Source organism: Streptacidiphilus anmyonensis, from assembly GCF_000787855.1.
Classification (GTDB): Bacteria; Actinomycetota; Actinomycetes; order Streptomycetales; family Streptomycetaceae; genus Streptacidiphilus; species Streptacidiphilus anmyonensis.
In genome coordinates this window covers 1-57671 of sequence record NZ_BBPQ01000048.1, presented here as the reverse complement: position 1 = coordinate 57671, position 57671 = coordinate 1, and the positions used below count along the sequence as shown (strand labels likewise).

Below are 57671 nucleotides of genomic sequence, written 5' to 3'. Positions count from 1 at the left end.
GCGCGCCCACGACCGGGAAGAGGTTCGCGTTGCCGACCCGCTCGCCGTAGCCGTTCGCGGTGCACTGGACGTGCGTCGCGCCCGCGTCCACCGCGGCGAGGGTGTTGGCGACGGCGCAGCCGGTGTCGTCCTGCGCGTGCATGCCGAGGCGCGCACCGGTCTCCGCGAGCACGTCCGCGACGATCTCGCGGACGCCGGCGGGCAGCATGCCGCCGTTGGTGTCGCACAGCACGACCACGTCCGCGCCCGCCTCGTGGGCGGCGCGGACGACCGACAGGGCGTACTCCCGGTTGGCCTTGTAGCCGTCGAAGAAGTGCTCGCAGTCGATGAACACCCGCTTCCCCTGGGCGACCAGGTACGCGACGCTGTCGCGCACCATGGCGAGGTTCTCCTCCAGCGTGGTGCGCAGCGCCAGGTCGACGTGCCGGTCGTGGGCCTTGGCGACGAGGGTGACCACGGGTGCGCCGGAGGCGACCAGCGCGCGCAGCTGCTGGTCCTCCTCGGCGGTGCCGCCGGCCCGCCGCGTCGCGCCGAAGGCGACCAGTTGGGCGTTCTCCAGCTTGAGTTCGGCGGCGGCGCGGGCGAAGAACTCGGTGTCGCGCGGGTTGGCGCCCGGCCAGCCGCCCTCGATGAAGCCCACGCCGAACTCGTCCAGGTAGCGGGCGATGGCGAGCTTGTCCGCGACGGTGAGGTTGATGCCCTCGCGCTGCGCGCCGTCGCGCAGCGTGGTGTCGAAGACGTGGAATTCGTCGGAGAGGGAACTCATGGCCGGTGGTCTCCTGTCGGTGGCTGCCCGTTTCAACGAAAAAGACCCCTCGCGGATGCGAGAGGTCTGCACGCTGGTCGGTTCCTGCTCGGGAACTCAGACCTGCGCGCTGCAGCTAATAATCAGTGCGAGCTTGGGCACATTCGCAGTCTGGCACAGACGGAGCGGCACGGGCCGCGCATCTTGCGATGCGAGATACGCGGCCGTCCTACGAGATGCTCAGACGATCGGGTGCATCCAGCCGTGGGTGTCCTCGCGCTGACCGGTCTGCAGTGCCAGCAGCGTCTCGCGCAGCTTCATGGTGACCGGGCCGGGCTTGCCGTCGCCGACCTGCCAGTCGCCGCGGGCGGACTTGACCGAGCCGACCGGGGTGATCACGGCGGCGGTGCCGCACGCGAAGACCTCGGTGAGGGCGCCGGCGGCGTTCGCCTCGCGCCACTCGTCGGTGGAGATCTTCCGCTCCTCGGTGGCGTAGCCGAGGTCGCCGGCGATGGAGAGCAGGGAGTCGCGGGTGATGCCGGGCAGCAGCGAGCCGGAGAGCTCCGGGGTGACCACGCGGGCGTCCTCGCCCTCGCCGAAGACGAAGTAGAGGTTCATGCCGCCCATCTCCTCGATCCAGCGGCGCTCCACGGCGTCCAGCCAGACGACCTGGTCGCAGCCGTGGCCCGCGGCCTGGGCCTGGGCGACCAGCGACGCGGCGTAGTTGCCGGCGCACTTGGCCGCGCCGGTGCCGCCGGGGGCCGCGCGGACGTACTCCTCGGAGATCCACACCGAGACCGGCTTGACGCCGCCGGGGAAGTACGCGCCGGCCGGGGAGGCGATCAGCATGAAGAGGTACTCGTTGGCCGGGCGCACGCCCAGGCCGACCTCGGTGGCGAACATGAACGGACGCAGGTAGAGGCTGGCCTCCTCCTGGGTCGGCACCCACGCCTGGTCCTGGGTGACCAGAGCCTCGACGGCGGCGACGAACAGCTCCTCGGGCAGCTCCGGCATGGCCAGGCGGGCGGCGGAGGCCTGGAAGCGACGGGCGTTGGCCTCGGGCCGGAAGGTCTGGATGCGGCCGTCCGCGGTGCGGTAGGCCTTCAGGCCCTCGAAGATCGACTGACCGTAGTGGAGGGTCATGTTGGCGGGGTCGATCTCCAGCGGGCCGTAGGGCACCAGCTGGGCGTCGTGCCAGCCGCGGCCCTCCGTCCAGCGGATGGTCACCATGTTGTCGGTGAAGAAGCGCCCGAAACCGGGCGAGGCCAGGCGGGCCTCGCGCTCGACGGCGGGCAGCGGGTGGGCCGAGGGCTTGAGCTCGATAGAGAGGGAGGTCATCGACGTTTGTCCTTCACCGTGTCGTCTTGGCGGGGTGCTCGGCGGGCGAGTCCCCAGGGTCGATAGTCGCACTGATCGGGCCGTGAGCGACAGCCAGGTGCGACGGCCCCGGCGGGTGAGGAGCGCAAACGCGCAGCACCGGGCCGTCGCCGGCCCGGTGCTGGGTGGAACTGCTACGGGAGCCGGCGGGTCAGCCGGCTACTCGGGCGGCGAGCGCGTCGCCGATCTCGGAGGTGCTGCGCGGCGCGGTGAGCGAGGCGCGCTCGGCCAGGTCGGCGGCGACGGCGGCCTCGATCCTCGCGGCCTCGTCGGTGTAGCCGAGGTGGCCGAGCAGCATGGCGACCGACAGGATCGTGGCGGTCGGGTCGGCCTTGCCCTGGCCGGCGATGTCCGGGGCGGAGCCGTGGACCGGCTCGAACATGGACGGGAACTGGCCGGAGGGGTTGATGTTGCCCGAGGCGGCCAGGCCGATGCCGCCGGTGACGGCCGCGGCGAGGTCGGTCAGGATGTCGCCGAAGAGGTTGTCGGTGACGATCACGTCGAAGCGCTCGGGCTGGGTGACGAAGAAGATCGTCGCCGCGTCGACGTGCAGGTAGTCGGTGGTGACCTCGGGGTACTCCGCGGCGACCGCGTCGAAGATCCGCTTCCACAGGTGGCCGGCGTGGACCAGCACGTTGTTCTTGTGGACCAGGGTCAGCTTCTTGCGCGGGCGCGCCTGGGCACGAGCGAAGGCGTCGCGGACGACGCGCTCGATGCCGAACGCGGTGTTGAGGCTGACCTCGGTGGCGATCTCCTGGTCGGTGCCGGTGCGCAGCGACCCGCCGTTGCCCACATAGGGGCCCTCGGTGCCCTCGCGCACCACGACGAAGTCGATCTCCGGGTTGCCCGCGAGCGGCGAGGCGACGCCGGGGAAGAGCTTGCCGGGGCGCAGGTTGACGTGGTGGTCGAAAGCGAAGCGCAGCTTCAGCAACAGCCCGCGCTCCAGCACGCCGGAGGGCACGGAGGGGTCGCCGATCGCGCCCAGCAGGATCGCGTCCGCGCCCTTCAGTTCCGCGAGGACGCTGTCCGGCAGGGTCTCGCCCGTGGCGTGGTAGCGGCGCGCGCCGAGGTCGTACTCGGCGGTCTCCACCTTCACGTCGGCGGGGAGGGCCGAGATCAGGACCTTCAGCCCTTCGGCCACGACCTCCTGGCCGATACCGTCACCAGGGATCACTGCGAGGCGGAGAGTGCGAGACATGTGATCGACCATACTCCGCCGTCCAGCAGCTGACACTCCTTGTCCGCGATCCGGACGCAGGTGGCGCCCCGTCAGGCGGCGTCCGGGGCGAACGGGCACGCGGAACCAGAACATGTTCATTGGCGTCGTACCGGTGAACACCATGTAAGGGGGGAAGAAACCCCCTCTTACCGCATGCTCTTGCACGCCTGGTCTATCGTGCAGCGGCAACCTGTCAGCGAGACCAGAGACGTGCACCGGAGTTGGTAGGGCTCCCCCCGCAAATGAGGAACATTCAGGAGATGGCACCCATCACCCGCCGTCAGGCCGTGTGGCTGACGGGCGGAGCCGCCGCCACGGTGCTGGGAGCCGCGGGAGTCTGGCAGTTGCTGCCGTCGGGCTCGGGAGCCCAGGACGACGCCTCCGGGGGCGCCTCGCACGCCCAGAACGCGTCCGAGGTGCGCGCCGCCTCCTACGTCCACGTCATCGCCCACGCCGACGACGGGCTGTTCTTCCAGAACCCCGAGCTCAAGCTCGCGATAGCCTCCGGCGCGCCCGCCGTCACGGTCTGCCTGACCGGCGGCGAGTCCGACGGCATCAACGAGCCGCTGGTGGTGCGCCGCAAGGACAAGAAGAAGAAGTTCCTGCCCAACCGGCCCAACTTCGTCCGCGCCCGGATGAACGGCCTGCGCGCCGCGCACGCCTACATGGCGACCGGCCGCTGGGACGCCCCGTGGACGATCGAGGCCGTCGAGCTGATCCCCGGCTTCCAGGTCGAGAAGAACACGCTGCGCGACTTCCCCAACGTCAAGATCTACTGGATGGAGCTGCAGGAGGCGCGGGCCCTGGTCGCGCCGCGACCGGTCAGCCTGCGCGGCCTGTGGGTCGGCGCGACCCAGACCCTGCCCACGCTGCTCCCCACGGAGAGCCCGGTCGAGGCCGCCTACGCCTACACCCGCCAGGACGTGGTCGACTCCCTGGTCAAGCTCTTCTCCCAGTACAACCCCACCGTGGTGCGGACCCTGGACCCGAGCCCGGTCCACCGGCCGGACCAGGACCGGGACTTCGGCAACGGCAAGACGCCGCCGGTCCCCTCGCTGCGGCTGCCGGAGTACCTGGACCACCAGGACCACACCTACTCCACGTACTTCGCCCAGCAGGCCCTCACCGAGTACTGGGCCCAGTCGCAGATCCAGACCCAGGCCCAGACCCAACAGAGCCTGCGGCGCACCTCGGTCGAGCACTACCGCGGCTACATGAACGCGAACCTGCCCTACAACCTGGGCCCGGTGCTGCTCGCGCCCAAGCAGGCCGCCTCGAACATCTACGCCTGGAACGACGGCCGCGACTGCGGCGACCCGGCCGGCTGCGGGGACCTGAAGGTCAGCACCTACGCCAGCGGCCCGTGGTCCCGCTCGACCCGCACCACCGCGCCGGGCGCGACGGACTGGGTCGCGCAGCTGAGCGACGGCCGACTCGCCGCCTTCGCCGTCATGAACGGCACCGTCCTGGTGTGGACCGAGCAGAAGGCGGGCCAGGACTTCTGGGTCGGCCCGACGCCACTCGCGGGCAGCGGCCTGTTCGGTCAGGTCTCCGCCGTGCGGCGCCCGGACGGCAAGCTGGTGCTCTTCGCGGTGCGCACCACGCTGGCGCCGGACCACAACGGGCAGTTCCGCGAGGTCGTCACCTGCCAGCAGACCGGCTGGACCGCCTCGCAGGCGCCCGCCTTCGGGCCCTGGCAGAGCCTCGGCTCGCCGGACGGCGACCCGCTCAAGTCGATGGAGATGGGCTTCCCGTCCGTCCTGGTCGAAGCCGGCGGCACCACCACGATGGCGGTCCGCAACTGGTCGGGCTCCATCAGCTACCGCCGGCAGCCCGCGAACGGGGCCTGGTCCGCCTGGACCTCCGTCGCCGCCCCGGCCGGCTCCGGCGCCGCACCGCACCAGCCCTACGTCGGCATCCAGGACGGCATCGCCCTGGCCGCCACCCCCGACGGCAACCTGCACGTCTTCGCGGCCGCCGCCGCGGCCGTCGTGCAGTGGTCGACCAACGGCCCCGGCACCCCGCTGCGTCCCGCCCAGCCGACCGGACTGCCGGCCTCGTGCACGCCCGTCACCGCCCTGGCCCTCCAGGACGGCACGATCCGGCTGCTGTACCGGGAGCCCAGCAGCGCCCAGGTGATCGTCGCGGACCTGCCGGTCGGCACCCAGAGCTGGCGGGTGACCGACACCCTCGACACCGTCGGCGGCTACGGCCGCGTCGTCGGCGTCGAGGTGAACGCGAGCACGACCCCCGGCCTGGTGCTGGCCACCCGGAACAACGACGGCGGCGTCTCCGTCGCCGCCGCCTCCGGGGTCCCCGACAGCTGGGTGGACGCCCCGCGCTTCCACCTCCACGTCCCCGGCGTGGCCCTGGACGCCCAGGGCCGGGCCGTGGTCGTCGCCCTCGGCGCCGACGGGCAGCTCACCTCGGTGCGCAAGACCCGCGCCGGCGCCGACTCGCCGTTGACCGACTGGCCGACGGCAGCACCGATAAGTCATTCGAATTGAGCACTCGGGTAGGCTTCGGAGTTTGGGCCGTGAGCGACCGCTGTTAGCGTGTCGCTCACACCCCTCCCACAGCACCCCCGAGCGCCGCGGCTCGTACGACTCGCACGACGGGCCTTACGCAGACGTAGACGCAGGAAGCAGGTAGGCAAGAGGTGTCCGCCACCGCCGACTCCACCACCGAGGCGAGCGGCATAACGGGAACGCCGGTCACGGCGTCGTCCCCCGTGCCCTCCCTGCGGCCCCGGACGGAGCTGCTGGCCGGTCTGCTGGCCGCGGCGCTCGCCATGGCCGCCTACTGCGTCGCCATGGCCGCCCGCGGCACCTACCCGTTCGGCGCCCGCGGCCGCGCGATCAACGACCTGGGCAACCAGTTCGTGCCGTTCCACGCCCACCTGTGGGACCTCGCCCACGGCACCGCCCAGGGCGACCTCTTCTACAACTGGAACAGCGCCTTCGGCGTCCCATTCCTCGGCGACGCGTTCACCTACCTCGCCAACCCGTTCTCCTGGCTCACCCTCGCCTTCCCGCGCGACATGGTGAACCTGCCCGTGTTCCTCACCACCCTGCTCAGCATCGGGCTGGGGACCGGGCTGATGACGCACTACCTGGGCCGGCTGCGTCAGGGCTCGCCCTGGCTGCGGGCGCTGCTCGCGGTCGGCTTCGGTCTGTGCGCCTGGGCCATCAACGACGCCTCCCCCGACCCGATGTGGTGCTGGGGCCTGGTCTCGGTGCCGCTGATCGGCATCGCGGCGGACTGGGCGCTCCAGGGCCGCCGCTGGGTGCTGGGCTCGCTGGCGGTCGCCCTGTGCTGGTTCGGCAACTTCTACACCGCGGCGATGGCCACCCTGGCGATCGGCCTGGTCACCCTCGTCCGCGTCTACCTGCGCGAGGACACCCGGCGCGAGAAGCTGCTCGCGCTGGCGCGCGCGGCCGGGATGGTCGTCGTCGGCGTGGCCCTGGCGGCGCCGGTGATGATGGTGTCGCTCAAGTCCAGCAAGGCGTCCGCGCCGATGCCGGACACCGTGCTGCACATGCCGTCGGTCTTCGACCAGGCGGCGATGCTGCTGCCGGCCTCGCGCTACACCTACTCGGTGCCGAACATCGCCGTCGGCATGCTCGGGCTGATCCTGCTGCTGACCTTCCCGTTCATCAAGCGCGTCCCGGTGCGCGAGCGGGTGGCCTGGCTGGTCATGATGGCCGTGACCTGGGCCTCGATGATGATCCCGGCCACCTTGATCCTGTGGCAGGGCGGCGCCAAGCCGAACGGCAGCCCCTTCCGCGACGTCTTCGTCTTCAGCGCGATGACGATCATGGTGGCCTGGCTCGCGCTGAGCCGCCGTCCGCGGCCCAAGGAGCTGCTCGGCGGCACCGGGCTGCTGCTCCTGGTCGTGCTCTGCGCCGCCTTCGGCAAGGTCTCGCACCACAACGGCTCGCAGAAGTACATGTGGATCACGCTGGCCCTGTGCGGCGTGCTCACCCTCGGTGGACTGCTGGCGCTCAGCCGCACCCGCGGCAGGGTCGGCGCGACCCGCGCCGTCGGCGCGGTGCTGGCGCTCTCGGTCTTCGCCTGCGGCACGCTGTCGGTCTACGCCATCGACACCCTGCGCGACCGGATCCGTCCCTTCTTCGCCCCGCACGCCACCGTCAACGCCCAGACCAAGGCGGCCATGGCGGCGCTCAAGGCGACGGACGACTTCCCCGTCTCGCGCACGGACCCCGGCCCGCACCTGTTCGCCGACAACGACTCCGAGCTGCTGAACGGGCAGGGCGGCGACTACTACAGCAGCTACACCCCGGCGGCCACCGCCAAGGCCTTGGACAACCTCGGCTTCGCCTTCACCCTGGCCGGACGCCACACCTTCAGCCCTGACAACCCGGCCGCCCGCGCGATCTTCGGCGTCACCTCCTCCCTGGAGCCGGCCAAGGACGACAGGAACGGCTTCGTGCAGCAGCACCAGGCCGCCTCGCCGCTGATGACCGTGCACACCGCGGCGCCCCAGGGCGCCAAGGCCGCGGGCAACGCCTTCGCGCTGATGAACGACCTGCTCGGCGCCGACGTGTGGACCGTCCCGGCGCTGACCCAGACCGGCGGCCCCGTCGCCACCACCCGCGCCGACGGCCAGCTGCACGTCCCCGGCCACCCCAAGGGCACCGCCTGGTCGCAGTTCACCGCGAGCTGCGCACCGGGCGCCACCCCGTACCTGAACACCGCGTACGCCAGGGGCGCCGTGCAGGTCGGCGGCAAGGGCGGCCAGGTCCTCGACCTGGCCGGCTCCTACCCGCTGACCAAGGCGGGCCTGCGCGAGATCACCCCCGGAGCCGACGGCAAGCTCGAGCTGGCCTTCGGCTTCAGCACCCCGCAGAACCTTCCGACGGGCGTCGTCGGCTGCCTCGACTCCGGCAAGCTCGCCTCCGCCGTCACGGCGCAGAAGTCCGCCGCTCCGACCGGCATCAAGGTCGGCGGCCACAGCTTCAGCGCCACCCTCCCCGGCGGCAGCACCGGCTACGCCGTCATGGCCACCACCGTCCGCTCCGGCTGGAGCTGCACGGTGGACGGCCGCAGTGTGAAGCCCGTCGACTACGACGGCCTCTTCGGCATCCCGCTCGGGTCGGGCGGGGCCAGGACGCTGTCCTGCTCGTACACTCCTCCCGGGCTCAAGACCGGTCTCGCCGGCTCCGGCGTCGGTCTGCTCGGACTGCTCTCCCTGCCGGGCTACGCCTGGCTCCGTCGCCGCTCCCCTCTCCCCCGCGCCCGCGCCTGACCAGACCCGGAAACGCCCATGAGACTGTCGATCGTCGTCCCCTGCTACAACGAGGAAGCCGTCCTCGCGCTGTTCGACGCCAAGATCCGGGAGACGCTCGACGAGCTGCCCATCGAGTACGAGCTCTGCTACGTCGACGACGGCAGCCGTGACGGGACGCTCAACCAGCTGCGGACGCTGGCGAAGGACAACCCGGAGACCACCAAGTACGTCTCCTTCAGCCGCAACTTCGGCAAGGAGGCGGGCATGCTGGCCGGCCTCAAGGAGGCCACCGGCGACGCGGTCGTGCTGATGGACGCCGACCTGCAGCACCCGCCGGCGCTGATCCCGAAGATGCTGGAGCTCTACCAGCTCGGCCACGACCAGGTCATCGCGCGGCGCACCCGCGAGGGCGACAAGTTCGTGCGGACGCTGTTCAGCAAGATGTACTACCGCCTGATCAACCGCGCGGTGGACGTCGAGCTGACCGACGGCGTGGGCGACTTCCGCCTGCTGTCGCGGCAGGCCGTGGACGCGCTGCTGGCGCTGCCGGAGTACAACCGCTTCTCCAAGGGCCTGTTCTCCTGGATCGGCTTCGACACCGTCACCTTCGACTACCGCAACGCGGGCCGGGAGGCGGGCGAGACCAAGTGGCGCTTCAGCTCACTGCTGAACTACGCCATCGACGGTCTGATCTCGTTCAACAACCGCCCGCTGCGCCTGGGCATCTACTTCGGCCTGATGCTGAGCGCCCTGGCGGTCGTCTACGCCGCGTTCATCACCGTGCTGGCGATCGTCAACGGCATCACCGCGCCCGGCTACGTCACCCTGATCGTGGCGATCGTCGGCCTCGGCGGCCTGCAGATGGCCATGATCGGCCTGGTCGGCGAGTACATCGGGCGCATCTACTACGAGACCAAGCGCCGGCCGCACTTCCTCGTCAAGGAACGCGCCGGGGATCGGCTGGACCGGCGGTGACGACGGTGACCACCGAGGAGACGAGCGAGGGGGCCGCGGAGCGCGGCCCCGCCCGGGTCGGCCGGGTCGGCCGCAAGGACCTGTGGCAGATCATCAAGTTCGGCATGGTCGGCGGCGTCAACACGGCGACCTTCTACGCGTCGTACCTGCTGCTGCACCCGCACATGCCGTACTTCCTGGCCTACACGATCGCCTTCGTGCTGAGCATGATCGGGTCGTTCTTCATGAACACCTACTTCACCTACCGGACGAAGCCCACCTGGGCGAAGTTCGTCCGGTTCCCGCTGACCAACGTGACCAACTACGTGATCACGAGCGTCGGGACGGTGGCACTGGTGAGCGGGATCCACATGAGCGACAAGATCGCCCCGCTGGTGGCGGCGCTCGCTGCGATCCCGTTCACCTTCGTGCTGTCGCGGAAGATCCTCACCAGGACGGCGTAGCGGGCACGGCCTGCGCCTGCAGTTCGTGGCCGGTGGAGCCGCCATTGTCGCGGCGGTCCAAGGCGCGCTGCAGGGCGGCGGCCGCCTGGGCGCGGTCCTTGGCGGTGGCGGAGGTACGACGGGTACGCGTCTTCACGGCATGCATGGGGAGACTCCTGGGGAGAGTACGGTCCGGTTTCTTGTGGGGAATGCGGGCCGGACAGGGGTCTCCTGCGCGAAGGCCGAGCCGGACATGGCCGTGGATACGGCAGACGATCCGACTGCTCTTGCCATTTCACGTTACGACAAGGTTCTCCAACTGTCTCCACAGATACTTGGATTTCCTACTATCCGAGACGGACCTCACCCGGACAGCTTGCCGACGCCGCAGTGCGCGCAGCGGAAAGCGCCGTGCGCGGCGCGACATGGTGCGCCCCGGCCACCGAGGCCGCGCGGAGCGCGGGATCGGCGAGGTGCTCGGCCGCGCTGCGGATCGAGGTCGGCATCGACGAACGGGCCGCCATCTCGCGCCACCACTCGTACCGCTCGGCCGGCGGCAGGCACCCGGTGGACAGCAGTGCCTCCGTCTCCCCCACGCCGCGCATGCCAGCACCGGCGTCCGGCGCAGTCAAGCGGTCGAGACGTGCCCGGACCACGCGGGGTGACTAGGCTCGGACCATGAGCTTCCAGGGTTGGCCGGCCGAGGCCCTCGACTTCTACGAGGGCCTGGAGGCGGAGAACAGCAAGGACTACTGGACGTCCCACAAGGACGTCTACGAGCGCTGCGTGCGCGAGCCGATGGAGGCCCTGCTTGAGGAGCTCGCGCCGCGCTTCGGCGAGGCGAAGGTCTTCCGCCCCAACCGCGACATCCGCTTCTCCGCGGACAAGTCGCCGTACAAGACGCACATCGGCGCGGCCCTGGAGGGCGGCGGCTACGTCCAGTTCTCCGCCGACGGCCTGGGCGCGGGCAGCGGCTGCTACGTGATGACGCCCGACCAGCTGGCCCGCTTCCGCGAGGCGGCGGCTGACGAGAAGTCAGGCAAGGCCCTGGAGTCCGTCATCGCGAAGCTGACGAAGGCGGACATCGAGATCATGGCCCACAACCGCCTCAAGAGCGCGCCGCGCGGCTACCCCAAGGACCACCCGCGCATCGAACTCCTGCGCCACAAGAGCCTCGCGGCCTGGCGCCAGTGGCCGGTCGAGCCGTGGCTCGGCACGGCGGAGGCCAAGCAGCACGTCGTCGGGTTCCTCAAGGCCACCAGGCCGCTCAACGACTGGCTCGCCGACCACGTCGGCGCAGCATAGGTGCGCGCCGTGACCCACGAAGTCGAACTGCCGCACATGCGCCCAAATCGGCGTGGGGCTGACGCTCACGAGCACGACGACGCCTGGGGCGGCGTGACGGAAGCCGCCGCACAGGCCTTGGAGCTGCTGGAGATGTGAGCGGTCGGCCCAGGGGGAGGCCGGACGGGCGTTCCGTTCCTCCCCGGGCCGCTCAGCTCGCCGGAGCCTCGGTCGGCTCCTTCGGGCGGCCGCAGAGGGGGCGGTCCGGGTGGGGCTTCGGGAGGGGGACGCGCTTGACGCCGCCGATGCGGTTGGCCCACAGGAGCGTGACCTCGCGGAGCACGAAGAGCGGGAAGGGGTGGTACCGGTCGCCCTTGCGGAAGACCCCCACGCTGTCGCCCCAGTAGGCGTTCTTGGTGTCGATCTCACCGTACTGGTGCCAGATGCCGTTCTTCGGCGGGAAGTCGGTGTACGCCTCGCGCAGGTCCAGCCCGGAGTAGGCGGCCATGGCCCGGTAGCCGTCCGGGTAGTAGCGCCAGCAGTCCTGGGCGTCGTGGACGTGGCCGCGCGACGGGGCGGTGATGAAGGCGTGGCCGCCCGGCTTCAGGATGCGCGCGATCTCCAGCATCGACGCCCAGGGGAAGGGGATGTGCTCGAACGCCTGGCCGGAGAAGACGAAGTCGGCGCTCCCGGACTTCACCGGGATCCGGTACGGCTTCTTCATGACCTTGTCGACGTTGGGGCCGTCCTGGATGTCCACCCCGACGTACTCGATGTCGTACTCGGTGAGCAGGCTCCGGTGGGTGAGCGTCTGCTTCGGGGAGATCCTCGACCCCAGGTCGACCACCCGGTGCCGACCGTCCTTCGGCATGTACTCCCGCACACACAGTTCCATGTGCTCGTACGCAGACCTGTGCATGGCGGCGCCCTATCCTCTGTCCAACGGACGAACAACTCGTGTTCAACGAGTGCACAGCATCCAACAGCGAACCCCGCGAGGACAAGATCCTTGCAGCGCTAGGCTTTTCGGATCGATCATGTCGAGGAGTACGGCCTCCAGGCGGTGGTGTCGACGACCACGGCCCCCGCAGGCAAGGGGAGCTCACACGGCTCGCCGAAGCCGCCCTTGCCGACCAGCTGATAGGCGTCGGCGGGACCGAGCGTGAAGATCTCCCACAGGCCCTGCGTCGGATCCACGATCAGGTAGACCGGGATACGGGCGCGAGCATAGATCTCCGCCTTGATCCGCCGGTCGTGGTTCTTGCTGCTCGGCGAGATGACCTCGCAGACCCCCTGGACAGCGCCGGCCGGCCAGTCCTCCCAGGCGAGGTCGATGTCGTCGGGACGCGCGAAGACGACATCCGCGCGGGGCTTGCCGTCGGCCCCGCAGTCCAAGCCGCACTCCCCCCACGCCTCCAGCCGCGGCCAGGCCTGGCGCACCATGGTGCGGATCGGCAGATCGTGCAGGGTCCGGGGGTGGACCTCCATCACGATCGCGCCGCCGAAGCACTGTGCCACAAGGCCGTCCGGACACTCGAACGACTCCCAGGCGGCTTCGAGTCTCCCGCGCTCGCAGTCCTCGTCCGTGGGGCTCATGGCGCCATGCTTCCGCATCACCACAGTCCGCTCCAGCACGAAACCCCGCCGGGCGAAGCCCGGCGGGGTTTCGGCACTACCGGGCGGATCAGGCCGAGAGGTTCACGCTGCGGGCGAACTTCGCGCCGATCTCCGCGGAGATCTCGTTCAGCAGCTCCTGCGGGATCTCGCTGTCGACCGTGAGGGAGACCAGGGCGTCGCCGCCCTGCTCGTCGCGGGAGACCTGCATGCCGGCGATGTTGATCCCGGCGTCGCCGAGGAGCTTGCCGAGGGTGCCGACGACGCCCGGGCGGTCGACGTAGCGGAAGAAGCCCATGAAGTCGGTGAGGGCGACGTCGACGTCGAACTCGTTGACGCCGACGATCTTCTGCTGGCGCTTCGGGCCGGTCAGCGTGCCCGCCACCGAGATCTCGCGGCCGTCGGTGAGGGTGCCGCGGACGGTGATGACGTTGCGGTACTCGGGGCTCTCGCTCAGCGTGGTGAGGCGGACCTCGAGGCCGCGCTCCTGCGCGAACAGCGGGGCGTTGACGTAGGAGACCGTCTCCGCGACGACGTCCTCGAAGACACCCTTGAGGGCGGAGAGCTCCAGTACCTTCACGTCGTGCTGGGTGATCTCACCGCGCACCTCGACGTCGAGGCGGACCGCGACCTCGCCGGCCAGCCCGGTGAAGATGCGGCCGAGCTTCTCGGCCAGCGGCAGGCCCGGACGGACGTCCTCGGCGATGACGCCGCCCTGGACGTTGACCGCGTCCGGCACCAGCTCGCCGGCGAGGGCGAGGCGGACGCTGCGGGCGACGGAGATGCCCGCCTTCTCCTGCGCCTCGTCCGTGGAGGCGCCCAGGTGCGGGGTGGCCACGACGTTGTCGAAGCCGAAGAGGGGCGAGTCGGTGCAGGGCTCCTTGACGAAGACGTCCAGGCCCGCGCCGGCGACCCGGCCCTCCTTGAGGGCGGCGGCCAGCGCCTCCTCGTCGACGATGCCGCCGCGCGCGGCGTTGACGATGCGGACGGTCGGCTTGACCTTGTGCAGCGCCTCGTCGCCGATCAGACCGATGGTCTCCGGGGTCTTCGGCAGGTGGACGGTGATGAAGTCGGCGACCTCCAGCAGCTCGTCCAGCGAGAGGAGCTTGACGCCCATCTGCGCGGCGCGCGCGGCCTGGATGTAGGGGTCGTAGGCGACGATCTTCATGCCGAAGGCGGACATGCGCTGCGCGACCAGCACGCCGATGCGGCCGAGGCCGACCACGCCGAGGGTCTTCTCGGCCAGCTCGACGCCGGTGTACTTGCTGCGCTTCCACTCGCCGCCCTTCAGCGAGGCGTTGGCGGCCGGGATGTGACGGGCCGTCGAGAGCAGCAGGCCGCAGGCGAGCTCGGCCGCGGTGACGATGTTGGAGGTCGGCGCGTTGACGACCATCACGCCCGCCTTGGTGGCGGCCGGGACGTCCACGTTGTCGAGACCGACGCCGGCGCGGGCGACGACCTTCAGCTTGTTCGCGGCGGCGATCGCCTCCGCGTCCACCTTGGTGGCGGAGCGGATCAGGATCGCGTCGACGTCGGCGATCGCGGGAAGGAGCTCGGCACGGTTGGCGCCGTCGCAGTGCCGGATCTCGAAGTCCGGCCCGAGCGCGTCGACGGTGGCAGGAGACAGCTCTTCAGCGATGAGGACTACAGGCTTGCTGCTCACGACAGTTTCCTTACTGTCCGGTTCTCCCCGAAGCCGTGCGAATGGGGGCGCACCCGCGTTGCTTGGACGGCATGGAGGGGACGGTGGCATGCCGCGTTGGAGACGCACGACGCTGTGAGCCTGACGCGCAGATTGAGTCTATCGGCGGAGGTGCTTCCGCCGAGCGCCCCTGCGGAAGAATCACCCGCCGGGGATGGTACGGACCGTACAAACGATCCCTACAGGAATGCTGTAATGCGACAGGGGTGGCCGCTCGACCGCTCGGCCACCCCGGCTCGACTGCTGACGAGACGGCTTACGCCTCCTCGTCCACCCAGCTCATCAGCTTGCGCAGCTTCTTGCCGGTGGTCTCCAGCAGGTGCTCGCTGTCCGCGTTCTTGTACTCGTTGTACTTCGGCAGACCCGCCTTGTACTCGGCGATCCAGGTGTTGGCGAAGGTGCCGTCCTGGATCTCGCCGAGGACCTTCTTCATCTCGGCCTTGGTCTGGTCGGTGATGATGCGCGGGCCGGTGACGTAGTCGCCCCACTCGGCCGTCTCGGAGACGGACCAGCGCATCTTCTCCAGGCCGCCCTCGTACATGAGGTCGACGATCAGCTTCAGCTCGTGGAGGCACTCGAAGTAGGCGATCTCAGGCTGGTAGCCCGCCTCGACCAGGGTCTCGAAGCCGGCCTTGACCAGGGCGGCGGTGCCACCGCAGAGGACGGCCTGCTCGCCGAAGAGGTCGGTCTCGGTCTCCTCGGTGAAGGTGGTCTTGATGACGCCGGCGCGGGTGCCGCCGATGCCCTTGGCGTAGGAGAGGGCGAGCTCCAGCGCCTTGCCGGTGGCGTCCTGCTCGACGGCCACGATGCACGGGACGCCGCGGCCCTCCTCGTACTGGCGGCGGACCAGGTGGCCCGGGCCCTTCGGGGCGACCATGCAGACGTCGACGTCGGCCGGGGGCTTGATGAAGCCGAAGCGGATGTTCAGGCCGTGGCCGAAGAAGAGGGCGTCGCCGGCCTTCAGGTTCGGCTTCACGACCTCCTCGTAGACGTCGGCCTGGATGGGGTCCGGCACCAGGATCATGATCACGTCGGCTTCGGCGGCGGCCTCGGCGGGGGTGACCACGCGCAGACCCTGCTCCTCGGCCTTGGCGCGGGACTTGGACTCCGGCAGCAGACCGACGCGGACGTCGACACCGGAGTCGCGCAGGGAGAGCGCGTGCGCGTGACCCTGGCTGCCGTAGCCGAGGATGGCGACCTTGCGGCCCTGGATGATGGACAGATCGGCGTCGTCGTCGTAGAACAGCTCGGCCATCGCTGGCTTCTCCTTGCGGGATGGATTCCTTGGGGACACCGTACGCCGATGTCGATCAGCGGACGGTTGAGTCTCAAAGCGTGAGATTAGCGTCTCACAGTTGTTGCACTGCCTGGGGGCGCGGGGAACTGCGCGAGGAACCGTGCACCTCCGTAGAGGGCTGGTCGCGCAGTTCCCCGCGCCCCTGGGTGGTTGCAGGGCTAAGCGCTGCGCTCGACCGCTCGCAGGGAGCGGTCCGTAATGGAGCGCGCGCCGCGGCCGATGGCGACCATGCCGGACTGGACGAGCTCCTTGATGCCGTACGGCTCCAGCATCTTCAGCATGGCCTCGAGCTTGTCGCTGCTGCCCGTGGCCTCGATCGTCACCGCGTCCGGGGAGACGTCGACCGTCTTCGCGCGGAAGAGCTGGACGATCTCGGTGACCTGGCCGCGGGTCTCCGCGTCCGCGCGGACCTTGACCAGCATCAGCTCGCGGCGGACCGCCGCGACCGGGTCGAGCTCGACGATCTTTATGACGTTGACCAGCTTGTTCAGCTGCTTGGTGACCTGCTCCAGCGGGAGGTCCTCCACGTTGACGACGATCGTCATACGGGAGATGTCCGGGTGCTCGGTCGGGCCGACGGCCAGGGAGTCGATGTTGAAGCCGCGGCGCGAGAACAGCGCCGCGATCCGGGCGAGGACGCCCGGCTTGTTCTCGACCAGGACGGAGAGGGTGTGCTTGGACATGATGTGAGTGAACCCCTCAGTCGTTCTCGTCGCCGAAGTCCGGACGGACGTCGCGTGCGGCCAGGATCTCGTCGTTGCTGACACCGGCCGGGACCATCGGCCAGACCATCGCGTCCTGGTGGACGATGAAGTCGATGACGACCGGCGCGTCGTTGAGCGACATCGCCTTGTCGATCACCGCGTCCAGGTCCTCCGGGCGCTCGCAGCGCAGCGCGTGGCAGCCCATGGCCTCGGACAGCTTGACGAAGTCCGGGATCCGGGTGCCGGCGGCGGGGCCGCGGCCGTCGTTCTCCGGGCCGTCGTGCAGGACGGTGTTGGAGTAGCGCTGGTTGTAGAAGAGGGTCTGCCACTGGCGGACCATGCCCAGCGAGCCGTTGTTGATGATCGCGACCTTGATCGGGATGTTGTTCAGCGCGCAGGTGACCAGCTCCTGGTTGGTCATCTGGAAGCAGCCGTCGCCGTCGATCGCCCACACCTGGGTGTCGGGGCAGCCGGCCTTCGCGCCCATCGCGGCCGGGACCGCGTAGCCCATCGTCCCGGCGCCGCCGGAGTTCAGCCAGGTGGCGGGCTTCTCGAAGGAGATGAACTGCGAGGCCCACATCTGGTGCTGGCCGACGCCCGCGGCGTAGATCGCGTCGGAGCCGACCTTCTGGCCGATGCGCTCGATGACCTGCTGCGGGCTGAGCATGCCCTCCGGGGCCGGCTCGTAGCCGACCGGGTAGGTCTTGCGCCAGGCGTTGAGCTGCTCCCACCACTGGCCGTAGTCGAAGCGGTGCTCGCCCGCCGCCTGGCCGGCGGCCTGCTCCTGCTGGACCGCGACGATCAGGTCCGCGATGATCTCGCGGGCGTCGCCGACGATCGGGACGTCCGCGGCGCGGTTCTTGCCGATCTCGGCCGGGTCGATGTCGGCGTGGACGACCTTGGCGTTCGGCGCGAAGGTGTCCAGCTTGCCGGTGACGCGGTCGTCGAAGCGGGTGCCGAGCGCGAACAGCAGGTCGGCCTTCTGCAGCGCGGTGACCGCGGCGACCGAGCCGTGCATGCCGGGCATGCCCAGGTGCTGGTCGTGGCTGTCCGGGAAGGCGCCCAGCGCCATCAGCGTGGTGACCACCGGGGCGCCGGTCAGCTCGGCCAGGATGCGCAGCTCGGCCGTGGCGCCGGCCTTCAGCACGCCGCCGCCGACGTACAGGACCGGGCGCTTGGCACCGGCCAGCAGCCGTGCGGCCTCGCGGATCTGCTTGGCGTGCGGCTTGGTGACCGGGCGGTAGCCGGGCAGCTGCGGCTCGACCGGCCAGCGGAAGACGGTCCGGGCCTGGAGCGCGTCCTTGGCGATGTCGACCAGGACCGGGCCGGGACGGCCGGTGCTCGCGATGTGGAACGCCTCCGCGATCACGCGCGGGATCTCGTCCGCGTCGGTGACCAGGAAGTTGTGCTTGGTGATCGGCATCGTGATGCCGCAGATGTCCGCCTCCTGGAAGGCGTCCGTGCCGATCGCCTTGGAGGAGACCTGGCCGGTGATCGCGACCACCGGCACGGAGTCCATGTACGCGTCCGCCAGCGGCGTCACCAGGTTCGTCGCACCCGGACCGGAGGTCGCCATGCAGACGCCGACCCTGCCGGTGGCCTGCGCGTAGCCGGTGGCCGCGTGACCCGCGCCCTGCTCGTGGCGGACCAGGATGTGGCGCACCCGGGTCGAGTCCATCAGCGGGTCGTAGGCCGGGAGGATCGCGCCGCCCGGGATGCCGAAGACGGTGTCCGCGCCGACCGCCTCGAGGGAGCGGATGAGCGACTGGGCACCGGTCATCGGTTCGGGGCCCGCATGGTGCGGGACGGGCGCTGCTGCCTGCTCGGTCATCTGCTGTTCCTTCTCGGCTGCTCGGACTTCTCGGAGGGGGGTCTCTAGGGCGGTTCGCGCTGAGCGCGCTGCGCTGGCTGCCTCGCGGCAACAAAAAACCCCTCGTGCCCGTGTGGGCATGCGAGGGGTAGCGCGTCAGCCAGGTCAGCTCGGGAGTTGACTCCCGGCTCAGCCGACGCGCCCGCCAAGTACGAGAATTCGGGTGCGCATGCTGACGACCATCCTCCGACGCCCCGGGGGGTGTCAAGCCCACTCGATTCGTGTCTCATCATGCGGGATCTTCCTCGGACGTCCTGGTATCCGCCAGGAGCAGTTCCTTCAGTTCATCCTCCCGCATCGGCGGCGCGAAGTGCAGGCCCTGCCCTCGTGAGCAGCCGAGATCCCGCAGGATGCGGACCTGCTCGACGCGGTCCACCCCGTCGGCGACGGTCTCCAGGCCGAGCTCGTGACCGATCCGCAGGACGGACGAGGCGAGGGTCCGCAGGAAGGCCGAGTCGAGCAGACCGTCCACGACGCCGCGTTCCAGCTTGAGCGCGTCCACCGGCAGCCGGCGCAGCTCGCTGAGCGGGGTCGCGCCGCCGCCGAGCCCGTCCAGGACCAGGCCGATGCCGAGCTGTTTGAGTCGGCCGAGACGCTGCACCAGCTCGTCGACGCCGTGGCTGCGTCCGTCGACGGGGCCGGGGCCGGGCCCGCTGTCGCCGAGCTCGACGACCAGCCGGCCGCCGGGAAGGCGGCAGCGGCGCAGCACCGTCTCCGCGGCCTCCACCACCCCCGGCGCGGTCAGCGCGCGCGGCGAGAGCCGGACCGTCACCGGCAGCGTGCCGCCGCGCCCTGCGGCCTCCTCGACGGCGTGCTCGACCATCCAGCGGGACAGCCGCAGCGCCCGCTCGCCGCCGCCCGCGGCATGCAGGAACTCCGCCGGGGTGAGCAGCAGCCCCTGCGCGGAGCGCCACCGCGCCTGCGCTGCCAGGCCGCTGATCCGGCCGCTGCGCAGGTCCACGATCGGCTGGTGGACGAGGGTGAACTCGCCCTCGCGCACGGCGGTGCGCAGCCGCTGGTCCAGCTCGGTGCGACGGCGCAGCTCCGTGCGCAGCTCGGGCGAGTACTCGTGGACGCGGTCCTTGCCGCGCCTCTTCGCCTGGTACATCGCCAGGTCCGCGCTGCGCAGCAGGTCGGCGGCGCTCTCCGGCCCTACGGCCGGCTCGGCGAAGGCGATGCCGATGCTGGCGGCGACGGCGTGCTCCTCGTTGCCCAGCGCGTAGGGCGCGGAGACGGCGAGGCGTAGCCGCTCGGCGATGGCGAAGGCGCGCTCCCGGTCGACCTCGCCCACGAGCAGCACCGCGAACTCGTCGCCGCCGAGCCGGGCGACCGTGTCGCCCTCGCGCACGGACTCGCGCAGCCGCTTCGCCGCCAGCACCAGCAGCTCGTCGCCGACCTGGTGGCCGGCGGTGTCGTTGACGGCCTTGAAGCCGTCGAGGTCGACGAAGAGCACCGCGACGTCGGGACGTTTCTCGGCCCTGGGGGTGAGCGCGTCGCGGCCGCGCTTGAGGAACAGCGCCCGGTTGGGCAGGCCGGTCAGCGCGTCGTGGAACGCGTTGTGCTCCAACTGCGCCTGAAGGCGCACGCGTTCGGAGATGTCGCGGCAGTTGAAGATCAGCCCGTCGCGGTAGCGGTTGACGGTGGACTCCACGTCCAGCCACTCCCCCGCGCCCGAGCGGACCCGGCACTCGATCCGCGCGGTCGGCTCCGCCGTGGGGCCGTGAGCCCCGGCTGATCCGTGGGCTCCGCGGGCCCCCTGGGCCCCCTGGGCTGCGTGGGCGGGAGCCTTGGCGAGGTAGCGCTGCACCTCCCACAGCACATGGCCGAGGTCGTCCGGGTGGACCATCTCCGGCAGCCTGGTGCCGACCAGCTCCTCGGCCGGGCGCCCGTAGACGCCGGCCGCGGCGGGGCTGACGTAGCGCAGCACACCGTCCGGGTCGGCGATCATGATGACGTCGCTGGAGCCCTGCACGAGCGAGCGGAAGTGCCGCTCCTGGTGGCTGAGCCGCTGGGCCAGCGCCAGGTTGTCCAGCAGCATCACGCCCTGACGCAGGATCAGCGCCATCACCACGGTGCAGCTGATGATCAGGACCAGCCGGTCCAGATGGTGCTGCCCGAGCGCGTTGTAGAGCAGGCCGATGGTGCAGACGCCGGTGGCGGCGTACGGGGTCAGCGCGCTGAAGGTGGACGCGACGCGCGGCCGCCGGACGGACTCGCGGGTGAGCGCGCGGCCGCCCCCGGCCCACGGGGCCCAGGCCAGCAGCATCGAGCCGCAGAACCAGCCCGCGTCGAGCAGTTCGCCCGAGTGGTAGGCGTCCTTGAAGGACTGGCTGGTGAAGACGGCATCGCAGAGCACCGTCAGGGCGAGGCCCACTATGGCCGTGTGCACCGCCGCCCGGTTGCTGTCCTGACGGCGGAAGCGCAGGCCGAGGACCATGCTGATGAGCAGGATGTCCAGCAGCGGGTAGGCCAGGCCGACCGCCAGCCGCAGCGGGCTGTGCTGGTCGCCCTGCGCCGTCCGGCCGAGAGCGAGGGACCAGCTGAGCGTCAGCAGCGAGCCGGCGATGAGCCAGGCGTCGAGCGCGAGGCAGAGCCAACCGGCGGCGTTGCGGGGCCGGTTGGAGAGCATCAGCAGCCCGAGGATGGCGGGCGGGGCGAAGAAGAGGAAGACGTAGTCGGCGATCGACGGCGACGGCAGCGACTGCCGGAGCACGCACTCGTACCAGCCCCAGATGCCGTTGCCGACGGCGACCATGAGGGAGCTCAGGCCGAAGCAGACCCAGGCGCTGCGGTGCCGCCCGCCGGAGAGCACGCCGTAGCCGAAGCAGGAGAGCGAGGCCGTCAGTGCGGCTCCGGCAAGGCCGAAGTCGCCCATGAAGTCCGCCACCGCGGGCGAACCCCAGCCGTAGGCCGCGCCCGCGACGTACAGCAGGCAGACCAGCATCGCGAGTATCCGCGGCAGCCGCGCCGCGGCGTGCGAGAGCCGGAGCGGCCCCGGCGGGTGGGCGTCCCGGGCAGCGCCGCCCTCGGGCGGCTCCGTGACGAGGTCGTCGGGGTGCCCCATCTCCTCCTGGTCGCCCTCGCCGTAGGCGAAGGGCGACGCGGCGGATCTGTCGTGCTCCTCGGCCGCCCAGGGCCTGCCGCGGCGGGACTGCCCGGGCAGCAGCGTTTCGGTGCTCAGCTCGTTGCTCAGCTCAGTGCTCAGCATGGGCAATCCCCCTCCGGCCCCGGGTGCGATCGGACCAGCGGGGCGGACAACTCCGTACCGGGTCTCCCGGTCGGGAACCTACACCACAGTCGTCACTCAGAGACATGCACACTCAACTCAGAGTAATGGCCACTGTCGAGGTAGCTGTACCCGATTCGAAGGAAACCTTCCGGTGCTGCTGCGCAGGAAGGGGGTGCCCTGGGCGCACGCCGGGGGCGCACGAGCGCCCCTCACGCGTCAGCTCCGGTCGGCTCCCCGTCAACTCCGGTTGGCGAGCGGCTCCCCGCTCTCGTACCGCCGGATCTGCTCGCGCAGCGTGCGCTTGGCCCGGGGCAGGAACGCGCTGCTGGGCCCGCCCACATGAGGCGTGATCAGCACCCCGGGCGCATGCCAGAGCGGGTGGTCGGCGGGCAGCGGCTCCGGGTCCGTGACGTCGAGCGCGGCACGCAGCCGCCGCGTGGCGAGCTCCCCCAGCAGCGCCTCGGTGTCGACGACGGGCCCGCGGGCGACGTTCACCAGCAGCGCGCCGTCCTTCATCCGGGAGAGGAAACCCGCGTCGACGAGATGACGGCTCTCAGGGGTGAGCGGCGTCAACAGGACGACGACGTCGGCGGACGGAAGCAGAGCCGCCAGCTCCTGCGCGCCGTGCACCTCCTCCTCGGGGCGCGCGCGACGCGCGACCCGGACGACGTCGCACTCGAAGGGCTCCAGACGCGCGGCGAGCGCGCGGCCGATCGAGCCGTACCCGAGGATGAGCACGGTCTTGTCGGCGAGCGACTCGTGGAACTCCTGGCTCCAGCGCCCCTGGTCCTGAAGCCGGGTGAAGTGCGGGACGCCGCGGAGCGAGGCGAGGACCAGGGTCACCGCCAGCTCGGCGGTGCTCGCGTCGTGCAGCCCGCGCGCGTTGCACGCGACGACGCCGGCCGGGACGTGCGGCAGCACGTCGTCCATCCCGGCGGTGAGGGTCTGGACCACCCTCAGCGACGGAAGGTGCGGGATCACCGTGACCGCGACCGCGTGCCGCATGTAGGGCAGGCAGAAGAACTCCACGTGCCGCAGGGCGTCGTCGGACGGCAGCGGTCCGTCGCCGTCCCAGACGAGGGCGTCCAGGCCGGCGGGCAGACCGCCGACGGCGTCGGGGGCGTAGGGGAGCAGATAGCGAGCACTCATGCTCCGACCTTAGCCAGCGGGTCGCAGCACCCGGGCTCGGGCCGGGGGCACTGCCCCGGCGCTCTGCCCGTGGCGAATCTGCGGCGGGCAGAGAGACCGCGACCGGGGACCGTCCGGGGCCGACAGTGGATTCGACGGCATCACCGCCTCGACCGGGAGACCAGATGACTCCACTCGCCCCGCTCCCTCCCCGCGCGGAGGAGGGCGACACCCCGCCCAGCCGCTTCGACGACCACCTCGCGGCCCAGCTGCTCGACCAGCGGATCGTCCTGCTCGGCACCCAGGTCGACGACGTGTCGGCCAACCGGGTGTGCGCGCAGTTGCTGCTGCTGTCGGCGGACGACCCGCGCACCGACATCAGCCTGTACATCAACAGCCCCGGCGGTTCGGTCACCGCGGGCCTGGCCATCTACGACACGATGCGGCTCATCCCCAACGACGTCTCGACGCTGGCGATGGGGTTCGCCGCCAGCATGGGCCAGTTCCTGCTGACCGTCGGCGCGCCCGGCAAGCGGTTCGCTCTGCCGAACGCGCGGATCATGATGCACCAGCCCTCGGCGGGCATCGGCGGCACCGCCGCGGACATCGAGATCCAGGCCGAGAACCTGGAGTTCACCAAGAAGGCCATCGAGCGGATCACCGCCGAGCACACCGGGCAGACCGAGGAGGCGATCGCGCGCGACGGCGACCGCGACCGCTGGTTCACGGCCGAACAGGCCAGGGAGTACGGGATCGTGGACCGGGTGGTGGAGTCGCTCGCCGACATCCGCCCGGCCGCGTCGCGCCGACGGATGGGGTTGTGACATGGGGTCGTACACGGTTCCCTACGTCATCGAGCGGACCTCGCAGGGCGAGCGGTCCTTCGACGTCTTCAGCCGGCTGCTCAACGAGCGGATCATCTTCCTCGGCACCGACATCGACGACGGGGTGGCCAACGTGGTCATCGCGCAGCTGCTGCACCTGGAGTCGGCCAACCCGGAGCAGGAGATCTCGATCTACCTCAACTCGCCGGGTGGATCGTTCACTTCGCTGATGGCGATCTACGACACGATGACCTTCGTGCAGGCGCCGATCTCCACGTTCTGCGTCGGGCAGGCGGCGTCGACAGCGGCGGTGCTGCTGGCCGGCGGCGATCCCGGGCGGCGGTTCGTGCTCCAGCACGCGCGCGTGCTGCTCGGCCAGCCCGCCAGCGACGGCCGCCGGGGGACGGTCTCCGACCTCAGCCTCGCGGCCAAGGAGATGGCCCGCGTCCGCTCGCAGGTGGAGGAGGTGCTGTCCCGGCACACGCACCACGACGTGGCCACGCTGCGCGCGGACATGGACCGGGACAAGGTGCTCACCGCCGCGGAGGCCGTCGCCTACGGGCTCGCCGACGAGGTGCTCAGCCGGCGGCTCGCGTTCGTCTGACCCGCGCGGCCACGGCCGACGGTCCGGTCAGGCGGCGGGTCCCAGGCGGCGAGCTCAGGCGGCGGGTCTCAGGCGGCGAGCTCAGGCGGCGGGTCTCAGGCGGCGGGTCTCAGGCGGCGAGGCAGAGACCGTCGTGCCGCGCCGCCAGCGACGTGCGGGACGACGTGCGACCCCGGACCACCCGGCTGCGGGTGGTCCGGGCCAACTCCGCCTGGGCGAGCGAGAGCAGGTCGGCGAGCCCGAGCCCGAGGGCCCTGGCGGCGGCTCCGAGCACCTCGGACGACGCCTCCTTGCGTCCGCGCTCCAGCTCCGACAGGTACGGCATCGAGATCCGCGCCGCCTCCGCGACGTCCTTGAGCGTGCGCTCCTGCGCGAGCCGCTCACGCCGCAGGACGTCGCCGACGAGGTCGCGCCACAGTGGCTCCCTCGGCGCGGGGGTCGCGCCACCCGAGCCGGGCGACGAGGGCTGCGGGCGCAGCGGGATGACGCGGCGTTCGTTCGGCGCTGGAGTGCTCACCTCTTCAGCGTAGGCATCGGGGGCGCGGAGGGAAGGGAGCGGCGTTCTGCCGTGGGTGAAGCCCGGCGGCCTGGCCGACCGGCCGGCCGGGGGCTACCCCGCCGGGATCAGCCGGAGCCGGTGGGCCACCGCCGCGGCCTCGCCTCGGCCCGTCACGTCCAGCTTCGCCAGGATGTTGGAGACGTGCACGCTCGCCGTCTTCGGCGAGATGAACAGCTCCTCCGCGATCTGGCGGTTCGTGCGCCCGAGCGCGAGCAGCCCCAGGACGTCGCGTTCACGCGGGGTGAGGTGGATGGCCCCGTCCTCCGGCTCCGGGTCCGGGGTCGTCACCGGCGCCAGCCGGGCGCGTCCGGTCAGCGCGCGGAGGTCGTCGAGGAGGAGCTGGTTGCCCTGTCGGCGGGCGAGCTCCTCCGCCTGGGACGCGGCCTGCGCCGCGGCCGCCCGGTCGCCCTCCGCGGCGAGGGACTCCGCGAGGCGGAAGTGCGCGAGGCCGCGCGGGAAGGGGCATTCCAGCACGGAGAGCGCGTCGACCGCCCGGCGCCAGTCGGCGGTCGTCGCCGTTCCCTCGGCGCGGGCGAGTTCGGCGTCGAGCACGGCCCGCCAGCCGACGTAGAGGGGGAGTTCGGCGGTGAGGCCGGCGGCCGTGCTCCGGATGCGGGCGAGGACCTCCGCGCGCCCGGCGGACATCGCCGGCAGGTAGCGGGCGTCCGCCTCCACGGCCGCGCCCGCGGCGAGCAGCGCCCACCAGACGCGGTCGTGGCCCTCGGGGCGGTCGCCGTCCAGGACGGCGACGAGCTCCGCCCGCGCCTCCGCGTACCGGCCCTGCGCGGCGGCGATCCGCATCGCCAGCAGCGCCGCCGGGACGTACTTCTGCGGCTGCCAGACCAGGCCGACCCGTCTGCTCTCGGCGAGGTGCTCGGCCGCTCCCGCGACGTCGCCGCGCAGCAGCGCGATCTCGCCGCGGAGCCGGTGCATGAAGTCGCGGTGGGCGCGCTGACCGGCCCAGTCCGGCTCCTCCGCGAGGAGCCGCTCCGCCTCGTCGAGCTCGCCGAGCGAGATCAGCGGCTCGGCGAGGTTGCCGAGGATGATCGTGCCCGAGTACCCGGTCATGCCGTTGGCGCGGATCATGGCCAGCCCCGTGCGGGCCACCTCCGCGGCCTCCCGGGAGCGGCCCTGCAGTTCGTGGTGGCTGGAGAGGTTGGTGTAGACGCGGCTGATCAGGTCCACGTCGCCGCTGGCCTCGGCCCGTTCACGGATCTGCGCGAGCAGCGCCGCGCCCTCGTCCAGCTCCCCGAACGCGCAGTGCAGCATGCCCAGCGTCAGCTGCGCGTGCAGTTGCAGCGAGGTGGCGCCGACCTGCTCGGCGATCGTGACGGCCCGCCGGGCGATGTCGAGGTGCTCGCGGCGCGGGATGCCCAGCATCCCGTCGCACGCCTGCCGGTGCAGCAGTTCGGCCAGGACCGCCGACGGCTTGCGGCCCTCCAGGAGCGCGAGCGCGTGCTCCATGTCCGGGAGGTTGGTCGCGCCGACGTCGTAGCGCAGGGCCCGGGCGCGGGCGAGGATGAACCAGGCGGCGCGCTCCGGGGTCTTCTTCTCGTCGATCAGGCGCAGCGCGCGCTTGGTGTAACGCAGGCCGAGGTCGGTCTCGCCGCTCAGGCGGGCGGCGACGGTGGCCTCCGCGAGCAGGTCGACGAGCTGGATCGCCATGCAGTCCCCGTCGCAGGTGCACTCGCCCTCGCAGGAGCACGCCGGATAGCTCTCGTCGGCGTGGTCGTAGTCGCGCAGCGAGTCGCGGATCTCCGCCGGGACGTCCTCCCACAGCTCCAGGGCGCGGTCCAGCATGCGCAGCTGCTCGGAGAAGGCGTTGCGGCGGCGGGCCTCGCGACCGGCGTTCAGCACGGCGGGCATGGCGCGCGCCGCGTCGTTGGCGCAGTACCAGTACCCGGCCAGGCGGGAGGCCCGCTGGTCGCTGGAGACCAGCGACGCGTCGGCCTCGAGGGCCATGGCGTAGCGGCGGTTGGCGCGGGTGACCTCGCCCGGCATCAGGTCGTCGGAGACGGCCTCGCGGACCAGCGCGTGCCGGAACCGGTAGCCGTCGCCGTCGGAGGTCTGCTGGATGATGTTGGCGCCGACCGCGGTGCGCAGCGCGTCGATCAGCTCGTCCTCGTCGAGGGTGCCGGTCGCCTCGACGACGGCGGCCAGCAGGCCGTGCTCGACGCGGGAGCCGCCCTGGGCGAGGATGCGCAGCATCGTCTGGGTGGGCTCGGGCAGCGCCTCGATGCGCACCAGCAGCAGGTCGCGCAGCGTCTCGGTCAGGCCGGTGCGACAGCCCTGCTGGGAGGCGACCGCGAGCTCCTCCACGAAGAACGGGTTGCCCTCGGAGCGCTTGAAGATCTGCCCGACCAGCTCGGGGCTGGGCCGGGAGGGGCTGAGGATGCCGGCCAGCTGGCGGCCCACCTCGCGGCGGCCGAGCCGTGGCAGCTCCAGCCGCTGGACGGTGCGCAGCCGCTCCAGTTCGGCGAGGTAGGGCCGGACCGGATGGCGGCGGTGCAGATCGTCGCTGCGGTAGGTGGCGACCAGCACCAGCCGTGCCCGGTGCAGGGTGCGGATCAGGTAGGCGAACAGCTCGCGCGTGGAGCGGTCCGACCAGTGCAGGTCCTCGACCGCGAGCACGAGCGTGCGGTCCGCCGTCAACTGCTCGAAGAGCTGGGCGGTGTGCTCGAAGAGGCGGGCGCGCGCGTACTCGTCGTGCGCCTCCGGCGGTGCCTCGCCCATGTCCGGCAGCAGCCGGGCCAGGCTGCTCTCACGTCCGACGGCGGCCGCGTCGAGCTCGGTCCCCAGAGCCCGGTGCAGCCGCCGCAGGATCGTGGCGAAGGGCGCGTAGGGCAGGCCCTCCGCGCCCACTTCGAGGCAGTTCCCGACCACGGCCGTGGACCCCCGTGCCTCGGCCGCGGTCTGGAACTCCTCCAGCAGGCGGGACTTACCGACGCCTGCCTCTCCCCCGATGAGCAGGACCTGTGGCTGACCCCCGTCGGCACGCTCCAGCGCGTCGGTGAGGGCGGCCATCTGGGATCCGCGTCCGATGAACACGGGACTGACTGATATCCGCTCCACGATCGGCAGCATCGCACAGAACCCCGCTGGTCAGCACGGATTAAGCCGTCATCGGGCGGTCGCGTGGAGGAAGCGGCGCGCCGGGCTGCCGCTCCGGTCCTTGCCCCCGCGTTCACCCGCCCTCCGTGCCTTGTTGGCGCGCCGGACCTCGCGGACCAGGCGCTCGTGCTCGGCCTGCGCCATCAGCTCGTCGGTGCGGGCGACGATCAGCTGGTACTCGAACATGGTGTTCCCCCTGTGGTGATCGGGTCGTCGGTTCTTCTCTCCCTGACGACCTCAAATCTCCTCTCCCAGGGGGGTGCCCGGCATCGGGCGCTTGCCCGATCTTGAAGGCCCCGGGGTCCTTAGAAACGACGGACCGCCGGCCTGAGCACACCTAAGTACTCAGACCGGCGGTCCGTACGGGATAAGACCCCCTCACGGGGTGCTTACTCCGGCGTGCCTACTCCGGCGTCACGCCCAGCTTCTCGAAGATCAGCTCCTTGACGCGGGCGGCGTCGGCCTGGCCGCGCGTGGCCTTCATGACCGCGCCGACCAGGGCGCCCGCCGCGGCGAACTTGCCCGAGCGGATCTTGTCGGCCACGTCCGGCTGCGCCGCGAGCGCCGCGTCGATCGCGTCGCCGAGCGCGGAGTCGTCGGAGACGACGGCCAGGCCGCGCTTGGCGACGACCTCGTCCGGCTCGCCCTCGCCGGCCAGCACGCCCTCGATGACCTGGCGGGCCAGCTTGTCGGTCAGCTTGCCCTCGGCGACCAGCGCCGAGACCCGGGCCACCTGGGCCGGGGTGATCGGCAGCTCGGCGAGCTCGACACCGTCCTCGTTGGCACGGCGGGCCAGCTCGCCCAGCCACCACTTGCGGGCCTGGTCGGCCGGCGCACCGGCGTCGATCGTGGCCAGGATCAGGTCGATGGCACCGGCGTTGAGCGCGGACTGCATCTCGACGGCCGAGATGCCCCACTCGCTCTGCAGGCGCTGACGGCGCAGCCGCGGCAGCTCCGGGAGCTCGCCCCGCAGCTGCTCGACCCACTCGCGCGCGGGCGCGACCGGGACCAGGTCGGGCTCGGGGAAGTAGCGGTAGTCCTCCGCCTCCTCCTTGATCCGGCCCGAGGTGGTGGTGCCGTTGTCCTCGTGGAAGTGGCGCGTCTCCTGAACGATCTTGCCGCCCTCGTTCAGGACCGCGGCGTGCCGCTGGATCTCGAACCGGGCCGCACGCTCGACGCTGCGCAGCGAGTTGACGTTCTTGGTCTCGCTGCGGGTGCCGAACTTGTCCGCGCCCTTGGGCATGAGCGAGAGGTTGACGTCGCACCGCATCTGGCCCATGTCCATGCGGGCCTCGGACACGCCGAGGGCCCGGATGAGCTCGCGCAGCTCGGCCACGTAGGCGCGGGCCACCTCGGGGGCGCGGTCACCGGCGCCGACGATCGGCTTGGTGACGATCTCGATCAGCGGGATGCCGGCCCGGTTGTAGTCCAGCAGCGAGTACTCCGCGCCGTGGATGCGGCCGGTGGCGCCGCCGACGTGGGTGGACTTGCCGGTGTCCTCCTCCATGTGGGCGCGCTCGATCTCCACGCGGAAGACCTCGCCGTCCTCCAGCTCGACGTCCAGGTAGCCGTTGAAGGCGATCGGCTCGTCGTACTGCGAGGTCTGGAAGTTCTTCGGCATGTCCGGATAGAAGTAGTTCTTCCGGGCGAAGCGGCACCACTCGGCGATCTCGCAGTTGAGCGCGAGGCCGATGCGGATCGCGGACTCCACGCCGATCGCGTTGACGACCGGCAGCGAGCCCGGCAGACCCAGGCAGGTCGGGCAGACCTGGCTGTTCGGCTCCGCGCCCGGGACGGTCGCGCAGCCGCAGAACATCTTGGTCTTGGTACCCAGCTCGACGTGGACCTCAAGGCCCATCACCGGGTCGTACGAGGCCAGGGCCTCCTCGTACGGGACCAGGTCAATGACGCTCACAAAGGCGTCCTTTCGGGTAAGGCTTGCGGTCTGAGGTCAGTCGGCGAGGACGTCGTCCTGGCCCAGCCGGCGCAGCTCGCGGACGAGCAGCAGCGTGCTGGTGACCAGGGCGAGGGCACCGACGGCGGCGTTGATGAGCTTGAGCGTGTCCGCCTCGGTTCGGGCCCTGCGGATGTCCTTGACGATCCCGAAGGCGCCGAAGGCGCTGCCGCCGATGCCCAGCATCAGGCCCGGCTTGCTGTGCTTGAAGCCCTTAGCGGTGTCCAGCTTGCTCATAGTGCCGGTGCCTCCTCCAGCAGGGGGTGTCCCCACTTGTCGTTGAGAGCTGCCTCGACCGCCGCACCCACGCGGTACAGCCGGTCGTCGGCCAGCGCGGGCGCGATGATCTGCAGGCCGACCGGGAGATTGTCCTCCGGGGCGAGGCCGCAGGGCACCGACATGGCCGCGTTGCCGGCCAGGTTCGACGGAATGGTGCACAGGTCCGCGAGGTACATCGCCATCGGGTCGTCGGCGCGCTCGCCGATCGGGAAGGCGGTGGTCGGGGTGGTCGGCGAGATCAGGACGTCGACGTCGCCGAAGGCGCGGTCGAAGTCCCGGGTGATCAGCGTCCGGACCTTCTGCGCCGAGCCGTAGTAGGCGTCGTAGTAGCCCGAGCTCAGCGCGTAGGTGCCGAGCATGATGCGGCGCTTGACCTCGGGGCCGAAGCCGGCCTCGCGGGTCAGCGCGGTGACCTCCTCGGCCGAGCGCGCGCCGTTGTCGCCGACCCGCAGGCCGTAGCGCATGGCGTCGAAGCGGGCCAGGTTGGAGGAGCACTCGGACGGCGCGATCAGGTAGTACGCCGGGAGCGCGTAGGTGAAGGAGGGGCAGGAGATCTCGACGATCTCCGCGCCCAGCGAGCGGAGCAGCTCCACCGACTCGTGGAAGCGCTGCATCACGCCGGCCTGGTAGCCCTCGCCGCCGAACTCCTTGACGACGCCGACGCGCATGCCCTTGACGTCCGCCTGCCGGGCCGCGGCCACGACCGCGGGGACGGGGGCGTCGATGGAGGTGGAGTCCATCGGGTCGTGCCCGGCGATGGCCTCGTGCAGCAGCGCCGCGTCCAGGACCGTGCGGGCGCAGGGACCGCCCTGGTCGAGGGAGGAGGAGAAGGCGATCAGGCCGTAGCGGGAGACGCTGCCGTAGGTCGGCTTGACGCCGACGGTGCCGGTGACGGCGCCCGGCTGGCGGATCGAGCCGCCGGTGTCCGTGCCGATCGCCAGCGGCGCCTCGTACGCGGCGAGCGCGGCGGCGGAGCCGCCGCCGGAACCGCCCGGGATGCGGGAGAGGTCCCAGGGGTTGCCGGTCGGGCCGTAGGCGGAGTTCTCGGTGGAGGACCCCATGGCGAACTCGTCCATGTTGGTCTTGCCGAGGATCACCACGCCCGCCTCCTTGAGGCGGCGGGTCAGGGTCGCGTCGTACGGCGGACGCCAGCCCTCGAGCATCTTCGAACCGGCCGTGGTCGGCACGCCCTTGGTGGTGAAGACGTCCTTCAGCGCGAGCGGCACGCCCGCGAGCGGGCCGAGCTCCTCGCCCGCGGCGCGCCTGGCGTCCACGGAGCGGGCGGCGGCGAGCGCGCCGTCGGTGTCGACGTGGAGGAAGGCGTGCACCTTCTCGTCCACGGCGTTGATGCGGTCCAGGTGCGCCTGCGCGACCTCGACGGCGGAGACCTCGCCGGAGGCGATGGCCGCGGCGGTCTCGGCGGCGGTGCAGCGGATCAGATCGGCCATGGCGGGCTCAGTCCTCCCCGAGGATCTGGGGGACGCGGAAGCGCTGCTCCTCCGCGGCGGGCGCGGCGGCCAGCACCTCGTCGGGGCTGAGCGAGGGCCGGACCTCGTCGGCGCGCATGACGTTGGTCAGCGGCAGCGGGTGCGAGGTCGGCGGGACGTCTTCGGCGGCGATCTCGCTGACGCGGGCGACCGCGTCCACGATGTCGTTCAGCTGCTCGGCGAAGTGGTCAAGCTCTTCGCTCTTGAGCTCCAGCCGCGACAGCCGGGCGAGGTGGGCGACCTCCTCGCGCGTAATGCCAGGCATGCAGCGATCCTCTGGTGGGTGAAGAAAACGGACCTGGCCGAGTCTATTGACACGGAGGTGTCCCCATCCTACGGAGGTCCGCCACCCGGCCGCAGCCGCGTTAGCCGCACTCCCCCACGGGTCCGACGCTCAGCAGCGGACGGAAGAACCCGGCGGGGTGCGGCTCGCCCACCGGCTCGTCGTCCACCTGGATCCAGGCGTGGGCCGCGAACGGGTGCGTGCGCACCCCGGTGCACCAGGTGGGCCAGGCACCCCGGGCCCGGCACAGCAGCGCGGCGGCGATGGAGCGTTGGAGGCAGTTGTTGCCCGCGCAGCGCATGCTGACGGCCACGACCTCGTCCCGTGCCCGTCGCGCCTCCTCCCCGCTCGCGGGCCTGCCGCCCCGGCGCGCGAACTCAAGGACCCTGCGCAGGGCCGCGGGCTTGACCCGCGCCAGGACGCGCGCCGCGGCGACGGCGAGCAGCGGCAGCGGGCGGCGGTGCGGCGGCAGGACCGACCGGTGGTCGAGGGACATCTGCACGCTCACGGCAGCACCAGCTCCGCCAGCGCCAGCTGCGCGAGAACGGCCTTCACGTCGTCCTTCGCGCGCGTCGCGCCGATGCCGTGCGCGACCGCGAGCCCGTGGGCGACCTCCGCCGGGGCCCGGCCGTCGAGGAGGCCGTGGAGGACCTCGCGGCCGGTGAGGTTGAGCTGGAAGTAGCGGCCGGTGCGGCCGTGGAGGAGGACGGTGCCGTCGTCGGTGTCGGTCATCGAGACGTCGGGGTGGAGCCGCATGGATCAGTCCTTAGCGCCGGGACGGGGAGGAGGGGTGAGGGAGCGGAGCCAGGTCTCGCAGCCGACGAGGCTCTCCAGCGCCTGGACCGCGCCGTTGTCGGCCTGCGGGCCGGTGAGGCGGATCCGCAGGGCGTCCGGGTCGAGCAGGCCGCGCGCGGCCAACCGGGAGTCGGGACCCAGCAGGTCGAGCAGCGCGGGCAGGTGCGTCCGCAGGCCGCGGCGGACGTCCTCGCCGAACTCGCCCTTGGTGGCGCGGGTGCGGACCGGCTCGGGGACGATGCCGTGCATCGCGTCCGCCAGCAGGGGCTTGAAGCGCCACGGCCCGGCATGCTCCTCGGGGCGCACCCGCAGCACCGCGTCGACGACCCGGTCGTCGAGGAAGGGCGCGTCGAGGGCGATGGCGTGCTCGGCGTAGAGGTCGCCGAGCAGGCGGTAGGTGCTGGTGTTGGAGCGGACCACCACCAGCGTCTGGTGGGTGCCCAGCTGCGCGGCGAGCGGCGACGCGTGCTCCGCGGTCCGGCGCAGCGCCGTGCGGGCGAGCTCCGCGCCGGCGGGGGTGATCCAGCCGGGGGCGCGGATCGGGCCGAGGCCCCAGCCGAGGGCGGCGCGTCGCAGCGGCGGATGCGGCTCGGTGAGGGCGGCCGCTTCGGCGGCCCACCATCCGGCGAAGGAGCTCGGGCGCAACAGGTCGGCGAGCGTGGCCCGCAGGGGCCAGCGCCGCAGGGCCGCGTGCGCGCGCAGGTGACGCAGCGCGGCTCCCGGGCGGCGGCGCAGCAGCGGACGCAGGTAGCCGGGCATGGGCGTGAACAGCTCGTCGCCGCCGTGGCCGGACAGGTGGCGGACCGAGCCGTGTTCGGCCAGCAGTTCCACGCTGCGCCGGATCCGCGCGGTGGCCCGGGTGAGCGGGCTCGGCATTTCCCGACTCAGTGGCTTTTCGGCCTCCGCGAACATGTCCGGGAGTTCGTTCTGCGGCACGACGAGGTGTTCGGCGCGGCGGAGTTCCATCATGGCTGATTCCGCGAAAAGCGTGTCGTCGTTCCCCGCCTCGGCCTCGCCCCAGCGGAAGGTGAGGATTTCCGGTTCCTCCCTGGCCGCGAGAAAGCAGACGGAGCTCGAATCGAGCCCGCCGGAGAGGTCCGAACTCAGCCTTCCCCGTTGCGGGCTTTTCCCGTGTGTGGCCGCGAGCAGCGCCTCCCGCACTTGTGCCACCCCGCCGAGGAAGGACAGCTCGGGCGCGGGCGGCTGCCACCAGCGGACTTCCTTGGCGGAGTCCGCGTCCCACTCCAGCGCGTGGTCGGGCGCGAGCGCGGTGACACCCGAGAAGAGGCTGCGGGCGTTGGCCGGGTAGGGCAGCTGCAGCCCGCAGACGGCGCGCAGCGCGAGCGCCTCCTCGTCCAGGCCCGCGCCGGTGATCGCCGCGAGCAGGTCGGCGCGGTCGGCGGCGAGGGAGGCGGTGCCCGCACTGGTGCGGACCCTGGCGTGGAACAGCCGGCGCAGCCCGGACGCGGTGCCCTGGAACCGGGACCAGTCGGGCAGGGAAACGCCCAGGTGGCAGCTGCCGCGCAGGTCGTCGAGGGCGCGGGCGGCGTCGGCCGGGCCGCTGATGCGCCCGGCGATCGCCGTCAGCCGGGCCCGACTGAGGGGCGCGTGGCCGATGACCGCGAGCCGCACCGGACCGGCCTCGGCGACAGTCACCGCGTCGACCGGCCAGTGGCCGACGATCCAGGGCCGGCCGGAGGCGTGCGGGACGACCACGGCGTCGTCGAGCGGGATGCGAGGGGGGAGCTGCTCGGCCGACGGCCGGTCCGGAAGGAGCACGAATCCGGATCTCATCTGCGCTTGCGACCACCGTTTCCGGATCGACCGCGGACCGGGCCCGAAAAGACCCGGTCCGCGGGGCGGTTCACCTTGGTTCCAGGAATTACCACTTCATGTTGAAGAACCAGTCCGGAACGGTGCCCCAGCCACCGAGGGTGTCCTCATTGAACTCGCCGACCTCGACAAGTGCCGGTGCCATGTACGCGTTCGACTGCTCGATGGTGTCATCCATGGGAGCCTCCCGGATCCGAATCCGCCATTGCGGGCCCGGGAATTCCCAGGCGCGGCCGAATCTAGCATGTACACGGTCAAGGGTTAAGTGATCCAGGTCACGCGATTTTCGGCCACGCATTCAGGTCAGTTTCCAGCCGGAATGTTTGGCACCGGATCGGCCGGATCCTGCCCGGTCAGCGCTGGTGCGGAGCGGTGACGCGGCTGCGGAGCCAGGCGGTGGCCTGGTCGGCGGGCATCGCCTTGGAGACCAGCCAGCCCTGAACCGCGTCGCAGCCCATGCCCTGGAGCCGCTTCCAGGTCTCGTCGTCCTCGACGCCCTCGGCGACGACGGTCAGGCCGAGCGAGTGCGCGAGCTGGACGCTGCAGCGCACCACAGCCGCGTCGTGGTCGTCGGCGACCATGCGGCTGACGAACGAACGGTCGATCTTCAGCTCGGCGACCGGCAGGCGGCGCAGGCGGACCAGGGAGGAGTAGCCGGTGCCGAAGTCGTCCAGGGACATCCCGACACCATGGCCGCGCAGCTCCTCCAGCGTCTCGGCGGCCCGCTGGCCGTCCTCCAGCAGCAGCCGCTCGGTGATCTCCAGTTGGAGCGCTCCGGCCGGGACGCCGTGCCGCGCCAGTCGCCCGGCGACGCCCGCGGCGAAGCCGGGACGCAGCACGTCGCGCGGGGAGATGTTGACCGCGACGGGCACCTCGATGCCGTCGGCGCGCCAGCGCGCGAGCTGGGAGACGGCGGCCTCCAGCACGTAGTCCGTCAGCTGCGGCATCAGGCCGCTGGATTCGGCGAGGCCGACGAACTCCTCGGGACTGACCGGTCCGCGCCCGGCGCGCGACCAGCGCACCAGCGCCTCCAGGCCCACGACGCTGCCGTCGAAGGCGACCTTGGGCTGGTAGTGCACCTGCACCTCGCGCTGGTCCAGCGCGCGGCGCAGCTCGCCCAGCAGGCCCAGGCGCAGCGGGGTGTCCTCCTCCTGGCCCGGCTGATAGAGCGTCACCCCGGCCCGGCTGCGCTGCGCGTGGGCCATGGCGATGTCGGCGCGGCGCAGCAGCGACTCGGCGTCGGCCGCGTGGTCGGGCAGGACCGCTATACCGGTGCTGGAATCCAGGATCAGCTGCAGGCCGCCGAACTGGATCGGCGCGGCGACCTCCGCGGCGAAGGCGCGGGCGAGCCCCAGCAGCGCGGCGGACTCCTGCGGCGGCTCGGGCACCAGCACCGCGAACTCGTCCCCGCCGAGGCGCGCCACCAGCGCGCCGGTGTCGAGCGCCAGGGACTGCAGACGCTGGGCGACCTGGACCAGCAGGCGGTCACCGGCGAGATGCCCGAGGGTGTCGTTGAGGGAGCGGAAGCGGTCCAGGTCGATCAGGACGAGCGCGTGCCGGGCCCGCGCGGTGGCCGCCTGCACGGCGGCCAGATGCAGCGCGGCCCGGTTCGGCAGACCGGTGAGCTGGTCGGTCACACCCTCGCGCAGCCGCTGCCGCCCGAACCACCACGCCGCGAACAGCACGGCGATGGGCACGCCGAACAGCGGGAGCAGCAGGGGCTCATGTTCCGCCACCACATCGGCCAGCGGCACCAACGGCGCCGCCCCGGCGAAACCCACGCCGAGGAAGACCGCCGTTCTGACGGCAAACCCGGCACGGTCAGGACCCAGCACTGACCGAGGCGTGCGCTCCATCGGTTTTCCTCTTGCTTCCCCGCTCGCCGGATGCGCCGCACAGGACATACGGACCGACAGGATCGGGCTGCATCCAGCCTAGGCCGACTGCCCCTGCGGAGAGTGGCAATCTGCGAGGCTGTGACCGAGTGGTGTCCTCAACCGATGGACAAATGAGCTGATTGTCCAAACTTGCCCTACATCCGGACGGGCAGAGAAACGTGACAGACCGCCACGGACCGCACCCGCGAGGCGACCCCGCGTCACCTGACCCAGGGTCACCCCGCGTGGTGACCGGGCGCTCCCGCCCTACTCCTCGACGGGCAGCGCGGCGGCGCGGGCCGCCTCAGGACCCTGCTGCAGGAGGACGGCGAAGCCGGCGTCGTCGAGGATGGCCAGCTTCAGCTGGACCGCCTTGTCGTACTTGGAGCCCGGGTTGTCGCCGACGACGACGAAGTCGGTCTTCTTCGACACCGAGCCCGTCACCTTCGCGCCACGCGACTGGAGCGCGTCCTTCGCGCCGTCCCGGGTGTGGTCCGCGAGCGTGCCCGTCACCACGACCGTCAGACCCTCCAGGGGACGTGGTCCGGACTCCTCCCCGGACGTCTCGTCGACGAAGCGGACGCCGGCGGCGCGCCACTTCTCGATGATCTCCCGGTGCCAGTCCTCGGCGAACCAGTCGACGACGGCCTTGGCGATGCCGGGACCGACGCCCTCGACCACGGCCAGCTCCTCCTCGCTCGCGCCCGCGATGCGGTCGAGGTCGCGGAACTCGCGGGCCAGGGCCTGCGCGGCGACGGGGCCCACGCGGCGGATCGAGAGCGAGTTGAGCACCCGCCAGAGCGGCTGCTGCTTGGCCGCCTCCAGGAACTCCAGCATCTGGGTGGCGGTCTTCTTCGGCTGCCCGGCGATCGTGGCGAAGAAGGAGACCACCTTCTGCTCGCCGGTCTCCTCATCGATCTTGGGCAGGCCGGTCTTGGCGTCCCGGACGAGCGTCTTGATCGGCAGCAGGTCCTCGACCGTGAGGTTGAAGAGGTCCCCCTCGTTCTCGATCGGCGGCGTCGAGGGCTCTACCGGCTGGGTCAGGGCGGTGGCGGCGACGTAGCCGAGATGCTCGACGTCCAGCCCCTCCCGGCCGCCCAGGAAGGCGACCCGCTCACGCAACTGAGCCGGGCAGTGGCGGGCGTTGGGGCACCGCAGGTCCTTGTCGCCCTCGGTCATCGGGCGCAGCTCGGTGCCGCACTCGTGGCAGTGCGTCGGCATGACGAACGGCCGCTCGGTTCCGTCGCGCAGCGCGACGACCGGGCCGAGGATCTCCGGGATGACGTCGCCCGCCTTGCGGATGACGATGGTGTCCCCGAGGAGCACGCCCTTGGCCTTCACCACGTCCTGGTTGTGCAGGGTGGCGTACTGGACCATCGAGCCGGCGACCTTGACCGGCTTCTCCAGCACCGCGTACGGCGTGGCCCGGCCGGTACGGCCGATCCCGACCAGGATCCGGTCGAGCTTGGCGTTGACCTCCTCCGGCGGGTACTTCCAGGCGATGGCCCAGCGCGGCGCCCGGGAGGTGGAGCCGAGACGGCCCTGCAACGCGATCTCGTCGACCTTGATCACGACACCGTCGATCTCGTGCTCGACGCTGTGGCGCTGCTCGCCGTAGCGCTTGACGAACTCCTTCACCTCGTCGAGCGTGCTCACCACGGCGTTGTGCCGCGCGGTGGGCAGGCCCCAGGACCGGAGCAGGTCGTAGGCGTGCGACTGGCAGTCGATGTCGAAGCCGCGACGGGCGCCGATGCCGTGCACGATCATGTGCAACGGGCGCTGGGCTGTGATCGCCGGATCCTTCTGGCGCAGCGAACCCGCCGCCGAGTTGCGCGGGTTGGCGTACGGATCCTCGCCGGCGGCGACCCGTGCGATGTTCAGGGCCTCGAAGTCCTCGATCGGGAAGTAGACCTCGCCGCGGATCTCCACGAGCTCGGGAGGGTTCTCCCCCGCCAGCCGATGGGGGATCTCCTTGATGGTCCGCACGTTGGCGGTGATGTCGTCGCCGATCCGCCCCGTGCCGCGCGTCGCCGCCCGGACCAGGACGCCCTTCTCGTAGGTCAGGTTGACCGCGAGGCCGTCGATCTTCAGCTCGCACAGGTAGTGGAACTCCTGGCCCGCGAGCTCGCGCTCGACCCGCTCGGCCCAGGCGTCCAGCTCCTCGTCGGTGAAGGCGTTGTCCAGGCTGAGCATCCGCTCCAGGTGCTCGACCTTGGCGAACTCGGCCGTGGTCTCCCCGCCGACGGTCTGCGTCGGCGAGTCGGAGGTGCGCAGCTCGGGATGGCGCTCCTCGATCCCCTCCAGCTCGCGCATGAGGAGGTCGAACTCGCCGTCGCTGATCGTCGGCGCGTCGAGGTTGTAGTACCGGTAACGGTGCTCGTCGATCTCCTGGGCCAGCTGCGCGTGCCGAGCGCGGTCCTCTTCCAACGACACCGGCTCCTTGGACAACTCCGTCACCCCTCACTCAGGATTGTCGACTCACTCAGGATTGTCGGCCAGGCTCTGCGCCGCGATGACGCTGTGTGACAACGCCGTGCGCGCGTAGGCCGGGGACGCCCCCGCCAGGCCGCAGGTGGGGGTGACCACGACGGAGCGCGGCAGCAGCGCGGGAGACAGGCCCAGACGCCGCCACAACGTCCTCACACCGCTGACACTACCGGCCGGGTCTGACAATTTCCGATCCGTGGAGGGCACGACACCGAGCAGGAAGACGGTGCCGCTCTCGGCCCCCTCGCCGATCGCCTCGTCGTCACGCTCCGTCAGCAAGGATGCGTCCAGCGACACCGCCGAGGCGCCCGCGTGGCGCAGCAGCGGGATCGGGACCGAGGGGGCGCAGCTGTGGACGACCACCGGCGCGTCGACGCCGTCGATCACGCCGCGCAGGATCTCCTCCCCCACGCCGCGGTCCACCGCGCGCAGCCGCTGCCAGCCGCTGGCGGTCTTCACCTGGCCGGCCAGGACCGCAGGGAGGGACGGCTCGTCGAGCTGGAGCAGCAGTTGGGCGCCCGGGATGCGGCGGCGGACCTCCGCGAGGTGGAGGCGCAGGCCCTCGGTGAGGGAGGCGGAGACGTCGCGGACCGCGCCCGGGTCGGCGAGCGCCTTCTCGCCGCGCGGGAGCTCGACCGAGGCGGCCAGCGTCCACGGGCCGACGGCCTGGACCTTGAGCGGGCCGGTGTAGTCCTGGGTGAACTCCTCCAGCGCGTCGAGGTCCTCCCCGAGCCAGGAGTGGGCGCGCCGGGTGTCGCGGCCGGGGTGGTCGCCGAGGCGCCAGCCGGAGGGCTCGACGCGGGCGTAGAGCTCGACCAGCAGGCCCAGGGTGCGGCCGATCATGTCGGCGCCGGGGCCGCGCGCGGGCAGTTCGGGGAGGTGCGGGAGCGCCTCCAGCGAACCGGTGACGGTCTTGGCCGCCTCGCGGGCGTCCGTGCCGGGCATGGAGCCGACGCCGGTCGCGGCGGGGCCGGAGAGTGTGGGGAACGTGCCCACCTCCTTCATCGTCACCGCCCCGGCCGCACCGTCACGTCGGTGATCTCCGCGTCCCGCGGCAGGTCGATCGCGGTCAGCACGGCCTTGGCCACCGACTCGGGCGCGATCCACGCCTCGGCGTCGTACGCGCGGCCCTCCTGCGCGTGCACCTTGGCCTGCATCGGGGTGGCGGTGCGGCCCGGGTAGACGGTGGTGACCCGCACGCCGTTGCCGTGCTCCTCGGCGCGCAGCGAGTCGGCGAGCGCCTTGAGGCCGAACTTCGACGCCGCGTAGACGCCCCACTCCGCGTCGGCGCGCAGGCCCGCGCCGGAATTGACGAAGACGACATGGCCGCCCGAGACGCGCAGCGTCGGCAGCAGCAGACGCGTCAGCTCGGCCGGCGCGAGGAGGTTCACCGCGAGGGTCTCCTGCCAGACCTTCGGCGTCATGTCGCCGATGGTGCCGAGCTCCACCACGCCGGCGACGTGCAGCAGCGAGTCGATCCGGTCCGGCTGCGGCTGGTGGCTGAGCGCCCAGCTGAGCCGCTCCGGCTGGGCCAGGTCCCCGACCAGCGTGCGCGCGCCGGGGAAGCGCTCGCGCAGCTCCGCCGCGCGGCGGGCGTCGCGGGCGAGCAGCCACAACTCCTCGCCGCGCTCGTCGAGCCTGGCGGCGACGGCCGCGCCGATGCCGGAACCCGCTCCGGTGATCACATGCGTTCCCATGGGTTCATCAGTACCACGCCCGCGACCCCGCTCCGTGCGCCACCATGGTGATCATCAGGGCACGCGCGGGCGAGGGACGGGGAAACGGTGCCGGACGAGGCGGGGCTGCGGCCGAGGGGGACGGACGACACGACGCCGGGCGAGGCCCGGGGCGGGACGCGCCCCGAGGAGTTCCGCCGGCACATGGTCGTGGTCGGCAACGACGCGCTGACCCAGCGCCTGGCCGGCGACCTGGCCAAGCTCTACCAGGAACGCGTGGTCGTCGTCGTGCCCGAACCGGGCCAGGAGCACGGGCCGCAACTGCTGGAACTGCACCAGGAGTCGGGCCCGATCAGCGTCATCGCCGGACGCCGTCCGGACGAGGCGACGCTGCGGCAGGCGGGCGTCGCCGCGGCGGACGCGCTCGCCATCGTGCTCGACGACGACCAGGCCGTCACCGCGGCCGCGCTGACCGCGCGCAGCATCAACCCGCACGTGCGGCTGGCGCTGCGGGTCCACAGCGGAGCCCTCGGCAAGCGGCTGCGGCGGCTGCTGGACCGCCCGGACGCGCCGACCACCGTGGCCTCGGCCTCGGAGACGGCAGCGCCGGCACTGGTCTCCTCCGCGCTGCCGGACCAGGAGCGGGTGATCGCGGTCAACAACGGCACCTGCACCGTCGTCTCCAGGGACCTCCCGGAGGGCGCGGAAAGGCTGCTGCCGGGCCCGGACATCCCGATCGCGGTGCTGACCGAGGCCGAGGGCGTGCTGCTGCCCGATCCGGAGACCTGGCGGCCGCCGACGGACGAGCGGGTCACCGTCGTCCGCCTGCGCCACCACCAGGAGTCGGCCACGCCGCAGGGTCCGCCCCTCTGGGCGCGCGTGATGGCGGTGGTGCGCGCGTTCGTCTCGCGCAAGCTCCAGGTCGCGGCGGCCGCGCTGTCGGTGGTGGTGGCCCTGCTGACCGTGCTCACCTGGCAGTTGACCGGCACCGACCTGGGCCGGTCGCTCTACCTGGTGCTGCTGGACCTCTCCTCGGCGGGCAACCCGGCCTTCGGCCAGCCGGTGGCCCGTCAGGTGCTCCAGATCGTCACCATGTTCACCGGGATGCTCATCCTCGGCCTGGTCGCCGCCATCGTGCTGGACAGCGTCGGCGCGGTCCGGCCGGCCGACGGAACCCGGCGCGTGCGGCGGACCCTGAACAACCACATCCTGCTCATCGGGATCGGCAGCGCGGGGACGGCCGTCGTGTCACGGCTGGTGGACATGCGGCGGCAGGTGGTCGTCGTCGAGCGCAACCCGGGCGCCCGCAACCTCGCGGCGGTGCGGGCGCGCGGCGTGCCGGTCGTCCTCGGCGAGTTCACCAGCGACGCCGTCTGGCAGGCGGCGCGCGGCGACCGGGCCTCGGCGGTGATGGCGCTGACCAACAACGACAGCGCCAACCTCCAGGCCGTCCTCTTCGCCCGGGAACGCCGCCCGGACGTGCCGGTCGTGCTGCGGCTCTTCGACGAGGGCTTCGCCAGGACCGTCTACAAGGCGCTGCGCGAGGCGCACCCCAACTCGCGCACCCGCAGCCGCAGCGTCTCCTACCTGGCCGCGCCCGCGTTCGCCGCCGCGATGATGGGCCGCCGGGTGCTGGCCGCGATCCCCGCGCGCCGCGAGATCCTGCTGCTCGCGGAGGTGACCGTGGCCGAGGGCGACGCCCTGGCCGAACGGACCGTCACCGAGGCGTTCGCGCCCGGCGACTGGCGCGTCGTCGCGGTCCGATCGGCCGGGCGCGGCCAGCACTTCGACTGGAGCCCGGAGGCGACCCGCACCCTCCACGCGGAGGACCGGGTCGTCGTGGTGGCCACCCGGGCCGGCCTCGGCCGGCTGCTGCGCCGCGCGGACACGCCACCGGCGGACACGCCACCGGCGGACGAACGGGCCTCGGACGAACAGTCGGCGGGCGGAAGGACCTCGGACGGACGGCCCGTGGTTCCGGCTCAGGCCGACGCGTCCGCGGCGACCCCGGTCGGCTCGGTGGGCTCGGTGAACCCGGCATCCTCGACGTAGCGCAGCGCGGTCCCGCCGTCGGGCGCGAAGCGCACCAGCTCGTCCAGGGGGCGGGGCAGGAAGCCCTCCAGCTCCATCCGCCGCAGCTGGGTGCGCATCCCGTCGTAGAAGCCCTCGGTGTCGAGCAGCACCACCGGCTTGTCGTGCAGGCCGTGCTTCTTCAGCTCCAGCACCTCGGTCACCTCGTCGAGCGTGCCGAGGCCGCCCACCAGCACGACCAGCGCGTCGGCCCGCTCCAGCAGCTGCGCCTTGCGCTCGGCCAGGTTGGCCGTGGTGACCAGCTCGTCGGCTCCGGAGTACGCCTTGTGCGCCAGCATCTCGACGGAGATGCCGACCAGCTTGGCGCCCGCGGCCTTCGCCTCGTCGGCGACGACGCCCATCAGACCGGCGAAGGAGCCGCCCCAGACGAGCGTGTGGCCACGCTCGCCGAGCGCACGGGCGAAGTCGCGCGCGGGCGCGGTGTAGCGCTCCTCGAGGGCGTTGGCCGAGCAGAAGACAGTGATGTTCATGCGGGTTCCCCCAGGGTTACTCGAAGTCTCAGAGCTGTGCGGCGGCGGCGCGCTCGGTGGCGGCACTCTCGGCGCGCTCGGTGGCGGCGATGGTCGCCGACCCGACGACGCGGGTGCCGTCGTACAGCACCACGGCCTGGCCGGGCGCGATGCCCCGCAGCGGCTCGTCCAGGACGACGCGCAGACCGCCGTCCCCGGCCACCTCGGCGGTCACCGGCACCTGCTCGCCGTGCGCGCGGATCTGCGCGAGGTACCGCGCCGTGCCGTACGGCGGCTCGGCGCCGCACCAGCGGGGCTTGACGCCCGTCAGCGCGGTGATCTCCAGCGCCTCGGCCGGGCCGACGGTGACGCGGTTGTCCACCGGCGAGATGTCCAGCACGTAGCGGGGCTTGCCGTCGGCCGCCGGGCGGCCGATGCGCAGGCCCTTGCGCTGACCGATGGTGAAGCCGTAGGCGCCGCTGTGCTCGCCGACCACGGTGCCGTCCACCTCGACGATCTCGCCGGGCGCGGTGCCCAGGCGCTGCGCGAGGAAGCCCTGGGTGTCGCCGTCGGCGATGAAGCAGATGTCGTGGCTGTCCGGCTTCTGCGCCACGGCGAGGCCGCGGCGCTCGGCCTCGACGCGGACCTGGTCCTTGGTGGTGTCCCCCAGCGGGAACATGGCGTGCGCGAGCTGGGGCGCGTCGAGGACGCCGAGCACGTAGGACTGGTCCTTGGCCGGGTCGACGGCGCGGTGCAGCTCGCGGCCGCGCTCGGGGTGGTCGACGATCCGGGCGTAGTGGCCGGTGCAGACGGCGTCGAAGCCGAGGGCGATCGCCTTGTCCAGCAACGCCGCGAACTTGATCTTCTCGTTGCAGCGCAGACAGGGGTTGGGCGTGCGTCCGGCGGCGTACTCGGCGACGAAGTCGTCGATCACGTCCTCGCGGAAGCGCTCGGCGAGATCCCAGACGTAGAACGGGATGCCGAGCACGTCCGCGGCGCGGCGGGCGTCGCGCGAGTCCTCCAGCGTGCAGCAGCCGCGGGCTCCGGTGCGGAAACTCTGCGGGTTGCTCGCCAGCGCCAGGTGCACGCCGGTCACCTCGTGCCCCTGTTCCACGGCGCGCGCGGCGGCCACGGCGGAGTCGACCCCGCCGGACATCGCCGCGAGGACGCGCAGCTTCCCGCCCGGCAGGGCGGAGGAATCGGGTGCGGGGGCGCCGGGGAAGTCAGACATAGTGCCTACCAGGATACGGCCGGGCCTCCCGGGCCTCCGCTGAGTTCTTCCACCCAGGTCTCACCTTGGTCGCATGAGTATCTCCGCCGATAGTGGGCGCGAGAGGATCTCACTAGGCTCGGATGGCCTGGGGCGGACGAGCCCGCAGTGGACGAGGAGGACGGACGCGGTGATCGAAGCGGCGTTGCGGGGGGTCGCCCCGGGCCGGTACGACCGGTACGAGGAGTTGCTGCGCGCCGTCGCCGAAGGCCGGCTCTGGATGCTGCTGTGGCACGGCATGCCCGGTGATCCCGACGCGCAGTACGGGAACCTGGAGGTCGGCGGCTACGGCTACGCGCCCTGTGTGACCTCGCAGGAGGAGCTGTCCGCGAGCGGCTGGGCGCGGCAGCACCAGGTGATCTCCGGTGCGGAGGTGGCCGCGGCGCTGTACCGCGAGCGCTGGGGGCTGTGGCTCAACCCGCACCAGCCGGGCGGGGGTCTCGGCATCCCGTGGCCCGACCTGCGCCGTGTCGCCGGCGGCCTGGACCGCCTCCCCGCCGGGCCGCTGGGCTTCTCCCCCGCGGACCGGCCGCCCGCCTCGGTCAACCCCTCGGTCGGGAGTCCCGACGCCACCTCGTCGTTCTACCGGGCCCTGGTGGACGGCGCCGGCCGCAATCCGGCGATCCGTTCGCTGCGCCGCGCCTGGGTCGAGCCCGCGTTCGGCGAGCCGAGCCTCACCATCGGCCTGGACCTCGACGACGTCTCCGAGGCGGCGGTGGCGGCCACCCGTCGGATGATGCTGGAGGCCGTCGCCGCGGCGCCGGGCGGTCTGCCCGTCTCCAGCGTCACCATGGCCGACCCGTACGACCCGGTGGCGATGTGGCTGTGGGCCCGGGTCCCGGCGTTCTACAGCAGAGAGGCCCAGCCGGCCTGAGAGAGCGCGCCGCCGGCCGGGGAGACGCCGAAGGGCCGCCCCGCGCACGGCGGGGCGGCCCTTCGGTGAGGTGAGCGAGCGTCAGGCCCTGGTCACTCGGCGGCCGAGGCCGGCGCGGCCGGGATCTCCTCGGGAGCGACGACCTGCTTGACCTCCGGGAAGTGGCACGCGGCCTGGTGGCCGTCGGCCGAGCCGATCAGCTGCACCAGCGGCGGCTCCTCCGAGGCGCAGATGTCCTGCGCCTTCCAGCAGCGGGTGCGGAAGCGGCAACCCGACGGCGGGTTGATCGGGCTCGGCACGTCGCCGGTGAGGCGGATCCGCTCGCGGTTGTCCGCACCGTCCGGGTCGACCTCCGGCACCGCGGACAGCAGCGCGTGGGTGTACGGGTGCTGCGGGCGGCTGTAGAGGGTCTCCCGGTCCGCGATCTCCACGATCTTGCCGAGGTACATGACCGCGACGCGCTCGGAGAAGTGCCGCACGACGGCCAGGTCGTGGGCGATGAACAGGAACGCCAGGCCGAACTCGCGCTGCAGGTCCTGGAGCAGGTTGACCACCTGCGCCTGGATCGACACGTCGAGCGCGGAGACCGGCTCGTCGGCGACGATCAGCTTCGGCTTGAGGGCCAGGGCGCGGGCGATGCCGATGCGCTGGCGCTGGCCGCCGGAGAACTCGTTCGGGTAGCGGTTGTAGTGCTCCGGGTTGAGACCGACGATCTCCAGGAGCTCCTGGGCCCGCTTCTTGTGGCCCTGCTCCGGGTTGATCCCGTTGAGCTTCATCGGGGTCTCGATGATCGTGCCGACCGTGTGCCTCGGGTTCAGCGAGGAGTACGGGTCCTGGAAGATCATCTGGAGGTTCTGCCGGGCCGCCCGCATGGAGGCGACCTTCTTGTGCGTGATGTCCTCGCCGTCGAAGCGGACGGTGCCGCCGGTCGGCTCCAGCAGGCGGGTGACCGCACGACCGGTGGTGGACTTGCCACAGCCCGACTCGCCGACGAGGCCGAGGGACTCACCGGGCTTCACCTGGAAGCTCACGCCGTCGACGGCGCGGACCGCGCCGATCTGGCGCTGGAAGACGATGCCCTGCCGAATCGGGAAGTGGACCTGGAGGTCCTCGACCTCCAGCAGGTTCTCCCCGGACGTCGACTTCTCCCCGGACTGCTGGGCCGGGATGCTCTTGGTGGTGCTCATGCCCTTCTCCTGTTCGTCCGCCGCTGCCGCGTCGCGGGCCGTCACTTGGTGCCTCGCGCACTGGCGCTGCGGATCTCGGCCTTGGCGTCACCGGTCAGGTGGCAGGCCGCAATGTGCTTGTCGCTGTCCAGAACCGGCAGCAGCTCCGGTCGCTCGCTGAGGCAACGACCGTCCGCAACCTGGTCCTTGAAAGCGCAGCGCGGGTTGAACGCGCAGCCCGAGGGCAGGTTGATCAGGCTCGGCGGGGAGCCCGGGATGGGGTTGAGGCGCTGCGAGACGTCACCGCCGAGGTGCGGCATCGACTGGAGCAGACCCCAGGTGTAGGGGTGCTCCGGCGCCTTCAGCACGTCGTGCACCGAGCCGTACTCGATGCGGCGACCGCCGTACATCACCAGGATGTCGTCGGAGATCTCGGCGACGACGCCCAAGTCGTGCGTGATGATGATGACCGCGGAGCCGAACTCCTCCTGCAGGTCCCGGATCAGGTCCAGGATCTGGGCCTGGACGGTCACGTCCAGGGCGGTGGTCGGCTCGTCGGCGATCAGCAGCTCGGGGTCGCAGACCAGCGACATGGCGATCATCGCGCGCTGGCGCATACCGCCGGAGAACTGGTGCGGGTAGTCCTTGGCCCGGCGCTCCGGCTGGGGGATGCCCACACGCTTGAGCATCTCGACGGCGCGCTCGTGCGCTTCCTTCTTCGACGCCTTGTGGTGCACCCGGTACGCCTCGGCGATCTGCGAGCCGACGGTGAAGAACGGGTGCAGGGCCGACAGCGGGTCCTGGAAGATCATGGAGACCTTCTGCCCGCGCAGGGCGCGCATCTGCGCCTCGGTCATGCCCACGAGCTCTTCGCCGTCAAGCCAGACCTCACCGGAGACCCGGGCGCGGCTGCCCTTGTGGAGGCCGAGCAGCGACAGCGAGGTGACGGACTTCCCGGAGCCGGACTCGCCGACGATGCCGAGCGTCTTGCCCTTCTCCAGGGAGAAGGAGACGCCGTCGACCGACTTGACGAGGCCGTCCTCGGTGGGGAAGTGGACGCGCAGGTCCCGGACCTCCAGGAAGGAGGACGCCGGGTTGACGTCCACGGACTGCGGCGAGAGTTCGATGGCCACGGGTACTTCCTAAGTCGACGGGGGGTCGGGGTCACCGACCCGCGCCGGATGTTTCTTGGACCTGAGCGAGGATCAGGCGTAGCGGACGCGGGGGTCGATGATGCCGTACACCACGTCGACAAGGACGTTGGCGAGAACCACGGCGGTGGCGGCGAAGAGGCTGGTGGCCATGATCACCGGCAGGTCGACGTTCAGCACGGACTGGACGGCCAGCTGGCCGATGCCCGGGATGCCGAACGCGGTCTCGGTGATGATCGCCGAACCGCCGATCAGCGCGCCGAAGTCCATGCCGAAGATGGTGACGATCGGGGTGATCGCGGACCGGAGCGTGTGCTTGAGGATCACCTTGCCGCGGGAGAGGCCCTTGGCCCGGGCCGTGCGGACGTAGTCCTCACCCATGACGTCCAGCGCGGTGGAACGGGTCAGGCGGGTGTAGTACGCCATCGAGCCGAGGACCAGCGCGGCCCACGGCAGGATCAGGCCCTGGAACCAGCCGGCCGGGTCCTGGGTGATCGGGGTGTAGTTCGGCGCGGGCAGCCACTGCCACTTGTCCACGAAGAAGAACTGGAGCACGAGCGCGCTGAAGTAGATCGGCGTCGAGATGCCGAAGAGGGCGAGGCCGACGGCGAACTTGTCGACCAGCTTGCCCTTGCGGACCGCGGCGGCGAGGCCGAGGGCCACGCCGACGACCATGAAGACCACCGCGGCGCCGAGCGCCAGCGAGAGGTCAGCGGGGAAACGGCCCCAGATGGTGTCCCAGACGTTGGAGTCGTCGTGGAAGGAGATGCCCAGGCACGGCGCGGCGCAGTGGATCGCGTTCGCTCCGTCGCCGATGGTCCGGCCGGCGAAGAAGCCGGTCACGTAGTCCGCGTACTGGACGAAGATGTTCTTGTCCAGGCCGAGGGAGTGGTGGATGGCCGCGATGCGGTCCGGCGTACACGCCTTGCCACAGGCGAGGACCGCGGGGTCGCTCGGCAGGGCGAAGAAGATGAGGAAGGTGACGAGGCTGACCACCGCGATGACGGTGAAGGCGCTCAGCAGGCGTCGAATCAGATAACGAGTCATGTGGTGCTGGGACCGGGACGGAGCCTGGTCCGCCTCCCTCTCGCTGTGGGCCGGCGGGTAAGGACCTGCGCGCGGTGTGGTGAGGACAAGGACGGGGTGTCTCCGGCGCGGGCCGGCGGCTTGTGGCCGCCGACCCGCGCCGGTGGACGATTACTTCTTGATGTAGACGTGGGCCAGGTTCATCTCGGCCAGCACGGTGTCATCGGTGAGGCCACCGACCTTCGAGCCCTGGAGCTCGTTGAAGGTCATGTAGACCAGCGGAACGGCGGCGGCGTCGTTCTGCAGCATCTGGACGTCGAGGGCGCCCCACTCCTGGTTCGCGGTGGCGGCGTCCGGCTCGGCGGCGGCCTTGTCCATCGCGGCCTCGGCGGCCTTGTCCTGCAGCTGCGAGAAGACCTGGTTGCCCTGGGGGATGATCTGGCGACCGTCGAACAGCGGCGGGAGGATGGTGGAGGCGTTCGGCCAGTCGGCGATCCAGTCGGCCCAGATCAGGTCGTACTTGTTCGACGTGTTGCCGATGTTGTTGAAGTACGAACCGCGGTCGATCTTCTGGATGTTGACCGTGATGCCGATCTGCGCGAGCGAGTCGCGGATCGCGTCGGCGACCTTCTCCTGGGTCGGGGTGGCCTCGACGGCCAGCGACATCGTCAGGTTGGAGGCGCCGGCCTGCTGCATCAGGGCCTTGGCCTTGGCGACGTCACCGGTCGGGTTGGTGCCGTACGGGGCGGCCGAGGCCTGGCGGCCGTCGGTGCCCGGGGGCAGGAAGACGGTGGCGTACTGGCCGTAGGCCGAACCACCGAAGGCGCCACGGACGGTCTGCTTGTTGATCGCGTACTCGATCGCCTGGCGGACCTGGAGGCTCTTCACCGTGGTGGTGTTGATGGCCAGGTAGTTGGTGCCCGGGGCGGCGATGGCGTGCCAACGCGACTTCAGGGTCGGGTCCTGCGAGAACGGCGTCAGGTCGGTGCCCGCGATCGGGTCCTCGATGATGGCGTTCTGCGCCTCGCCGACGTCGGCCTTCATCAGCTGGTCGATCGCGGCCTGGTCCTGACCCATCTTGACGTCGATCTCGTCGACGTTCTGGTCACGGAGCGGGTCGACCGCCTTGGTCCACTGCGGGTTGCGGACGAGGATCAGTTCCTTGTTCTTGGTGTAGGACTTGATCTCGTACGGGCCGTCCGAGTACACCGAGGTGTCGTAGGTGACGCCGGTGTCGTGGGCCTTCGGAACCGCGGAGAAGGTCTCCATGGCGGTGGTCTCGTTGAAGTCCGAGACCGGCTGGCTCAGCTGGAAGACGATGGTGCTGGCGTCCGGGGTCTGGATGGAGGCCAGGTCGCCCGACTTCGTGGGGCCCTTGTAGCCCTTGTCGTTGGCGAGCCACTGCGAGGCGTACTGCGGGCCGCCGGACAGGTCCGGGTCGAAGGAGCGCTCGACACCGTACTTGACGTCCTGCGAGGTGACGGTGGTGCCGTCCTGCCACTTCACGCCCGGGCGGATGTGGAAGGTCCAGGTCTTGGCGCCGTTGCTCGGGGTGCCGGTGTCGGTGGCCAGGTCGCCGACGAGCTTCGGGGCGCCGGTCGGGTCGCTGGCGCTCTGCGACCAGCCGGTCAGCGAGCGGTAGATCTCGCGACCGATGTTCTGACCCTGGGTGGTGTAGGTGCGCTGCGGGTCGATGTGGTCGAAGTCGCTGGGCGCGTAGTAGACCAGCGTGCCGCCCTTGGTCACCTGGTCCGAAGAGGACCCGGCGGAGCCGCCCTTGGAGCCACCGCAAGCCGTGGCGCCCATCGCGACGGAGATGGCGATGGCCGTCAACGCCATCGCGCGCTTGTTGCGCATCATTGTTTTCTAGTCTCCTTGAGAGAACTGATGGATCAGCCAGCGACCTGCCCCCGTCCGAGGACGGGACGCAACTCGTGGTGGTTCAGGCGCGGTTGGCCCGCGGGTCCAGAGCGTCGCGGACGCCGTCCCCGAGCAGGTTCAGCGACAGGACGACCAGCAGCAGCGCCACACCCGGCACGACCATGTAGGTCGGGTCGTAGAGGTAGTACTGGGTCGCCGCGTCGAGCATCGAACCGAGGTCGGGGTTGGGCGGGACGACGCCGACACCCAGGTAGGAGAGGGCCGCCTCCGTGGCGATGTTCGTCGGCACCGCGAGCGCGAAGGAGATCAGGATGGGCGCCCAGAGGTTGGGCAGCAGCTGCTTGAACAGCATGTGCTTCCAGCCGGCGCCCATGATGCGGGCCGCGTCGACGAACTCGCGCTCACGCAGGGAGAGGACCTGGCCGCGGACGAGACGGGCGGTGTAGGCCCAGGCGAACAGGGCGATGATCACGATGATCGAGCCGAGCTGGAGGGTCTCACTCGTGCCGCCGTGCGCGTTGGTCGAGAACGCGCTGGTCAGCACCGGGGTGAGCGCGATGATGAAGAGCAGCTGGGGGAAGGCCAGCATGATGTTCATGACCCAGTTCAGGGCCGCGTCGACCTTGCCGCCGAAGTAGCCCGAGGCCAGGCCCACGACCACGCCGAGCAGCGTCGACAGCAGCGCCGCGATCAGCGCCACCATCAGCGAGGTGCGCAGACCGTAGACCAGCCGGGAGAAGACGTCATAACCGGTGCCGGGCTCGATGCCGAGCCAGTGGCTGCCGCTGATGCCGCCGAAAGCGCCGATCGGGAAGTTGCCCTTGTCCGGGTCGATCCCGTGCAGGTCCGGCGTGGCCGGCCCCCAGCCCTCGATGCCGGACAGCACCGGCGAGAGGACGGCAGCGAGAACGAAGAGCAGGGCGACGGTGAGAGCGACCACGGACGCACGGTCACGCCGGAGGCGCAGGAACGCCATCCTCGCGGGGGAACGCCCGACGATCTCCTTTGCCGCCGTGGTCTCGGTGTCTGCGGTGGCAGTGGTCACCTCGGCCTCCAAGACAGTCGAGTCACCGGTGGTCCCGGTCGAGTGGGGTTGCTGGGTCATCGTGCGGACATCCCCGGAAGTTGGTTCAGGTGTTCAAGTCGCTGCGCGGTGAGGGGGACTCTATGCAAACCGTTTTTCGAGCCTCAAGGGCCGACCTTCACATGAGACCAGAATGAGATCATGCAAGATCCATAAAGACGCCCTTATGTCCGAATTGCCCCTGTAAGTGCAACTTGAGCACCCGACGCTTCCCGGACTTTGATCGTTCATCAGCCCGAATTGACCGGGATATCCGCCACCCCCTCCGGGGGTGTATTTTGCCTCCGCTTGACCAGGTGTCTGAAATGTAAGACGTGGGGGTACTTGGGCGAATGATCCCGGTGGTCCCACGATGAACTGAAGAGATCTATGCAGCCTCGGGGGCTCCGAGCCGTCCACAGGCAGCCCACAAACCGGTGGAAACCAGGTAGAAATGCCGGGTGACCTCGCAGATCTTCAGTCCCGACGTCGAGCAGGTCCTGGACCTGGCCGGCATCTTCGTCTTCGCCCTGTCCGGCGGCCTCCTCGCGATCCGCAAGAACTTCGACGTCTTCGGCATCGCGGTGCTGGCCGAGGCGACGGCGCTGGGCGGAGGCGTGCTGCGTGACGTCCTGATCGGCGCGATCCCCCCGGCGGCCTTCACGAACCTCGGCTACTTCGTCACACCGCTGGTCGCGACGCTGGTGGTCTTCTTCCTCCACCCCGAGGTCGCCCGCATCAACCGGACCGTGCAGACCCTGGACGCCCTCGGCCTCGGCCTCTTCTGCGTCACCGGCACCGCCAAGGCCCACGACTACGGGCTCGGCGTGGTCCCCTCCATCGCCCTCGGCATGGTCACCGCCGTCGGAGGCGGCGTCATCCGCGACGTGCTGGCCATGGAGACGCCCTCCCTGCTGCGCTGGGACCGCTCCCTCTACGCGGTCCCCGCACTTGTCGGCGGCACCCTGACAGCGCTGCTCATCAGCGCCGGCGCGCTCAACACCGTCACCGGCAGCACCGCCGCGCTGCTGGCCTTCCTCTTCCGGATGCTGGCGCTCCACTACAACTGGCGGGCGCCGCGGGCCTGGCACCGGGGCAGTTCCAACATGGGAGAGCACTGACCTCGGCGGGGCCTGCCACCGACACCCGCCCCCGCGGCCGGCCCCCGCAACCGGCCCCCTCGGCCCGCGCTCTCAGCCGGCCCCGCCGCCGTACTCGCGGGAGATGGCCTCCGCCGTGAGTTGCAGGTCCGGCAGCAGGCGCCGGAGCGCGGTGAGCGGGGCGACCACCGTCGCCGTGGAGATCGAGCAGGCCGCGATCACCCGGCCGTCGATGCCGTGGACCGGCACGGCGACGCAGTTGACCCCCTCCTCGTACTCCCCCCGGTCCACCGCCCAGCCCTGCCGGCGGACCGACTCGACCTCCGCGAGCAGCGCCTCCCTGGTCCGCACCGAGCGCGGGGTGTACTTCGGCAGCTCCAGCCCGCCGACCAGTTCCGCGCAGTGCGCGGGCGGCAGGCCGGCCAGGAGCACCTTGCCCACGGCCGTCGCGGCCAGCGGCGCGCGCTTGCCGATCCGGGAGTACATCCGCACCGGATAGCGGCTCTCCAGCTTGTCCACATAGGTGGCCTCCCCGTCCTCGTAGACGGCGAGATGGACGGTGTGTCCGCAGCGGTCGTTCAGCGCCGCCAGATGAGGGGCCGCGACCTGCCGGACGTCGAGGCTCTCCAGCGCCAGCTGGGCGAGGGAGAAGAGGCGCCCGCCCAGCCGGTAGCGGTAGTCCGCCTGCCGGTGCACGAAGCCGTGCTGTTCCAGGGTGCGCAGCAGTCGCAGCGCGGTGGACTTGTGGACCCCGAGCAACGCGGCGGCCTGTTCCAGCGAGACCGGTCCGTCGGCGAGCGAGGCGAGCACCGTGAGTGCCCGGTCCACGGACTGCGACATGCCCCACCGGCTCCCGTTCCGCTGCGCGCCCCTGTGGTCGCAGGATGCCGGGATCATAGGAAGCTGTTGCAGCCTCTGCAACGGGTGTCCGGCCAAAGGAATCAGTGGACGGACGGTCGGCTCCGAGCGCCGGATGCCAAGGCTCTAGACTTGGTGGGCCATGCCGTATCTCGATCACGCCGCCACGACTCCGATGCTGCCGGAAGCGGTCCAGGCGATGACCGCGCAGCTGAGCCTCGTCGGCAACGCCTCGTCCCTGCACTCCGCAGGTCGGCGGGCGCGCCGCGTGGTGGAGGAGTCGCGCGAGCAGCTCGCCGCGGTGCTCGGCGCGCGGCCCAGTGAGATCGTGCTGACCGGAGGCGGGACGGAGTCGGACAACCTCGCCGTCAAGGGGCTGTTCTGGTCCCGCCGCGACGCCGATCCGGCCCGACGCCGCATCCTGTGCAGCCCCGTCGAGCACCACGCCGTGCTCGACGCGGTGCTCTGGCTGGAGCGGCACGAGGGCGCGGTCCTGGAGTGGCTGCCCGTCGACGGGCTCGGCCGGGTCCACCCGGACGCGCTGCGCGCCGCCGTGACCGCCAACCCGGCCGACATCGCCCTGGTCACCGTGATGTGGGCCAACAACGAGGTCGGAACGGTCCAGCCGATCCATGAACTCACGTCCGTCACGCGCGAGTTCGACATCCCGATGCATGCCGACGCGGTCCAGGCGTTCGGCCAGCTCCCGCTCTCCTTCGAGGAGTCGGGCCTCGACGCGATGACGGTGACCGGCCACAAGATCGGCGGCCCCTACGGCGTCGGCGCGCTGGTGCTGTCCCGCGCGGCGACGCCCGTCCCGCTGCTGCACGGCGGCGGGCAGGAGCGGGACGTCCGCTCCGGCACGCTCGACGTCCCCGCGACGGCGGGCTTCGCCGCGGCGGCCGCCGCGGCCGAGGAGCGCCGCCCGTCCTTCGCGTCGGAGGTCGCCGCGCTGCGCGACCAGTTGGTCGCGGCGGTGCGCGCGACCGTCCCGGACGCGATCCTCAACGGCGATCCCGACCCCGCGGGACGGCTCGGCGCCAACGCGCACTTCTCCTTCCCCGGCTGCGAGGGGGACGCGCTGCTGATGCTGCTCGACGCCCGCGGCATCGAGTGCTCGACCGGCTCCGCGTGCTCGGCGGGAGTGCCGCAACCCAGCCACGTCCTCCTGGCGATGGGGGCGGAGCCGGCGCTGGCCCGGTCCTCGCTGCGCTTCTCCCTCGGCCACACCTCCACCGAGGCGGACGTCAAGGCGCTCGCGGAGGCCATCGGCCCCGTCGTCGAACGCGCCCGCCTCGCCGGACAGACCCAGCGCCGGTAGCCCGGGGCGGGCCCCGCCGGCGGCGGGCTCCGCCTCAGCGGGCGAAGAACGGGGCCACGGTCTGGAGCATCCAACGCGCCGTCGGATCCTCCGCCACGACGTCCAGGAGGACGAGGGAGACCTCGCACGGCAGCGGGACCGCGCCGAGCGCGCGGCCGAGCGCCAGACCGACGGCCTGGTGGTCCTCCGGCTCGTAGCGGGCCAACTGGACGCCCACGAAGAGCTTGACCGGGTCGCCCTCCACCTGGACGAACGCGCGACGGGCCGTCAGCACGACCGGCAGGACCGCCAGTTCGCCCGCCGCGGCGGCGAGGTACTCGTAGGGGTCCTCGTGCGGCTCGGGCTCCCAGGCCGTCATCCGCACGCCCTCCTCGGCGGGGTCGCCGCAGAGGTCGGGGACACCGGCCGCAGGGACGGGCAGGCCGACCGCGCCCTCCGGGTTGACCGCGATGCCGACGCCCTGCGGCAGGCCGCGCGCCAGCTCCTTGACCGGGGCGATGGCGTACGACATCGCCTGGCCCGCGACCGCGCGCAGCTGCGTCTCCGAGCTGAAGACGGGCACGAAGGGCTGACCGGCGAGTTCGGTCGTGGGCAGGTCGAGGGTGACTCCGTCGCGGGTCGGGCCGCCCGGCATCGGCACCCAGACGTGGCTGCGGCTCAGCACCTCCATCACCCGCGGCGTCGCGCCCGGATCGCCGACGGAGGCGGCGAGGGCCAGCTCCAGCTCGTTCTCCGGCCACACCCCCGCCTGCAGACCCTGCGGGCCCTGCTGACTCTGCTGCGGGACGCCCCCGTACTCGTGCACGCTGTCCTCCACCTGTTCGCCACAGCTCCCGGCGTCGTGCCATGATGAGCCCGTCCACAATCGCATACCGGCCGATCGAACCCGCGCGGGAGAGCTCGGCGACACTCTCGTTCGCGAGATGTCCGCCGGCGCCGAAGGAGCAAGCCCTCCCCCGAATCTCTCAGGCACCACACCGCACGGGCGAGGCAGTTCTGGAAAGCGACCAGTCATCCTGGAGTACGGGGCTGGTCCACCCACGGTGCAAGCCGCAGCATGCGGTGAAGCTCTCAGGTTGCAGCGACAGACGGGGAGGGGCCCTGCAAGCCCCGCCGCAGCATGCCCTGATTGCTAGGAGATCACCGATGTCTCTCCGCCTGACCGCGCTGGACTCCGTCCACCGCTCTCTCGGCGCCACCATGACCGACTTCGCCGGCTGGGACATGCCGCTGCGCTACGGCAGCGAGCGCGAGGAGCACAACGCCGTCCGCACCAAGGCGGGTCTGTTCGACCTCTCCCACATGGGCGAGATCACCGTCTCCGGCCCGCAGGCCGGCGAGATGCTGGACCACGCGCTGGTCGGCTTCGTCTCCGCGCTCGCGGTGAACAAGGCCCGCTACACCATGATCTGCGCCGCCGACGGCGGCATCCTGGACGACCTCATCGTCTACCGCACCGGCGAGGACGCCTTCATGGTCGTCGCCAACGCCTCCAACGCGCAGCTGGTCCTCGACGAGCTGACCGCCCGCGCCCCGGGCTTCGAGGCCACCGTCCGCGACGACCGCGACGCCTACGCGCTGATCGCCGTCCAGGGCCCCGACTCCCCCGCCATCCTCGGCTCGCTCACCGACGCCGACCTGCCGGGCCTGAAGTACTACACCTGCCTGCCCGCCACCGTGGCCGGCCGCCCCGCGCTGCTCGCCCGCACGGGTTACACCGGTGAGGACGGCTTCGAGCTGTTCGTCGCCCCGGAGCACGCCGAGGCCCTGTGGCAGGCGCTGACCGAGGCGGGCGCGCAGTACGGCCTGATCCCCTGCGGTCTTTCCTGCCGCGACACCCTGCGCCTGGAGGCCGGGATGCCGCTGTACGGGCACGAGCTGACCACCTCGCTCACCCCGTTCGACGCCGGGCTCGGCCGCGTGGTCCGCTTCGACAAGACGACCAACGGCGGCGAGTTCGTCGGTCGCGCCGCGCTGGAGAAGGCCGCCGAGCAGGCCGCCGCCCACCCGCCCCGCGTCCTGGTCGGCCTGGTCTCCCCCGGCCGCCGGGTGCCGCGCGCGGAGATGAACGTGGTGGACGCCGAGGGCACCGTCATCGGCTCGATCACCTCCGGCGCGCCCTCCCCGACGCTGGGCAAGCCGATCGCCATCGCCTACGTCGACGCCGCCCACGCCACGGCGGGCGCGCAGGTCGCCGTGGACGTGCGCGGCACGCACGAGCCGGTCGAGGTCGTCGCCCTGCCGTTCTACAAGCGCGCACGCTGATACTGGCGGCCCAGTCGCCACCGACAGCTAGCCCACTCCACAGGTGAGCCCGCCCGTCGGGCAGCGGGCGTCTCACCTGGCAAGACCTGACCAGGGGTCGTCGACCCCCGTTTCGCCGTACCCATACCTCTCCGGGAGAATCGCGTCATGAGCAACCCCCAGCACCTCACGTACAGCAAGGAGCACGAGTGGCTGACGGCCGCCGAGGACGGCGTGGCCACCGTGGGCATCACCGCCTTCGCCGCCGACGCCCTCGGTGACGTGGTCTACGTGGACCTGCCCGAGGTCGGCCGCAGCATCGCCGCCGGCGAGACCGTGGGCGAGCTGGAGTCGACCAAGTCCGTCAGCGACCTCTACACCCCGGCCTCCGGTGAGGTCGTCGAGGTCAACCAGGCCGTCATCGACGACCCGGCCCTGGTCAACTCCGCCCCCTTCGAGGGCGGCTGGCTGTTCAAGCTCCGGCTGGCGGGCGAGCCCGAGGGGCTGCTCTCCGCCGACGAGTACACCGCCCAGTACGGCGGCTGACGACCGACCTCCGACCCGAGGGACCACATACGCCATGACTGTCCT

50 protein-coding genes, 1 pseudogene and 1 riboswitch (1 of these 52 running past the window's edge) are annotated in these 57671 nt (G+C 71.4%); of the genes and pseudogenes, 14 read left to right on the top strand and 37 right to left on the bottom strand.

Translation table 11 applies throughout. From position 1 onward, the window contains the following. From cimA to TR50_RS30330, 3 genes are all read right to left on the bottom strand, one after another. Positions 1–766 carry the beginning of a citramalate synthase gene (cimA, locus tag TR50_RS30340; protein ID WP_042429400.1) on the bottom strand. 824 nt of this gene lie to the left of the window's left edge, so the window shows 766 of its 1590 coding nt (coding positions 1–766); it begins with the start codon at positions 764–766; its stop codon lies beyond the left edge, outside the window. A gap of 219 nt (positions 767–985) precedes the next feature. Next, a complete protein-coding gene (locus TR50_RS30335; protein WP_042429393.1) occupies positions 986–2083 on the bottom strand; it encodes a branched-chain amino acid aminotransferase in 1098 nt (365 codons plus the stop codon). Between the two features lie 190 nt (positions 2084–2273). Continuing rightward, the gene (locus TR50_RS30330; protein WP_042429466.1) at positions 2274–3320 is read right to left on the bottom strand and encodes a 3-isopropylmalate dehydrogenase; all 1047 of its coding nucleotides are present in this window, start codon (positions 3318–3320) and stop codon (positions 2274–2276) included. 281 nt (positions 3321–3601) lie between these two features. On the opposite strand from TR50_RS30330, the gene TR50_RS30325 reads away from it, so the two are divergent. From TR50_RS30325 to TR50_RS30310, 4 genes are all read left to right on the top strand, one after another. Next, positions 3602–5848 (top strand): PLL family lectin, encoded by a 2247-nt coding sequence (locus tag TR50_RS30325; protein ID WP_052441521.1) that lies wholly within the window; start codon positions 3602–3604, stop codon positions 5846–5848. A 152-nt stretch (positions 5849–6000) separates the two neighbouring features. Beyond that, on the top strand, positions 6001–8610 hold the full coding sequence (locus TR50_RS30320; RefSeq protein ID WP_052441519.1) for a YfhO family protein: 2610 nt from the start codon (positions 6001–6003) through the stop codon (positions 8608–8610). A gap of 18 nt (positions 8611–8628) precedes the next feature. After that, the gene (locus TR50_RS30315; RefSeq protein WP_042429389.1) at positions 8629–9567 is read left to right on the top strand and encodes a glycosyltransferase family 2 protein; all 939 of its coding nucleotides are present in this window, start codon (positions 8629–8631) and stop codon (positions 9565–9567) included. Continuing rightward, complete coding sequence (locus TR50_RS30310; protein ID WP_369405797.1) at positions 9564–10010, top strand: GtrA family protein; 447 nt, start codon at positions 9564–9566, stop codon at positions 10008–10010. The genes TR50_RS30315 and TR50_RS30310 overlap by 4 nt, the downstream gene beginning before the upstream one ends. Here the strand turns inward: TR50_RS30310 and TR50_RS47665 are convergent. After that, the gene (locus TR50_RS47665) at positions 9994–10155 is read right to left on the bottom strand and encodes a hypothetical protein (protein WP_162837974.1); all 162 of its coding nucleotides are present in this window, start codon (positions 10153–10155) and stop codon (positions 9994–9996) included. The two genes, TR50_RS30310 and TR50_RS47665, sit on opposite strands and share 17 nt — an antisense overlap. Before the next feature lie 181 nt (positions 10156–10336). Next, complete coding sequence (locus tag TR50_RS30305; RefSeq protein WP_152648725.1) at positions 10337–10585, bottom strand: hypothetical protein; 249 nt, start codon at positions 10583–10585, stop codon at positions 10337–10339. An 82-nt stretch (positions 10586–10667) separates the two neighbouring features. On the opposite strand from TR50_RS30305, the gene TR50_RS30300 reads away from it, so the two are divergent. Together TR50_RS30300 and TR50_RS49865 are read left to right on the top strand one after the other, a co-directional pair. Beyond that, positions 10668–11294 carry a DUF2461 domain-containing protein gene (locus tag TR50_RS30300; protein WP_042429382.1) on the top strand — a complete coding sequence of 209 codons (627 nt, stop codon included), beginning with the start codon at positions 10668–10670 and terminating at the stop codon, positions 11292–11294. A gap of 9 nt (positions 11295–11303) precedes the next feature. After that, positions 11304–11432: a hypothetical protein gene (locus tag TR50_RS49865; RefSeq protein ID WP_269084824.1), complete on the top strand. Its 129-nt coding sequence runs from the start codon at positions 11304–11306 to the stop codon at positions 11430–11432. Between the two features lie 52 nt (positions 11433–11484). On the opposite strand, the gene TR50_RS30295 is transcribed toward TR50_RS49865, so the two are convergent. The 8 genes and pseudogenes from TR50_RS30295 to TR50_RS30255 all read right to left on the bottom strand — a co-directional run bounded on the left by TR50_RS30295 (position 11485) and on the right by TR50_RS30255 (position 22838). After that, complete coding sequence (locus TR50_RS30295) at positions 11485–12192, bottom strand: methyltransferase domain-containing protein (protein ID WP_042429379.1); 708 nt, start codon at positions 12190–12192, stop codon at positions 11485–11487. A gap of 116 nt (positions 12193–12308) precedes the next feature. Further along, positions 12309–12869, bottom strand: a complete 561-nt coding sequence (locus TR50_RS43075) for a Uma2 family endonuclease (RefSeq protein ID WP_052441517.1) — start codon at positions 12867–12869, stop codon at positions 12309–12311. Between the two features lie 88 nt (positions 12870–12957). Then, entirely contained in the window at positions 12958–14550 is a 1593-nt protein-coding gene (serA, locus tag TR50_RS30280) for a phosphoglycerate dehydrogenase (protein ID WP_042429376.1), read from the bottom strand. 295 nt (positions 14551–14845) lie between these two features. Then, complete coding sequence (gene ilvC, locus TR50_RS30275) at positions 14846–15844, bottom strand: ketol-acid reductoisomerase (RefSeq protein WP_042429373.1); 999 nt, start codon at positions 15842–15844, stop codon at positions 14846–14848. A 200-nt stretch (positions 15845–16044) separates the two neighbouring features. Then, positions 16045–16569, bottom strand: coding sequence for an acetolactate synthase small subunit (gene ilvN / locus TR50_RS30270; protein ID WP_042369292.1), 525 nt, complete (start codon positions 16567–16569; stop codon positions 16045–16047). A 16-nt stretch (positions 16570–16585) separates the two neighbouring features. After that, positions 16586–18460 (bottom strand): annotated as a pseudogene (locus tag TR50_RS30265) (acetolactate synthase large subunit); the annotation flags it as partial. Positions 18461–18689: 229 nt separating this feature from the next. Beyond that, positions 18690–21668, bottom strand: coding sequence for a putative bifunctional diguanylate cyclase/phosphodiesterase (locus TR50_RS30260; protein WP_052441515.1), 2979 nt, complete (start codon positions 21666–21668; stop codon positions 18690–18692). A 258-nt stretch (positions 21669–21926) separates the two neighbouring features. After that, positions 21927–22838: a 2-hydroxyacid dehydrogenase gene (locus TR50_RS30255; RefSeq protein WP_042429366.1), complete on the bottom strand. Its 912-nt coding sequence runs from the start codon at positions 22836–22838 to the stop codon at positions 21927–21929. A gap of 164 nt (positions 22839–23002) precedes the next feature. Here TR50_RS30255 and TR50_RS30250 point away from each other — a divergent pair, with 164 nt between their 5' ends. Next, positions 23003–23641, top strand: coding sequence for an ATP-dependent Clp protease proteolytic subunit (locus TR50_RS30250; protein WP_042429363.1), 639 nt, complete (start codon positions 23003–23005; stop codon positions 23639–23641). A gap of 1 nt (position 23642) precedes the next feature. After that, positions 23643–24245 carry a ClpP family protease gene (locus tag TR50_RS30245; protein WP_042429360.1) on the top strand — a complete coding sequence of 201 codons (603 nt, stop codon included), beginning with the start codon at positions 23643–23645 and terminating at the stop codon, positions 24243–24245. A 109-nt stretch (positions 24246–24354) separates the two neighbouring features. Here the strand turns inward: TR50_RS30245 and TR50_RS30240 are convergent, their stop codons facing one another. The 15 genes from TR50_RS30240 to TR50_RS30180 form a co-directional block, all read right to left on the bottom strand. After that, on the bottom strand, positions 24355–24762 hold the full coding sequence (locus TR50_RS30240) for a helix-turn-helix domain-containing protein (protein ID WP_042429358.1): 408 nt from the start codon (positions 24760–24762) through the stop codon (positions 24355–24357). Positions 24763–24855: 93 nt separating this feature from the next. Then, positions 24856–27828: a helix-turn-helix transcriptional regulator gene (locus TR50_RS30235; protein ID WP_236654645.1), complete on the bottom strand. Its 2973-nt coding sequence runs from the start codon at positions 27826–27828 to the stop codon at positions 24856–24858. Positions 27829–27924: 96 nt separating this feature from the next. Continuing rightward, a complete protein-coding gene (locus TR50_RS47160) occupies positions 27925–28101 on the bottom strand; it encodes a hypothetical protein (protein ID WP_160311211.1) in 177 nt (58 codons plus the stop codon). Between the two features lie 217 nt (positions 28102–28318). Then, positions 28319–29830 (bottom strand): Asp-tRNA(Asn)/Glu-tRNA(Gln) amidotransferase subunit GatB, encoded by a 1512-nt coding sequence (gatB, locus tag TR50_RS30230; protein ID WP_042429352.1) that lies wholly within the window; start codon positions 29828–29830, stop codon positions 28319–28321. A gap of 36 nt (positions 29831–29866) precedes the next feature. Continuing rightward, positions 29867–30106: a hypothetical protein gene (locus TR50_RS30225; protein ID WP_042429349.1), complete on the bottom strand. Its 240-nt coding sequence runs from the start codon at positions 30104–30106 to the stop codon at positions 29867–29869. Next, a complete protein-coding gene (gatA, locus tag TR50_RS30220) occupies positions 30103–31596 on the bottom strand; it encodes an Asp-tRNA(Asn)/Glu-tRNA(Gln) amidotransferase subunit GatA (RefSeq protein ID WP_042429346.1) in 1494 nt (497 codons plus the stop codon). Before gatA ends, TR50_RS30225 begins: the two co-directional genes overlap by 4 nt. Positions 31597–31603: 7 nt before the next feature. Further along, complete coding sequence (gatC, locus tag TR50_RS30215) at positions 31604–31900, bottom strand: Asp-tRNA(Asn)/Glu-tRNA(Gln) amidotransferase subunit GatC (protein WP_042429343.1); 297 nt, start codon at positions 31898–31900, stop codon at positions 31604–31606. A 100-nt stretch (positions 31901–32000) separates the two neighbouring features. Beyond that, positions 32001–32426: a lasso peptide biosynthesis B2 protein gene (locus TR50_RS30210; protein WP_042429340.1), complete on the bottom strand. Its 426-nt coding sequence runs from the start codon at positions 32424–32426 to the stop codon at positions 32001–32003. Further along, entirely contained in the window at positions 32423–32674 is a 252-nt protein-coding gene (locus TR50_RS30205; protein ID WP_042429337.1) for a lasso peptide biosynthesis PqqD family chaperone, read from the bottom strand. Before TR50_RS30205 ends, TR50_RS30210 begins: the two co-directional genes overlap by 4 nt. Before the next feature lie 3 nt (positions 32675–32677). Continuing rightward, complete coding sequence (locus tag TR50_RS30200) at positions 32678–34507, bottom strand: asparagine synthase-related protein (RefSeq protein WP_042429334.1); 1830 nt, start codon at positions 34505–34507, stop codon at positions 32678–32680. 88 nt (positions 34508–34595) lie between these two features. After that, complete coding sequence (locus TR50_RS45985; RefSeq protein WP_152648723.1) at positions 34596–34724, bottom strand: keywimysin-related RiPP; 129 nt, start codon at positions 34722–34724, stop codon at positions 34596–34598. A gap of 175 nt (positions 34725–34899) precedes the next feature. Next, positions 34900–36402: a putative bifunctional diguanylate cyclase/phosphodiesterase gene (locus TR50_RS30195; RefSeq protein ID WP_439654257.1), complete on the bottom strand. Its 1503-nt coding sequence runs from the start codon at positions 36400–36402 to the stop codon at positions 34900–34902. A gap of 288 nt (positions 36403–36690) precedes the next feature. After that, complete coding sequence (gene ligA, locus TR50_RS30190) at positions 36691–38850, bottom strand: NAD-dependent DNA ligase LigA (RefSeq protein ID WP_236654644.1); 2160 nt, start codon at positions 38848–38850, stop codon at positions 36691–36693. 51 nt (positions 38851–38901) lie between these two features. Continuing rightward, positions 38902–39906, bottom strand: a complete 1005-nt coding sequence (locus TR50_RS30185) for a methionine synthase (protein WP_269084823.1) — start codon at positions 39904–39906, stop codon at positions 38902–38904. A gap of 11 nt (positions 39907–39917) precedes the next feature. After that, entirely contained in the window at positions 39918–40607 is a 690-nt protein-coding gene (locus TR50_RS30180) for an SDR family oxidoreductase (RefSeq protein ID WP_042429331.1), read from the bottom strand. An 87-nt stretch (positions 40608–40694) separates the two neighbouring features. On the opposite strand from TR50_RS30180, the gene TR50_RS30175 reads away from it, so the two are divergent. Further along, the gene (locus TR50_RS30175; protein ID WP_052441508.1) at positions 40695–42638 is read left to right on the top strand and encodes a potassium channel family protein; all 1944 of its coding nucleotides are present in this window, start codon (positions 40695–40697) and stop codon (positions 42636–42638) included. On the opposite strand, the gene TR50_RS30170 is transcribed toward TR50_RS30175, so the two are convergent. Together TR50_RS30170 and mnmA are read right to left on the bottom strand one after the other, a co-directional pair. Beyond that, positions 42569–43147: an LOG family protein gene (locus TR50_RS30170; RefSeq protein WP_042429328.1), complete on the bottom strand. Its 579-nt coding sequence runs from the start codon at positions 43145–43147 to the stop codon at positions 42569–42571. The genes TR50_RS30175 and TR50_RS30170 overlap by 70 nt on opposite strands. A gap of 28 nt (positions 43148–43175) precedes the next feature. After that, positions 43176–44357: a tRNA 2-thiouridine(34) synthase MnmA gene (mnmA, locus tag TR50_RS30165; RefSeq protein ID WP_042429326.1), complete on the bottom strand. Its 1182-nt coding sequence runs from the start codon at positions 44355–44357 to the stop codon at positions 43176–43178. Between the two features lie 172 nt (positions 44358–44529). Between mnmA and TR50_RS30160 the strand changes: the two genes are divergently transcribed. Beyond that, positions 44530–45270: an enhanced serine sensitivity protein SseB C-terminal domain-containing protein gene (locus TR50_RS30160; RefSeq protein WP_236654646.1), complete on the top strand. Its 741-nt coding sequence runs from the start codon at positions 44530–44532 to the stop codon at positions 45268–45270. A gap of 92 nt (positions 45271–45362) precedes the next feature. Here the strand turns inward: TR50_RS30160 and TR50_RS30155 are convergent, their stop codons facing one another. The 5 genes from TR50_RS30155 to TR50_RS30135 form a co-directional block, all read right to left on the bottom strand. Beyond that, entirely contained in the window at positions 45363–46457 is a 1095-nt protein-coding gene (locus TR50_RS30155; RefSeq protein ID WP_042429416.1) for an ABC transporter ATP-binding protein, read from the bottom strand. A gap of 41 nt (positions 46458–46498) precedes the next feature. Further along, the gene (locus TR50_RS30150; protein ID WP_042429322.1) at positions 46499–47569 is read right to left on the bottom strand and encodes an ABC transporter ATP-binding protein; all 1071 of its coding nucleotides are present in this window, start codon (positions 47567–47569) and stop codon (positions 46499–46501) included. 72 nt (positions 47570–47641) lie between these two features. Continuing rightward, entirely contained in the window at positions 47642–48634 is a 993-nt protein-coding gene (locus tag TR50_RS30145; protein ID WP_042429319.1) for an ABC transporter permease, read from the bottom strand. A 150-nt stretch (positions 48635–48784) separates the two neighbouring features. Further along, positions 48785–50473 (bottom strand): ABC transporter substrate-binding protein, encoded by a 1689-nt coding sequence (locus TR50_RS30140; RefSeq protein ID WP_042429315.1) that lies wholly within the window; start codon positions 50471–50473, stop codon positions 48785–48787. A gap of 82 nt (positions 50474–50555) precedes the next feature. Then, positions 50556–51539: an ABC transporter permease gene (locus TR50_RS30135; RefSeq protein WP_236654643.1), complete on the bottom strand. Its 984-nt coding sequence runs from the start codon at positions 51537–51539 to the stop codon at positions 50556–50558. 479 nt (positions 51540–52018) lie between these two features. On the opposite strand from TR50_RS30135, the gene TR50_RS30130 reads away from it, so the two are divergent. Continuing rightward, entirely contained in the window at positions 52019–52678 is a 660-nt protein-coding gene (locus TR50_RS30130) for a trimeric intracellular cation channel family protein (RefSeq protein WP_042429312.1), read from the top strand. A gap of 72 nt (positions 52679–52750) precedes the next feature. On the opposite strand, the gene TR50_RS30125 is transcribed toward TR50_RS30130, so the two are convergent. Next, positions 52751–53497: an IclR family transcriptional regulator gene (locus TR50_RS30125; protein WP_042429309.1), complete on the bottom strand. Its 747-nt coding sequence runs from the start codon at positions 53495–53497 to the stop codon at positions 52751–52753. 160 nt (positions 53498–53657) lie between these two features. Here TR50_RS30125 and TR50_RS30120 point away from each other — a divergent pair, with 160 nt between their 5' ends. Then, positions 53658–54836, top strand: coding sequence for a cysteine desulfurase family protein (locus tag TR50_RS30120; RefSeq protein ID WP_042429306.1), 1179 nt, complete (start codon positions 53658–53660; stop codon positions 54834–54836). A gap of 34 nt (positions 54837–54870) precedes the next feature. On the opposite strand, the gene TR50_RS30115 is transcribed toward TR50_RS30120, so the two are convergent. Further along, positions 54871–55641, bottom strand: a complete 771-nt coding sequence (locus TR50_RS30115) for an enhanced serine sensitivity protein SseB C-terminal domain-containing protein (protein WP_042429411.1) — start codon at positions 55639–55641, stop codon at positions 54871–54873. A 76-nt stretch (positions 55642–55717) separates the two neighbouring features. Beyond that, positions 55718–55826, top strand: a riboswitch (glycine riboswitch). Between the two features lie 156 nt (positions 55827–55982). Here TR50_RS30115 and gcvT point away from each other — a divergent pair. Together gcvT and gcvH are read left to right on the top strand one after the other, a co-directional pair. Beyond that, complete coding sequence (gene gcvT, locus TR50_RS30110) at positions 55983–57101, top strand: glycine cleavage system aminomethyltransferase GcvT (RefSeq protein ID WP_042429303.1); 1119 nt, start codon at positions 55983–55985, stop codon at positions 57099–57101. Positions 57102–57248: 147 nt separating this feature from the next. Next, positions 57249–57626, top strand: coding sequence for a glycine cleavage system protein GcvH (gene gcvH, locus TR50_RS30105; protein WP_042429300.1), 378 nt, complete (start codon positions 57249–57251; stop codon positions 57624–57626). Positions 57627–57671: the final 45 nt, after the last annotated feature.

Coding starts and splice junctions, on each gene's coding strand:
- TR50_RS30335 (WP_042429393.1), bottom strand. CDS start 2,083: ATGACCTCCCTCTCTATCGAGCTCAAGCCCTCGGCCCACCCGCTGCCC.
- TR50_RS30330 (WP_042429466.1), bottom strand. CDS start 3,320: ATGTCTCGCACTCTCCGCCTCGCAGTGATCCCTGGTGACGGTATCGGC.
- TR50_RS30325 (WP_052441521.1), top strand. CDS start 3,602: ATGGCACCCATCACCCGCCGTCAGGCCGTGTGGCTGACGGGCGGAGCC.
- TR50_RS30315 (WP_042429389.1), top strand. CDS start 8,629: ATGAGACTGTCGATCGTCGTCCCCTGCTACAACGAGGAAGCCGTCCTC.
- TR50_RS47665 (WP_162837974.1), bottom strand. CDS start 10,155: ATGCATGCCGTGAAGACGCGTACCCGTCGTACCTCCGCCACCGCCAAG.
- TR50_RS30300 (WP_042429382.1), top strand. CDS start 10,668: ATGAGCTTCCAGGGTTGGCCGGCCGAGGCCCTCGACTTCTACGAGGGC.
- TR50_RS30295 (WP_042429379.1), bottom strand. CDS start 12,192: ATGCACAGGTCTGCGTACGAGCACATGGAACTGTGTGTGCGGGAGTAC.
- TR50_RS43075 (WP_052441517.1), bottom strand. CDS start 12,869: ATGAGCCCCACGGACGAGGACTGCGAGCGCGGGAGACTCGAAGCCGCC.
- ilvC (WP_042429373.1), bottom strand. CDS start 15,844: ATGGCCGAGCTGTTCTACGACGACGACGCCGATCTGTCCATCATCCAG.
- ilvN (WP_042369292.1), bottom strand. CDS start 16,569: ATGTCCAAGCACACCCTCTCCGTCCTGGTCGAGAACAAGCCGGGCGTC.
- TR50_RS30260 (WP_052441515.1), bottom strand. CDS start 21,668: ATGCTGAGCACTGAGCTGAGCAACGAGCTGAGCACCGAAACGCTGCTG.
- TR50_RS30255 (WP_042429366.1), bottom strand. CDS start 22,838: ATGAGTGCTCGCTATCTGCTCCCCTACGCCCCCGACGCCGTCGGCGGT.
- TR50_RS30250 (WP_042429363.1), top strand. CDS start 23,003: ATGACTCCACTCGCCCCGCTCCCTCCCCGCGCGGAGGAGGGCGACACC.
- TR50_RS30245 (WP_042429360.1), top strand. CDS start 23,643: ATGGGGTCGTACACGGTTCCCTACGTCATCGAGCGGACCTCGCAGGGC.
- TR50_RS30235 (WP_236654645.1), bottom strand. CDS start 27,828: ATGGCCGCCCTCACCGACGCGCTGGAGCGTGCCGACGGGGGTCAGCCA.
- TR50_RS47160 (WP_160311211.1), bottom strand. CDS start 28,101: ATGTTCGAGTACCAGCTGATCGTCGCCCGCACCGACGAGCTGATGGCG.
- TR50_RS30225 (WP_042429349.1), bottom strand. CDS start 30,106: ATGAGCAAGCTGGACACCGCTAAGGGCTTCAAGCACAGCAAGCCGGGC.
- gatA (WP_042429346.1), bottom strand. CDS start 31,596: ATGGCCGATCTGATCCGCTGCACCGCCGCCGAGACCGCCGCGGCCATC.
- gatC (WP_042429343.1), bottom strand. CDS start 31,900: ATGCCTGGCATTACGCGCGAGGAGGTCGCCCACCTCGCCCGGCTGTCG.
- TR50_RS30205 (WP_042429337.1), bottom strand. CDS start 32,674: ATGCGGCTCCACCCCGACGTCTCGATGACCGACACCGACGACGGCACC.
- TR50_RS30200 (WP_042429334.1), bottom strand. CDS start 34,507: ATGAGATCCGGATTCGTGCTCCTTCCGGACCGGCCGTCGGCCGAGCAG.
- TR50_RS45985 (WP_152648723.1), bottom strand. CDS start 34,724: ATGGATGACACCATCGAGCAGTCGAACGCGTACATGGCACCGGCACTT.
- TR50_RS30195 (WP_439654257.1), bottom strand. CDS start 36,402: ATGGAGCGCACGCCTCGGTCAGTGCTGGGTCCTGACCGTGCCGGGTTT.
- TR50_RS30180 (WP_042429331.1), bottom strand. CDS start 40,607: ATGGGAACGCATGTGATCACCGGAGCGGGTTCCGGCATCGGCGCGGCC.
- TR50_RS30170 (WP_042429328.1), bottom strand. CDS start 43,147: ATGAACATCACTGTCTTCTGCTCGGCCAACGCCCTCGAGGAGCGCTAC.
- mnmA (WP_042429326.1), bottom strand. CDS start 44,357: ATGTCTGACTTCCCCGGCGCCCCCGCACCCGATTCCTCCGCCCTGCCG.
- TR50_RS30155 (WP_042429416.1), bottom strand. CDS start 46,457: ATGAGCACCACCAAGAGCATCCCGGCCCAGCAGTCCGGGGAGAAGTCG.
- TR50_RS30145 (WP_042429319.1), bottom strand. CDS start 48,634: ATGACTCGTTATCTGATTCGACGCCTGCTGAGCGCCTTCACCGTCATC.
- TR50_RS30140 (WP_042429315.1), bottom strand. CDS start 50,473: ATGATGCGCAACAAGCGCGCGATGGCGTTGACGGCCATCGCCATCTCC.
- TR50_RS30125 (WP_042429309.1), bottom strand. CDS start 53,497: ATGTCGCAGTCCGTGGACCGGGCACTCACGGTGCTCGCCTCGCTCGCC.
- TR50_RS30120 (WP_042429306.1), top strand. CDS start 53,658: ATGCCGTATCTCGATCACGCCGCCACGACTCCGATGCTGCCGGAAGCG.
- gcvT (WP_042429303.1), top strand. CDS start 55,983: ATGTCTCTCCGCCTGACCGCGCTGGACTCCGTCCACCGCTCTCTCGGC.
- gcvH (WP_042429300.1), top strand. CDS start 57,249: ATGAGCAACCCCCAGCACCTCACGTACAGCAAGGAGCACGAGTGGCTG.